We start from the raw sequence: 55,941 nt of genomic DNA, 5'->3' as shown, positions 1-55,941 counted from the left end.
TTTTAAAGAAAATAAGATGAAGATGAAAATTTATGGCATAGAAAATTTAGATAAAAAGTGTAAATTTTTTATCTCATCTCCAGCTTTTAAAGAGCTTTCTTATACTAAAAACGAATTTAGATTGTATGTTTTGGAGTGAAAAACGCTTTAATTTTTAAGAAAAAATGACTAAGAATTTGCCAAAGATTCTGCTCTTTTGAGCCTAAAGCCTTAAAAACGCAATTATCCAAATCTTTTTTTTCTTGAACGCTTAAATTTTTCATTAAAAAACCTTATAAAATATTGCAAGTGTGAATTATAGCATAAGATTTCATTTTTTACTCAATTCTTCAGCGACTTTAGCGGCTAATTTTAATTTTTCACTATCAAAATGCGTATAAATACGTGAAGTATTTAAGTTAGCGTGTCCTAGGGCTTCTTGAACTAAAACGAGATCTTTTTGCTTTTTGTAGAGTAGAGTGGCAAAAGTATGGCGAAGCATGTGAGCGCCATTTTTTTGCTTTCTAATGCCTGCTTTAAAAAGTATTTGCTCGACTATACGACTCACATAAGCTTGGGTGAGAGGAGTGCCTTTTTTATTGACAAAGAGCAGGGAGTCTTGACTAAGATAATTAATTTTAACATTATCAAGTAAAGTGGAAATAAGCTCTTTTTTTATCATCACGAGGCGATATTTATTACCTTTGGCGTGAATTCTTATGTGATATAAGCCATCTTCTTCGCTAATGTCCTTAAGCTTTATATGTAAAGCTTCACTCACTCTTATGCCTGTGAAAATGATGATTTTAATGATAAGCTTATTGCGTATGGTGTTTGCTTTAAAGTCAGCACTATCGATAGCTTCAAGAAATTTTTTAAGCTCATCTTCGCTCATAAATTCAGGCAGCTTCACACCTCTAGCACCAGAGACACCTGCCCAATTTTTGAGATTAATATCGAAAATATGGGCTTTAGAGTCCTCTTCATTTTGTCTATTTAAAAAATCAAAAAAATTCATCACGGCAATGCGGTAATTTTTTTTACTTGCATCCGATAAAGCCCCCGTGATACTTGCTAAAACCTCTACGATAAGCTCTTCATCAATTTGCTTAAGAGAGTGGAGCTTGTAAAAATTTAAATACTCAAAAAGCTTTTTTAGGGGATTAAAATAGGTGCTTACTCCTGTAAGACCGGCATTTCTAGCCTTTTTGACAAGGGCATCAAGAGCATTAATGTGTTTTGGAATTTGTGTTAAGGCGTAATTAACCTCCGCTAAAATGGCTGGATTTTTAAGCTCTTTATTGGAAAGGGAGCTTAGTTTATATTTTACAAATTTAGTAAGCCAAAACAAAAGAGATTTTTCAAAATTCTCTTCACAATCTAGAGGATATTTCATCATTAAGCCTTAAATTTTTTAAAAGCTATTTTAGTATTAAAAAAGTAACGAAAGGCTTTTTAAAGCAAATTTGAATTTATGAATAATTTATAATAATAGTTAAAAAAATTATAAAATAAAACTTAATTTAATCATATAATTTTATGATTAAAGGTAAAATTTGTTAAATTTTATAATTTTGTATTGAAAACTATAATTTTCAAACTTTTATTAAAACACACAAAGCTTCACTCTAAATATCTCCTTTAATCTCTATTTTATAGGATATATATCTTTTTAACTTTTGCGTTAAAATAACTTATCCATAAAATTTGACAAAATATTTTTTGTAAAATCTCTTGCATTTTGAAAACTTATATTTTACTTTTTAAATTTTCTAAGATGAAATTTGAAAATATGATTTTTTAAAAAATTATCAATATTATTATTTTATTGATAAAATTTTTTAATGATAAAATAAGTCAAAATTGCCCTATTCTCACTCTTTCTTTTTTTATTAGTTTAAGTTTTTTATAATTTTAAAAAAAGGAGCTTCATTTTGATTTTAGATGAAAAGAAAATTTATTATTTGCTTTTTTGCCTTTGTATTTTCTGTTTGCTTTTATCGCATACTTTTTTTCAAAATTATCTTTTTATGCGTCCTTGCGAGCAGTGTGTTTATGTGCGTTTGGCTTTTTGTATTTTAATACTTTCTTTCATTTTTCTTTCATTTAAATCTATTCAATTTTTGGGCTTTACCTTAGCCTTTTTTGGAATTTTTTATGGAGTAAAAGCCTCTTTAAAATTAATGCAAATGCACTCTGCCCTACTTTCAAATAACCCTTTTTTAGCCTCTTGTTCGACCTATCCGCGTTTTGCTTTTAACTTGCCTTTAGATAGATTTTTCCCATCTTTTTTTGCACCGACAGGCATTTGTGCTTTGGATGCGCCTATGCCCCCTAACGATGTGAATTTAAGCACTTTGCAAGATTTTTTTGTCGATTTTTATTCGCAAGGATGGTATTTAGTGCCAAAATTTGAGTTTATTAGTATGGCGGAGGCTTCTTTGCTTATTTTTAGTTTTATTTTAATCATATTTTTTTTATTTTTTATTAAAAAACTTAATTTAAGAGCTAAATTTGTAAGCCTTGCTCTTTTTTTAGGTTTGATTTTACTTGCGTAATTAGGAATTTTTGCTACAATTTTTTTTATCTTTAAGGAGTTTTTATGTTAAAAAAATCTATTTTGACACTTTTTTGTGCGTTGTCTTTTGCCTTTTCGCAAGATTATATCACGCTTAAGGATAAAATTGAGACGAAAAATACTCTCATTGAGGTTTTTTCTTATAAGTGTATCCACTGCTATAATCATCAAAGATTTGGCACTCTTGAGGCTTTAAGGGAGAAAATTCCAAATTTATCTTATGAAATTTATCCCATAAGTATAGCTGATGCGAAATTTGGCACGCTTTTAAATGAGCTTTTTGCTTATGCTATTCATACAGATAGGCAAAATAAAAAAGATGCAAGTTACCAAGATAGTCTAGCTCATCATTTAGCAAAGGCGTATTTTGAAAAATACTTTTTGATGAATAAAAAGGGACAAGTTGTCGCTACAAAAGATTTTGAAAACGAAAAAAGCTTTTTGCAAAATGGACTTAGTGTGCTTAAAATCAGCGAAAAAGAACTAAAAGATTTTATCCATACAAAAGAGGCTAAAGAGCTTTTAGAGCGTTTTGAGTGGGCTAATGGAGTCGCTAAAAACTACGGAACACCGGCTTTTGTCGTCAATGGCAGCTATCAAATCAAGCCCGAAGCTATCGATTCTTTTGAAAGCTTACTAAAAATTATAGAAGAATTAAAAAACAAGTGAGGCAGTGCATATAGCATTGCCTCATATTTTAGTAGTTAAATTCGCTATCTATGGCGATTTTAGAGATGTCTTTTTTATGCTCTAACTTTAAAAGTGGAGCTTTTTTATCCATACCCAAAACCTTAACTTTTTTACCATCGATAAGTAAGGCTACACCCTCAGGAAGAGCATAAACGATGGATTTTGGATTAAGAATTAAAAATTCTTCTAGTCTTTCCTCCCTACTCTCGCCATTATGTCCCACAGGCTTTCCTGAAATAAAATGCGGATTAATTTGATGTGGGAAAATGTTGAAAGTGTTAAAAGACTCAGGCTCTGCGATAGGCATATCATTTGTTGTTTGCATAGTGGCACCTGCGACATTTGAGCCAGCCGACCAGCCCACATAAGGCACACCCTCACTCACTCTTTTAGCGATTAATTCTACAAGTTCATTTTTATAAAGCTGATTGACAAGCTCAAAAGTATTTCCACCGCCTACAAAAATGGCGTCCGCACTTTTAACTATATCTGCGGCTTTACCCTTATGCACACTTATAACCAAGACTTTCAAGTGCTTTTTTAACCTGTGCTTCATAAGCATCATAACTCTTTCTAACCCCAGCATAAGGGATAAAAGCGACTTTTTTGCCTTTGAGCTTATTTTTCTCCACAAATTCCTTAAGCCAAGGAAGAGCGTGATTTAAATAGCCCGTATCCTTATAGCCAGAACTTGAAAGTAAAAGGGCTTTTTGCTTATCTTTTGGGAAATTAAACGCCTCTTTCGCACTTAAGCTAGAAACGCTAAGACATAAAGCCGCCAAAGAAGCGACACCGACCTTAAGAATCATTCTTCTTTTCATTTAATCTCCTTTAAAAATATTAATCTTTTCATTGTAATTTTATTTACTTAATTTTTTGTAAATTTTTATCATAATGAAAAATAAAAGCAAAATTATTGGCTAATTTTAATGCTGTTTCAAATTTTTTAAATATCTATAAACACTAGGTTCGGAAATTTTTAAAAATTTCGCCACGATAGGAACAGCCCCTTTAATGTTAAAAATACCCTTTTCATAGAGTTTTCCTATAAGCTCTTCTTTTTGTTCTATGCTTAATTGATACTTGGAATTTAAATAACTCGCATCGACACTTTGAGCTAAAATATCTTCTATGCTAGGACTTAATGTCTCTATGCTTGGACTATTAAATTCGCATTTACCCAAAAATGCACCCATATCGCCTATTTTTTCTAAATCTATAATTTTACACACTATATCTCTCATAATACTAGTGTCGTGATTGATACATAAAATTCCTACTAAATCATCACCGTGCTTAATAAAAAAGGTCGAACCGCGTATGAGTTTTGACTGCCCTACAAGAGCCTTATAATCGCACAAAAAGTCCGTTTCTAAATATCTTTTATTTTGGATTAGCTCACTTGCAAAAGCTGTTAGTGGAGAATTTAGAGTGCGTCCGCTGATGTGATTGTTGGCTATTGCAGCTATTCTTGCTCCGTCTTTTTCGATGATGTGAAAGACGACTTCATATTGCACTCCTAAAACTTCTCCTAAAAAATGTGTTAATCTAATAAATTGCTCTTTTTGCTCTTCGCTCATAAAATCCCCTATTATTACTTAATAAAAGCCTAAATTCTACTCTTTATCTTTAAAAATTTTCTTAAAAATAAAAAATTATTATTATAATAAAAAAGTATTGACAAAATATTATTATTAATGATACAATATAATTTATTTAATTTGTATTTAAAGGAGCGTTTATGTCAAATTATCCTAAGGCTATAGGTCCCTACTCTGCTTATAGAGAGGCAAATGGACTCTTATTTATTTCGGGGCAGCTTCCTATTAACCCTACTTCAGGAGAGATAGAAAGCGAGGACATTAAAGAGCAGACAAGGCAGTCTTTAAAAAATATAGGTGCCATTTTAGAAGAAAATAGCATTAGTTATGATAAGGTGTTAAAAAGCACTTGTTTTTTAGCGGATATTAATGACTTTGCAGCCTTTAATGAAATCTATGCAGAATTTTTTCAAGCACCATACCCAGCAAGAAGTGCGTTTGCAGTTAAAGATTTGCCGAAAAAAGCTAAAATTGAGATAGAGATTATCGCTCAAAAAGGATAAGTTATGCTAGGGATTACTTTTTCTTTATTTAGCGTTTTTTTACTTGTTTTTATGCTTTATAAAAAGATTAATGCACATATGGCATTGCTTTTAAGTGGACTTTTATTACTCTCTTTGGCTACTATTTTTGGACTTTCACCGCATATTGTGGCTAAGGGTTCTTTAAATTTGGGCTTTTTTGATATCTTTCAAGTTTTTAATCAAACGATGTCAAGCACCTTAGCAGGACTTGGCTTAACTTTAATGTGTATAGCGGGTTTTTCTGCTTATATGGACCATGTTGGGGCTTCTTATGCTCTTTTTAAGGTTTTTGAAAAGCCTTTAAAAGCAGTAAAATCACCTTATATTTTACTGATAGTTGCCTATTTTATCGTGCAATTTTTGGTTCTTTTTATCCCATCTCACGCTGGTTTGGCACTTTTGCTTATGGTTACGATGTATCCTATACTCGTTCGCTCGGGCGTTTCGAAGCTTTCAGCTTTAAGTGTCATTGCTATTTGTCAATATATCGACCACGGACCTGGAAGCGGTAATGTTATTATGGCGTCAAAAGTCTCTGAGATTGACCCTGCGATTTATTTCGTTCATTATCAATTACCCACAACCCTACCTATCATCATCGCAGTAGGTATAGCTCTTTATCTTTGTAATAAATTTTTTGATAAAAAAGATTGTTTTGTCTTTGACGCTGAAAAGATAGAGCAAGAACTTAATGAAAACAAAGGTAAGGAAGAGGAGCTTAAAAAGCCTCCTAGAATTTACGCCATTTTGCCTATTATTCCTTTGGTTTTAATTTTAGGCTTTAGTGCTGTTTTGGATAGTATTTTGGTTTTGCTAGGTTTTAGCACAGCTGAAGAGGTCAAAGCTGCGGCTAGCACGGCGATTAAAATGAATGTCCCTGTGGCTATGGTTATTTCGACATTTATTGCCATTTTATTTGAAATGATTCGTTATAGAAGTGTTGTAGATACTTTAAATTCTATTATGATTTTCTTTAAGGGTATGGGACATTTATTTGTAATTACCGTATCTCTTATCGTTTGTGGTCAAGTGTTTGCAAGTGGGCTTTTATCCGTAGGCTTTGTCGATACTCTAATAGAATTTTGTAAAAATGCAGGTTTTGGAGTGCTTGCCATTATCATTGCTGTTTCAATCTTACTTGCTGTTTGTGCCTTTTTAATGGGAAGTGGTAATGCGGCGTTTTTTAGCTTTGCTCCGCTTATCCCAAATATAGCAAAGCATTTTAGCGTTGAAACTATCACTATGATAGCTCCTATTCAAATAATGACAGGTTTTGGAAGGTGCGTTAGCCCTATTGCTCCGGCAATTCTAGCTATTTCGGCGATTGCAAAGGTGAGTCCTTTTGCTGTGATTAAGCGAACGGCTATTCCTATGCTTGTAGCGGCTATTGTAAATATTATTATGACTTATATTTATCTTTAAAGGAGAAAAAATGAATAACAAAACAAAACTTATCCATTGCGGAAGAGGCGATGAAAATGCCGAAGTAAGATCGGTAAATCCAACCCTAATGCGTGCATCAACCATACTTTTTAAAGATCACGCCACTTGGCAAAAATATAGAGAGTTAAGAAAAACCCAGCGTGTTTTAAGCTATGGTGCTAGAGGCACAGCGACAAATTTCGAGCTTGAAAAGCTTATTTGTGAGCTTGAGGGAGGACATAGAGCACAGCTTTTTCCAACGGGCTTGGCAGCTTTAGCTATGGTGCTTTTAAATTATGCAAGCAAGGATGCGCATTTTTTAATTACTGATGCAATTTATGGACCTGTGAGGACGATTTGCGACTTATTTTTGAAAAAAATGGGCGTTGAGATTGATTTCTTAAAAGCTGATGCAAGTGATGTGGAGGAGAAAATCAAGCCTAATACTAAGCTTATTTTATGTGAGTCGCCGGGATCAATTTTATATGAGATTATAGATCTACCAAAGCTTTGTAAAATCGCCCACTCTCACAATATCCCTGTGGCGATTGATAATACCTATTCAAGTGGGTATTTTTTAAATCCTTTAGAACTTGGTGTGGATATTTCCGTTATAGCGGCGACTAAATATTTAAGTGGGCATTCAGATGTTACTATGGGTATAGTTGTCATTAATGAAAAAGAGTGGAAAAATTTCGACAAACTTCCAGAAGCTTTAGGGCTTACGACAAGTCCAGATGATGCCTATTTAGTGCTTCGTGGTATGAGAACTTTAGATGTGAGAATGAAAGCACACGAAAAAAGTGCTGATGAAGTAGTCGAATTTTTACAAACAAGAAAAGAGCTTAAAACCATCTTTTATCCTAAGTTAAAATCTCACCCAAATCACGACATTTTCGAACGCGATCACAAAGGTGCTAATGGTATGGTAACGATAGAATTTGCCGAAGGTTACACTAAAGATGATGCGATTAAATTTGTAGATTTATTGCAATTTTTCTCCATAGGTGCTAGTTGGGGTGGCTATGAAAGTCTAGCCACGGTAACAACTCCTCCTAGAACAGCGACTGATTGGAGTGCTAGAGGTCCTTTTGTGAGATTTCATATAGGACTTGAAGATCCTAAAGATTTGATTGCTGATTTAACTCAGGCTTTTAATGGTATTAAAAAATAAGGAGTGAAGATGACAGGAGTTAGCGTATTTGACCAAAGATTATTAGCGAATTCTTGGAGTAGTGAGAGTATGCGTACGGTTTTTTGCGAAGAAAACCGCATACAAAAATGGCTCGATGTCGAAGCAGCACTTGCTAAAGCACAAGCCAAGCTTAAGATTATCCCTAAAAAAGCCGCCGATGAAATTGCTAAAAAAGCACATTATAAATTTATGGATATGGATTTCATTTTCGCAGAATATAAAAAGACTAAGCACCCCCTAGTGCCAACGGTAAGAGGCTTAGAAAAGGCTTGTGATGATAATTTGGGTGAATATGTGCATTTTGGAGTAACAACTCAAGATGTCATTGATACGGGACTTGTATTGCAGTTTAAAGAAGCGATGACTTTGATAAAAAGTGAATTAAAAGCCATAGCAAAAGCACTAGCTAAACTTGCTAAAACACATAAAAATACCCCTATGATGGGAAGAACTTTAGCTCTTCAAGCCCTGCCTATTACCTTTGGGCATAAGGTTGCCATTTGGCTTAGTGAGCTTGATCGCCATTTTGAAAGAATTTTAGAGCTTGAAAAAAGACTTTATGTCGGTAGTATAGTAGGTGCTGTGGGGACTAAGGCAAGTTTAAGTGATGAGTGTAATGAAGTAGAGAAGCTAACTTTAGAAAATTTAAAGCTTGAAGTGCCTAATATCTCTTGGCAGCCAGCAAGAGACCGCTTTATCGAACTTGGCTTTGTTTTGGGCAATATTAATGCCACTTTTAACAAAATCGCTCATCAAATTTTAATCTTAGCACATAATGAAATTGATGAAGTTGCCGAGCCTTTTGGTAAAGGTCAGGTAGGCTCAAGCACTATGCCGCATAAAAGAAATCCAGCCGTGAGTGAAAATGCCGTTACCGTAAGTAACGCTCTAAAGGCAAATTTAGCCATATTAAGCGATATAGAAAGGCACGAGCACGAAAGAGATGGGCAGGTATGGAAAATGGAATGGAAGCTTTTGCCAGAAATGTTTTTAATGCTTTCTGTCGTTTTGGAAAATATGAAATTTGCGCTTAGTGATTTGGAAGTTAAAAAAGACAAAATGCTTAAAAATCTCAACACTCTTAATGGCTTTGTTTTAGCCGAACGCGTGATGTTTGCTTTGAGCGATCATTATGGTAAGCAGCACGCTCACGAAATCGTTTATGAAAATGCTATGCTAGGTATGGAAAAGAAAAAGAGTTTTAAGGAAGTGTTGTTGGCAGATAAAAGGGTTTCTAAGGTCTTAAAAGAAAGTGAAATTGACGCTTTGCTCGATGCTAGCACTTATGTAGGATATGCACCAAAACTTGTCGATGAATTTTTAGCGAAAATTAAAAATAGTGCTATTTTAAAATAGGAAATTTTATGTTTTATAGCGAAAATTTAGCAGATTTTATCACAAATCTTAAATTTGAAACCCTCCCCTTTTCTGTCGTTCAAAGAGCTAAAGAACTTATGCTTGATAGCTTTGGCACGGGTTTGGCGGCAAGTAAGGAAGAATGCGTTTTAAACGCTTTTAAAGCCTTTGACGCTTTAAGTTTAGTTAAAAACACGCCTATTTGGGTGAGTGATAAAAAATTAGATCCCATTTATGCCACTATGCTAAATGGCATAGCAGCACACGCTTTAGACTTTGACGATACACATACAGAAGCCATTTTGCACGCTAGTGCCATTTTGACCCCTCTTTGTTTAAGCTATGGTTTTCACGCTACTAAAGACGCAAAAAAGATCATAAAAGCCTTTATTGTAGGCTGGGAAGTGGCTGCTAGAGTCGGTATAGCAAGTAAGGGAAGCTTTCATAAAAGAGGCTTTCACACAACGGCTATTGCGGGAATTTTTGGTGGAGTGAGTGCGGTGGCTGTTTTGCTTGATTTAGACAAAAAGCAAATCGTCAATGCCTTAGGACTTGCGGGAAGCTTTGCAAGTGGGGTTAATGAATTTTTGTCAAATGGCTCAAATTCTAAGGTTTTACATATTGCTAATGCTATTAAAAATTCTATCATCATCGCTCATTTTGCTAAAAATGATATGAGTGGTCCATTAAGCATTTTTGAGGGGCGTGATAATGTCTTTAAATGCTTTGGTATAGAAGAGCAGTGCGATAAAGACGCACTTAGTGAGGGTTTAAATGAAATTTGGCAAATTATGCAAGTGTCGATTAAGCCTTATCCAAGCTGTCATTTTGCACATGGACTTATTGACTGTGCAATTTCTTTAAAAAATGACGGCTTTAAGGCTGATGAGATAAAAAGTATCCATTGTTTTGTTGATGAAGTGCCTATCGCTTTTATTTGTGATCCTTTAGAGGCTAAATACACTCCAAAAAGTGCTTATGAAGCTAAATTTTCTATGCCCTTTTTAATGGCTTTGGGTTTTTTCGATGGCAAAATCACTCTTGATTCTTATGCAAATTTAAAGCGTAAGGAAGTGCTTGATTTTGCAAAAAAAATCACTTATGAAAAAAGAAATTCGCAGGGCTTTCCCAAATATTTTCCGGGACATTTAGAAGCTACTTTGCAAAATGGCAAAAAAATTCAAAAAGATATTTTCATCAATAAGGGTAATTTTGACAATCCTCTAAGCCTTGAGGAGCTAAAAGCTAAATTTATGAATAATGCTCTAATTTGCATTGATGAAACTAAGGCTTATGAAATTTGGGAGCAAATCGCAAGGCTTGAAAGTCTAAACGAGCTTTCCTTTTAACCCTCCCCCCTATTTTAAGGGGGTTTTAAAATATATATTTTCTCTTTGCCTAAAATCTTGCATATTTTCAAGCAAAAATGTGTAAAATTCCTTGCCGTGATGAGGGAATTTTAAATGTGCTATCTCGTGCAAGATGACATATTCTATCGCTTTTAGGGGCTTTTCTGTTAATTTTAAATTAAGATTAATGTAAGCTTTTTTATGATTACAAGAACCCCAACGCGTCTGCATTGTTTTAAGGCGAATTTTTGTCGCATAAAGCCCTGTTTTTCTTTGCCATTTTTTAAGATAAAAATTAAAAATAATCCTAGCATTTTTCCTTATAAAAATTTGCAAATGTTCTAAATTTGGCGTTTTTATCTCATTTTTGAAAAGCTGTGCTTTGCTTAAATTTGGCTCTAAAATAAGCTTGTATTTTTTACCAAGAAATTCAACTTCATCTTCTTTTTTTAAATTTTTTTGATAATTTTGCCACGCATTTTCAAGCCATTTTTCATTTTTTATCAAAAATTCTTCAAGTCTTTCTAAGGGATAAAAATAAGGCAAAGTGAGCTTAAATTCCCCTACCCTACTATCAAATTTTAAGATAAGATTTCTCACAGCTTTTTTAAACACGCAAATTTTAAAATTCCGCCAAGTTATACGAGTGCTTTGTTTTGCCATTTTTTACTTTTCCACCTGTAAGCATTCACCAAGCCTCTTAAAAACTCATCAGCGCAAAAGCCAAGCCACACACCCACTATCCCAAGCCCAGCATAAAAACACAAAGCATAGCCCACAGGCAAAGAAACGCCCATCATAAAAACAAGTCCGCTAAAAAATGGAAATTTTGCATCGCCACTCGCCCTTAGAGCATTAACCATCACTATATTAAAAGAGCGGAAAACCTCAAGAAAAATAGAAAGCGTAAAAAGTGGTATCATAAGCTCCTTAAGCACATTTTCAAGCTTGAGAGTATTCATAGTAAAATCTTGCAAAATGAAATTAAGTAAAGCCACCACCAAAGAAGCTACTAGACTAAGATATAAAGCGACCCAAGTGTGCTTATAGGCAACATTAAAATACCTAGCACCAACAAGTTTGCCGATGATGATTTCATTAGCCACGCTTATGGCTTGACCAATAAGCATAATCATCATAGAAATTTGAAAATAAATCGTTTGAACGCTTAAATTTTCTTTACCCAAACTTGCCACAAAGGCAAAGGCTATGGTGTATTGCACGATCCAAAGTAAATTTTCTCCAGCTGAAAAGCCACCTATATTTAAGATTTTTTTAACAACCTCTTTTTCAAGGGCAAACATTTCGCGGATTTTAAGATGAATTTTAAGCTTAAAAGCAAGGATAAAGAAAAGCGCTAAGATAGCTAAAATGCGCCCAAAGATATTACTAAGCCCTACTCCAAAAAGCTCTAAGCTTGTGTGATGCAAGACGATATAATTTCCAAAAATGATAAATCCATCCATTAAAAGAGTTACAAACATCACAAAAAAAGCGTGATTATACACTCTCACAACGGCTGCCATAACGATACCAATAGCGTCAAAAAAGAGACAAATCGCAAGCATGTGTAAATAAATTTGGCTATCTTTTAAAAGCTCATTGGGAATTTTAAGCAAAGTGAGTAGAAAATCTCCCTGCCATAAAATAAAAAGCATACAAAAAAAGCCCAAAAGTGCATTTAAAAACAAGCTTTGATGAATTACTTTCCTAGCAAGAGTGAAATTCCTAGCTCCTAAAGCCTGTGCGATGACTACGCTACAACCCACGCTTAAAAAGCTAAAAATGGTAATGAAAAGATCTAATATTTGATTTCCAGCACCCATAGCACCGACTAGGGAATTGGAGTATTGAGAGACCATAACGGTGTTGATGATTAAAGAGAGATAGCGTAAAAACATCTCGCAAAATATTGGAACACTAAGCTGTTTTAAAGAGAGTTGTTTGTTCATTTGTTAAAATCCTTATTATTTAATTTGCTATTTAAATTTAATTTACAAAGTTTGAAATTTAATAAAAATTATAACAAATTTGATTAACTAACCCCCACAAAAAAGTGGAGGTTATAAGAGTGGGTATAAATTAAAGTTTTAAAACTTCTTCTTCTTCACATCTTCAAGGATATTATTTGCTATATCACTAACATTATTAGAGATGATAGCACTTTCATTAGCAATTTCTACATTATCCTTAGTGGTTTGGTCGATTTGAGCTACACTTTCATTAATCTGTGTGATACCTGCAGTTTGCTCTTTAATGCTTTCTGCCATATCATTGATAGATTGAACGAGAAGGTTAGTATTTGCTTCTATCTCACTTAAAGACTTTTGGGTTCTTTCTGCTAGTTTTCTGACTTCATCAGCCACGACGGCAAAGCCTCTTCCGTGTTCTCCTGCTCTTGCAGCTTCAATAGCAGCATTAAGGGCTAGAAGATTGATTTGGTCAGCTATATCACCTATAATGCTTGTTACATTTTTAATATCTTCACTTTGAGCGATAACATCACTTGTCTTTTGAGAGACATTTTGCATAGAGGAAGTAATCTCTTCTAAAGCAGCAGCTGTTTCTTCTAGTGAAGCTGCTTGAGAATTTGAACTTGTTGTTAAGTTTTGCACAGCGTTTTGAAGTTTGGAGCTTTCATTAGCTAAAGAATTTGCAAAGTCTGAGCTTTGTTTAAGCATTTTGATGATTTCTTCGCCTAAGGCATTAGTGGTTACTTCTACACTACCGCTTGCATTTTCTATTTTGTGTCTAAAATCTAAGTTTTTATACTCTTCAAAAATATCGTGGATTTTATTCATATCTTTACCCACTTTAGTTTGTAAGACATCTAAAAGATTATTAAGAACGCTTTTAAGCTCTATGAGTTGAGGGTTTCTAGGATTCGCTGTAATTCTTGCTGTTAAATCTCCGTTTTCAACTATGCCTACTGTGGTAACACTTTCTTTTACAGCTTGTTTATCTTGGTCTAAGCCTTCTTTGGTGGCTTTGATGTTGTCGTTAATAGCAGCTGCCATTTGACCGATTTCATCATTCGCACGAGGGCGTAAATTGCCAGGTAATTCTGTCGTTTCTAGATTGATATATTTAAAAAACGCAAACAAATGCTTGGATACATTTTCAATTCTTGTAGTAATATAATTTTTAACATAATACAAAATGGCGACACTAAGCACCAGCAAACTAATCAAAGAAGTCAAAGTTATGCTAAACAATAAGTCATAGAAAGGCTCGTAAATACTGCGAGTTGGAGCGACAGTAACCATAGTGAAATAGGCATCAGAATTAGCAATTTTAAAAGGTTGGACCCCAGCCATATACGCACTACCCATATAATCATACTCATAAATTCCTCGTTTATTTTCCATAGAAGCATTTATAATGTTTTGCGCACTTTCATCAGTATTTACCTCACGCAAATTCTTACCTAAGAAGTCTTTGTTAGGATGCAAGAAAATCACGCCATCTTGAGTCATTAAAAATCTTCTATCCTCGCTAAAAATACTGCGTCTTGGGTCTAGCAAATCCTGACTTAAAGCACTCACATTATACAAAATGCCTAAGGTTCCTACCTTTTGTTTTTGAGAATTAAAGATGTTAAAGCTAAAATTGATTGTGAAAATATTTTTATTTTTAATTTGGACATTAAAAGGTTTAGACACAAACATTTTATCATTATTAGTATCAATATTTTGACTAAGCACATTTTTAAGACCATTATCCATCACTTCACCCGCTCCATTTGCTGCTATATAAGACTTAGAATGAGGCAAAATGATATAAGCATATTCTATAAAATCAGATGAACCCGATAAAGCCTCTAAAACATCTAACAATTCCCTATCACTTAACTCTCCTCGCTCTAATGCTGTATTAAGTCTATTAACCGCAAATTGAGTTGTTGCACTTACCCGATTGATAAAGCCTTCCGTCTTATTAACATTTCTTGCACCTGCGTTATCAATTAAGGAACGCGCCTCTTCACTTAAAACCTGATAACTTTGATAAGAAACAATGAGAGTTAAAAAGAAAATAACTAAAAATACACAACAAAGAACAATGGTGATAATTTTAGTCCCCAGTTTAAAATTATTTAGCATTATGATAGCTCCTTTTTATATTTAAAAACTTTGGATTTTACCAAAAAAAAAAAAAACAAATTCTTAAAATAAAATTAAAATGAGATTTTTTTGTCCTAATGGCATAAAATTAAGATAAGCCCATAAAATATAGGGCTTAAAAGAAAGTTTTAAAAATTTGATTTTGATAAAGGGAGGGTTTGCACTAAAAATTACTTTTTCTTAGGACGAAAGATTTTAATATTATCCTCATTATTTTCTATATACGCACCACCTATTAAATCTATGCAGTAAGGTATAGCCGGAAAAACAGGCTCTAAGCACTCTTTTATGGCTTTTGGATTACCCGGAAGATTTAAGATAAAGCTTTTGCCACGAATACCAGCACTCTGCCTTGAAAGTATGGCTGTGGGGACAAATTTTAAGCTCTCTTGCCGCATTAATTCCCCAAAACCGGGCATCATTTTATCGCAAACCGCCTCTGTGGCTTCAGGCGTTACATCTCTAAGTGCAGGTCCTGTGCCACCACTCGTAACGATAAAATCGCATTTTTTCTCGTCGCTTAAAAAAATCAGTTTTTTAACTATCTCATCATAATCATCAGCAATAAGCTCTTTATGAAAAATAATTTGATTTTTAATATAAGAGCTTAAGACTCTCTCTACCTCACAAGTGGCTTTATCCTCGTAAATTCCACTACTTGCCCTATCACTTAGGGTTAAAATTCCTATGTTAATAATATCCATTTTTTCTCCTTTACAACCAACCTTTTTTCTTAAAAACATACACAGGGACGATGATAGAGATTATCATCACACCAAGCACAATAGGATAAGCATAGTGCATTTCAAGTTCAGGCATAAATTTAAAATTCATTCCATAAATCGTTCCTATTAAAGTCGGCGGCATCATCGCCACAGTAGCAACCGTGAAAAGTTTAATGGTCCTATTTTGCTCGATATTAATCTGCCCTGTAAGTATGGTTTGAATATTATCTAAGATATTAAATTGCGAAACGCTAAATTCCACAAGCGAATTTAAGTCTTTTAAAACTATGGTTAAATTTTGCTTAATATCCTTATCGATTTTATCGCTTTTTAAAAGAGAGGTCATAGCACGGCGTTTATCAAAAAGGGAGTCGCGAACACGCATATTTAAATCTTGCAAATTTGAAATATCCTTTAATAGCTCATCATACCCACCCTCATTTTTCTTTTCTAAAATACTACTTCTTAAACGCCTCGCCTCTTTATCAATCCACTCTAGCAAGTCCGCATCCTTTTCCACACGCACTTCAAACATTTTGTCAATAATATCAAAACCATCTTCGAAATTTTTAGGACTGGCTAAAATGCGGGTTTGAATTTCATTAAAGGTGCTAAAATCGCTATAACGCACGGTAAAAAGGATATTTTTAGCCGTAGCAAAGGTGATGATTTCGGTGTGAAGGTTGAGATTTTTCTCATCATCAAGCTTTAAGCCTTTCATTAAAAAATGTGCATTGATTGTAATGCTAGTGCTATCCTCCCAGTATTTAGCACTTAGCTCTATCTCACCTCTTTCTTCCTCGCTTGGAAATTGCAAGTTAAAATGCGAAGAAATAAAACTAATCTCATCAGGCTTTGGGTGTAATAAATCTATCCAAAGGATATTTTGTGGCAAAGCTCCGCTTTTAAAGTCAAATTCTAGCCTTTTTACTAAGGCGTCTGGGGTTTTTGTGTAAATATAGAGCATTAAATTCCTTTAAAAAATAATAGTTTTATTTTTATGGATAAATATTCTATCCTCAAAAACTAAATCTAAGGCGTGAGAAAGAACATTTTTTTCTACATTTCTCCCTGCTTCTTGCATTTGCCTCCAACTAAATTCGTGATTGATATTAATCACATCTTGAGTGATGATAGGACCCTCATCTAAATTATTATTAACAAAATGTGCAGTCGCTCCTATAATCTTAACCCCTCTTTCAAAAGCTTGTTTGTAAGGGTTTGCACCGATAAAAGCAGGTAAAAATGAGTGATGAATATTAATAATTTTACCCTCAAAATGTCGCACAAAATTTGGACTTAAAATTCTCATATATTTAGCTAAAACTAAATAATCAAATTGATAATTTTCAAGGCACTCAAGCACCCTACCCTCTTGCTCCTCGCGGCTTGTATTTTCAGCACTGATGAGATGATAAGGGATATTAAATTTATCAACCAAGTCTTTTAATTCATTATGATTAGAAATCACGGCTTTAATGTTTGCTTCAAGCTCATTACTATAATGACGGATTAGTAAATCCCCCAAACAATGGCTTTCTTTAGTAGCAAAAATGACAATATCTTTTTTTCTTTTTTCGTGAAGTTCTATTAATGCTCCCTCTCCAAGCATAGCTTCAAGTGTTCCCACAAAGGCTTTTGGCTCAAATTCTCCCTCTAAAAGTGCGCGGAAAAAAAATATCTCTTCACCGACAAATTCATCGTTTTTAATAATATTAATATGATATTTAAAAATCACATCAGCAATTCTATAAATAAGCCCCTTAGCATCTTTTGTGCAAATTTTTAAGACATAGTGCATTTTAATCCCTCCAAATAAGCCATCATTTCTTTTTCTTTCTCGCTTTGTAATTTTAAGCCTAGCATTTTACCAGAAAATCCCTGCTTTAGATAAGTTTGAGCTTGAATTTGACTATGAAATTTCTCCTCATAAACACCTAAAAATTTAGCCCTTTCAATACGCTTTTTATCCCAAAGCCCTAGCCAAGATTTAAGCGGCATTAAAGAAGCGATTTTTAAAAGCTCTAAATCACTTATCTTTTTTTTAAAAAAAGGCTGAGAGGCTTGATTTAAAAGCTTTTTTTTAAGCTTAGATTTTTTACAAAATGGCTCTTTAATGTTAAAATAATTAAGATAAAGATATAAAAATAAAGCTTCATCTTTGACAAATTTCCTAGCATTTTCTAATAATTTTAAAAAATTCTCATCATCAAATTCCACACCAAAAAGCTTTTTTTCCAGCCCTAAATCCTGCAAAGTTTTATAAGCTAAAGCTAAATGCTCTCCTTTAAAAAATTTATAAAGCTCAGTATTGATTCTATCTTCACTTAAATCGCTTATATCCATAGTTTTCATTAAATTTAAGCTTTGAGGAGCTAGATGAAAATTAAAGCGAGAGACAAAGCCCACAGCCCTTAAAACTCTAAGACTATCCTCCATAAAACTTTTATCATCAATATGCCTTAAAATTCCGCTTTTTAAATCTTTAAATCCGCCATAAAAATCCAAAAGCTCACCACTAAAAATATTAATCATCAAAGCATTAAGGGTAAAATCACGCCTTTTAACTGCTAAAGCCTCATCGTTACAAAGTTGGACTTCAAAGCCTTTATGACCGAAGGCGTTTTTGTTTTCCGTTCTAGCTAAAGCTAAATCATAATTTTGAAATTTATAGACAAAAAAGCTTTTCCCATAGCCATTTGCACCAAGTTTTTGCATTAAATCATCAAATTTTTTAGGACTTATATCATAAACTTCTACATCAAAGTCCCTAAGTTCAAGCCCCAAAAAATAATCTCTCACACTCCCACCGACCAAATAAGCTCTTTGAGTATGAGGGCGTAAAAAATCGCTTATAAATTGAAGCTTATTTATTAAGTCTATCTTCGATATTTGCAAGTAAAAACTCTAAAAAATTAATCGTTAGCTCAAGTCTAGCGTCCAAATCTTCTTTTTTAGTGTCATTAAGCCCCTCAAAAAGCACCAAAATACGCTCTTTTAGGTTTTTCAAAAAGATGTCTTCATTTAAACTTTGCACCTTAGCTATGATGTTAGGATTTAAAATTTCACTTTCTTCGATAGGCTCTTCTTTTAAAGGCTCTTTCTTCGTTTCGTCTTGTTCGCTAATTTCTAAATTTTCTTGCTCTTCTTGGAATTTTGCCATTTGAATTTGCTCTAAAATGTCTTCTTGGCTTGTTTTTAAATGATCATCTTCAAGCACTTCTATTTTAGCTTCATCTGCTTTTTGATGTTCTTCCTCTTGCTCTTTTAGGCTTTGAAGTTGCCTTTCTTGTTCTTTGATTTGATGATGCACTTCATCAATCGTTTTTTTTGCTAAATCCTCTAAATTCATATTTTTATCAACCACCTTTTAAATTCGTTAATCTCTTCTTCGCTTTGCATAGTGAGAAAAAAATCAAGCATTTGTATGTTTAAATCCTTATTTTTAGAACGCAAACCACTCAACCTTCGAATAGCCACAATGGCATTTTCATTACTAGGATCATTTTTAAGTATCTTTTTATAAATTTCTAAAGCCTCGTTTTTAAGCCCCTGCGCTTCATAAATAGAGGCTTCTGTGATAGTATTTTTCATCATTTTCCTTGAAAAAATTTGAAATATTTTAGCACAAAGCTTTATTTTATTCAAGCAAAAAGCTAAGGGCGATCCCAACGATACACAAGGCACTAAATTTGCCGATTTTATCCAAATGCGCGTTCATAAAATGCTTAAAAACACTTCCGCCCAAAGCATAAAGACTAAGGCAAGAAAATTCTATGCTAAGAATTAAACTCATTAGAAAAAATAAATTTAAATGGATAAAAGAGGGCAAAAGAGAAAAGAAAAAAATCCACACTTTTGGGTTACTTACTGAAGTAATAAAGCCTTGCAACATAAGGGAAAATCGCCGTTTTTTTGTGATTTTATCCTGTTTTATGCTTAGTTTTGTTCGCCATAATTTAACACTCATATAAAGTAAAAAAGCGACGCTAAAATATTTTAAAATTTGAAAAATAAACTCAAATTGTGATAGAAAATTTAAGCTCAAAATGCAAATTCCAACAGCCAAAGCAAGTCCTACCAACTGCCCCACTATAACCCATAAAGTCGCTTTGTAACCTAAGCTAAGTCCTAAAGAAAAGGCTAAAAGCATATTAAAACCGGGCAAAAGAGAGATGGGCATAAGAGTAAGAAATAATAAAAAATATTCCACAAAAATCCTTATAATCTTAAACAAATCATATAAAAAATCGTCCCCAAAATAATGCTTAAAAGTGCATTTTTAAATTTAAGATGAAAAAGAAAGACAAAAACACAAGCTAAAATCATATCAAGTCCGTAAGGAGAACGCATAAAATCTACCCCATAAAAGGTGTAAAAAAATAAAATGATTATGATAAGTAAAGGCATATTTTTCTGTATAAAAAGCAAATTTTGACTTTCTTTTTTATGCTTAAAAAGAGCATAGGGCAAAACTCTAGAAAGATAAGTGCCAAGAAAAGCCGCAAAAATCATCATTAAAATATAATTTTCAAACATATTTTTTCCCTAAAAGAAGTAAAGCAAGTCCCACACTCAAACAAAAAGCAAACATATATGCCTTATCGATGCAAAAAAGTGCGATGAGTGAAAGCAAAGTGGCAAAAAGAAGAATTTTTAATTTGGGATTTTGCTTATAAAGCTCATAAGCTAAGACGATAAAAAGCGCATTAAGAGAAAATTCTATCCCACTATAATCAATCCTAACATTTTGCTGAAACAAAAATCCAAGCAAAGAGCCTAAAATCCAGTAGCTATGATTTAAAAGGCAAATAATAAAAATTAACCGAGAATGTCCTTTTTGCTTTAAATTTTTTATCTGTCTTTTTTTAGAGCTAATGATAGCAAAGCTTTCATCTGTGAGTGAGAAAATGGCATAATGTTTTAAAAAATTCATCTTTTTAAATTCTTCTAGCAAGGATAGGGTGTAAAAAAAGTGCCTGAAATTGACCAAAAATGAGGTTAAGGCGACCTCTAAAAACCCTGCCCCACCGCTTATTAAAGCAACTAAAATAAACTGCCCAGCCCCAGCATAAACGACCACAGAGCTTAAAAGCACTTCATAAAAGCTAAATCCAGCACTAGAAGCTAAAATTCCAAAAGCCATTCCAAGAGGGATATAGCCCATTAAAACAGGCAGAGTAATCGCTAAAAGTTTTTTCATTTGTTTTTAAAAAGGCTTTCTATATGTTTGCGTTTTTCTTGCTCTAGGGTTAAATTATTTTCTTCTTTTTGAATTTTTTCTTGCTTAATATCTTTAAAATAATAATAATCTATGCCAAAAAGTAAAGCGATAATAAAAAGCAAGGGAAGTAAAAAAACCATATGCACAACTTTCTTTAAAATTTAAAGAAAGAATTGTAGCGAAAATTTAGGACATTTTTTGAAAAACACTGCCATTATAAACGACATTTTCAGCTTTTTCGTTTTTTTCTATACTCTCTATTGCGCCGCTATTAAGTGCTTTTTGTATATCTTCATCTAAATCTTGATAAGAAAAAATCATATTGATACTAATTAAATTTGGTAAAGCTTCAAGCTTTTTGTAGGCTTTAAGCTCACTATCTAAATCCTCACTCTCTATTACCACGACCAATTTATCTTTTTCTTTAAGCTCCACAGAGCAAAGCTCTATCTTAGCGATACTTTCGGCTAAAATGTCAATCATCTCTTCTTTAGCGACAATCAAAACGCTAGAAAGATTCATCATAAACTCCTCATCAAAATCACCTTACCAAAACCAGAAATCAGCAAAGTGCTATCATCTAAAAATACGATAAATTCACTCATCATATCCAAATCCTCAAATTTCTTAACGCTTTTTAAAGTAGCTGTTTCAAAAAGCTCCGTAATACCGCTATTATTATCACTAAAAGCAGCTAATTTTCCACTAGGACTTAAGGCGCAAGCATAGATTAAAAAATCTTTTTGCAAAAAATTTTGCTCCTCTTTTCTTATCACACCCACACGCCTATCCGTGCCACAGCTTAAAATTACGCCATTTTTGTAACTCACTTGATAAATATTATCCTTATGTATAGCATTATAATTTTTAAGAATTTGCCATTTTTCTAAGTCAAAAAGCTCCACTTCTCCACTTTCAAACCCAGCTACAAAACTCTTTTTATCCTCACTTAAAACAATGTCATTAAGGCTAGAGTGAGAAAATTTAAAGCTTTTTAATTCCTTAAAATCCAAATTTAAAAGCTTGACTTCAGAGCCTATTAAACCAACAAGCAGGGTATTTTCATCGATAAAAAAGGCACGATTTACCCCCTCAAATTCAAGTTTTTTGGTTTTCAATAAACGCTTATTTTCATAAATGCTTAAATTTTTACTCCCAAAATCGCCCTCACTTAAAACGAGCATTTTATTATTAAGCACATCAATATAATAAATTTTAGCCCCTAAAGTTTCATAATAATTTTGCACTTTTTCAAATTTAACAAAGGGTTCATTTAGAAAAAGATCTTCATCTTGCCCTTTTAAATTTTGTGTCTCTAGAATATAAATTTCCCCCTCATCTGTGCCTATATATAAGCTTTTTTCTTCAAGCTTTAAAGCGGTAACATTAGAATTTAACTCCACCTTAAAGCCCATAAGCTCCAAACTTAACACAAAAAGAAGGAGGAATTTTTTCATTATTTTACGCCCTCGTTCATCACATCAAGTAAGTTGGATTTGCTCTTAAGTGCTTCATTTTTAAATTCCGCTTTAAAGGTATTACCCACCAAAGGCTTGGCATCACTTTGAGCGACATGGCACTGAATGCAATTATATCTTACCTCGCTAATCACATCGCCCGTTGGTTTATTTTTCCGAAAATCATAATAATGACTCGCAGGAGCAGCGATAGCACCGACATCCCTAGCGATAGCTTTATCGTGGCAAGTTAAGCAAGAATTACTCTCCTTTGTGATAGGGAGCATACCATCAAGATTATGCGAGATAAGCGGTGGAGCGTTTTCAAAAGCTCTTTCTAAAAGAGCTGATTCTCCAGCACCTAAGCCACTATAATTAATATCGCTTAAAACTACGCTATTTTCATTATTTAAATTCGCCTTTCTAAGTCCAATTTGCTCAGAACTTACCCCATTATTCACCGCACAAGCTGCTAAAAATAAAGCCGCCGCCGCAGAAACTAAGAAAATTTTATTTTTCATCTTTTTTCCTTAAATCAAAAATATTAAAACTCAAAGCATCATCGTTGCATACATCAATGCACCTACCACACCTTATACACTCGCCAGAATTCACACTCGCACTTTCCTTTCCTATCATCCAAAGCACTTGCTTTTCAGGGCAAACGCTCACACAATGATAGCACTTAGTGCATTTACTTACCCTATGCTTAATTTTAAGCAGGGCAAAACGCGTCATTAAAGCGTAAAAAGCTCCTAAAGGACATAAATGCGAACAAGTCGCTCTAGGACTTAAAAATGCGTCAATGCAAAAGATCACAAAAGCAACAAAAAGCCAAGAAGCTCCTCCAAAAATAATCCCTCTATGCACGATCCCTATATAAGAAATTCCTTCAAACACAGGCAAAGAAAGCGTGAAAGATAAGATTAAAACCAAGATTAAGAGATAATAACGCAAATTTTTGCTTAAAACTAAGCTTTTATTTGATTTAAATCCAAATTTCGCTCTTACAAAGGCAGCAAAATCTGTAATTAAATTCACAGGACATACCCAAGCACAAAAAGCCCTGCCCAAAAATACTCCATATAAAACAAGCACCACACAAGCTCCAAGTAAAGCCATAAAATCCACACTAAAACTAGCAAGATAAATTTGAAGCACAGCAAAAGGATCACTTAAAGGTATGGTAGAAAAAAGCTTAGATGAGCTTAAATCACCCTTTAAAATGAAGTCAAAGGCACTAAAAGCAAAAAGCACTAAAAGCAAAATTTGAACCACGCGTCTTAAAATGAGATATTTCACAACAAATCCTCCGCGTTTAGATAGTCTTTAGCCTTTTCATTATCAAGCTTTCTTTGCGTGCTAGAATTTTTGAGCTTATCTTCATCTTGCTTATCCCAGCCTTTAACATAATGCGCCCCAGCTTTACCCAAAACATAACTTCTTGGTAAAACGCGTATCGCTGCCTCTTCGGTAATGCAAGCTTTCTCACAAAGCCCACAGCCTACACAATATTCATGATCGACCACAGGTAGTAAAAAAGCGTGTTTAGCGGTGCGTTCATTTCGTTTTGTTTCGATTTTTAGGGCTTTATCTATTAAAGGACAGGCTCTATAACACGCATCACATTGTATGCCCCAGTGTGCCACACAAGAAGCACTATCGACTATGGCTATACCCATTTTAAGCTCTTTAACGCCATTTTCTTTTTTAAGATAATTTTTATCTAAAGCATCGGTTGGACAATCTTTAATGCAAGGAATATCCTCGCAAAGATAACAAGGAATTTCACGCGGCTTGAAAAAAGGTGTGCCATTTTGTGGCGCATCAAGCAAGGAGGCAAGTTTTAAAGTATCGTAAGGACAGGCTTTCACGCATAATCCACAACGAATGCATTTACTCAAAAATCTCTCCTCATCTTCAGCTCCGGGAGGACGCAAAAATACGCCCTCATCAGCCTTTAAAGCTAAAGTCGCTAAAAAGCCTCCTCCAGCACAAAGACACAAGCCCTTAAAGCTTTTGACGAAAAATTCCCTTCTATCCTTCATCATTAAGCCTTAGTGATTTTTACCGCACATTTTTTAAAGTCTGTTTGCTTAGAAAGCGGACAAGTCGCATCAAGGGTTACTTTGTTAATATACACATTTTCATCAAACCACGGCACATAAACAAGCCCTTTAGGTGGCTTATTTCTTCCTCTCATATCGACTTTAGCTTTGACTTTACCGCGTCTTGATTCCACCCATACTAAATCGCCTTGCTCAAGCTTGAGCTTTTTGCAATCTTCCTCGTTCATATAGCAAAGTGCTTCAGGCACAGCACGGTAAAGCTCTGGCACACGCATAGTCATAGTCCCGCTATGCCAATGTTCTAAAACCCTACCCGTAGAAAGCCAAAATGGATACTCCTCACTTGGACGCTCAGGTGCTTTCATAAAAGGTCTAAAGAAAATTTTAGCCTTGTTTTTAATGCTAAATTTATCTTCTGTTCTAGGACCTAACAAATCGCCTTTTTGTAAATTTTTATCAAAATCTCCATAAAAAGCAAAATCGCTCTTTGGCGCAGCTTTTTTCGCATAATAATCAAATTTGGTATTAAATCTCCACTGCGTTTCTTTACCATTTACCACAGGCCATCTTAAGCCTCTTACTTGGTGATAAGTATTAAAATCTGCTAAGTCGTGTCCGTGTCCTAAGCCGAATTTGCGGTATTCTTCCCAAAGATATTTTTGCACGAAAAAGCCATAGCCTTTAAATTCCTTTCCATCGCTACCAATGATCCTTCTTTCATCGCCATTAACCTCGCTATTATCATAACCTTTAGCAATTTTATCATCAGCCTTAAATTTCTTAGCTTCGGCATTAGCAAAAAGCACATCATAAAGCGTGTCTTCTTCGCTATATCCCATAGCCTTAGCTTCGTCTAAAACGCTTGGTAAATTTAATTTCTCATCGACTTTTTTCTCACCCCAAACTTCCTTAAGCTTGAAGCGTTTGGCAAATTCCATCACCTGCCAAGTATCACTCATCGCCGCACCCACAGGTAAAACCTGCTGTCTCCAGTGCTGCGTTCTTCTTTCTGCGTTACCATAAGAACCCCATTTTTCATAAATCATCGCACTAGGCAAAATCAAATCCGCCACTTTCGCTGAAATTCCAGGATAACAATCGCTCACAACGATAAAATTATCCATATTACGCGCCGCTTCTATCCAGTGATTTGCATTAGCGGTATTTTGCCAAGGGTTATTCACTTGAACCCAAGCAAATTTAATTTTGCCGTCTTCTAAATCACGCATAATTTTAAGATAAGGCGAACCCGGCTTTGGATTAATTGTCCCATTAGGAACTTTCCAAATTTTTTCAGAAATAGCTCTATGCTTAGGATTAGCTACGACCATATCTGCTGGTAAGCGGTGTGAAAAAGTGCCGACCTCTCTAGCCGTGCCGCAAGCTGAAGGTTGTCCTGTAAGTGAGAAAGCACCATTGCCCGGCTTTGCTTGTTTGCCTAGTAAAAAGTGTATCATATAAGCTTGTTCATTAACCCAAGTGCCTCTTGTGTGCTGATTAAAGCCCATAGTCCAAAAGCTCACTACTTTGCGATTTTTTTCTATATACAAATTTGCAAGCTCTTGCAATTTTTTCTTATAATCTTCCAAGCTCTCATCATCATCGCCCTTAGAAACCTTAGCTACATAGTCTAAAGTATAAGGCTCAAGTGCCTTTTTAAAATCTTCAAAAGAAATTTCCCAGTTTTTATCTGGCACACCTTGATGTGTCATTTTAAGCGTATCGCCAGCCTTAACACCCAAATAAGAAAGAGCAGTCGCCTCTTCTTCATCTAAGATTATGCTATTTTCTTTCGCAACCGTGTCTTTTTCGCTCTTTTTAAATTTAGGGTGGTTAGCATTTGCTCTCATACCATAGCCTATATCGGCATAACCTGTAGCAAAAACGCAGTGATTTTTAATAAAATCTTTATCCATAGCTTCAGGGTGATTATAAACAATTTCCCTTGCTATGTAGTTCCAAATCGCCAAATCCGTATTTGGCTTAAAGATGATTTCAGTATCTGCGATATGACTTGTGCGGTTTGAAAAAGTGCTAAGATTAACAACCTTAACCTTATCTAAATTACTTAGCTTTCTATCACTCACCCTAGACCATAAAATAGGATGCATTTCAGCCATATTAGCTCCCCAAGTGATGATAGTGTCGGTTAGCTCTATATCATCATAACAGCCCGATGGCTCATCAACGCCAAAAGTTTGCATAAAGCCCACAACAGCAGAAGCCATACAATGCCTTGCATTTGGATCAATATTATTTGTCCTAAAACCAGCTTTTGCAAGTTTGACGCTTGCATAGCCTTCTTGGATGGTATATTGCCCGCTACCAAAAATTCCAACGCCAGTAACTCCAAGCTCATTGTAAGCTTTTTTAAATTGCTTTTCCATTTCATCAAAAGCTCTTTGCCACGAAACTTGCTGAAATTTGCCTTTTTTATCAAATTCTCCCTTACTATTGACACGAAGTAAAGGCATTACAAGGCGGTCTTCACCATACATAATCTTAGCATTAAAATAACCCTTAATGCAGTTAAGCCCACGGTTTACAGGTGCGGCAGGGTCTCCTTTAATGGCGACTATTTTGCCATCTTTTCTAGCCACCATAATCCCACAGCCCGTTCCACAAAATCGGCATACGGATTTATCCCATTGCCATTCTTCCTTAGGTGCAGCCATTAAAGAGCTTGGCACACTCATACCAGCGACACTTGCAGCACTTGCAATTGCCGTATTTTTGATAAAATCCCTTCTATTCATTTTTTTCCTTTCAAGGTAAAATCAATATATTTTACCATTTAAAATCTTAATAAGATACAAAAATATTAAAAAAAATGAATAATTTTAAAGTATGAATTTATAGGACTTTTTTACTCTTTTTAATGATTTTAAAACATAAAATTATTAATTTTTAAAATAACCCATTTGAAACATTTTTTGATAAATTTGTGCAGTTAAAACCCCAGTCGTTGTGCTTTTTCCGCCGTGTTCAAGTAGTATGGTAACGACATAGCGAGGCTTATTATAAGGCGCGTAGCTTGTAATCCAAGTATGAGAACGCGTGTAATATTTAAGCTCGGCTTCATTGACCCTATTTTTATCCGCTTGAGAAAAACCTATAACTTGTGCTGTGCCTGTTTTAGCTGCCACTTTAATAGGCAAATGATTAAGATAGCGATAAGCCGTTCCACCTTGCTCATTTGCCACAGCATACATTGAATTCCTAATGTAAGGAAGTTGGCTTTTTTCAAAAAGTGTAAAAACTTCCTTAGGGGAGCTGAGATTTTTATCTTTTAAAAAATGAGGACTAACTTCCTCTCCTGTGGCAATTTGTGCGGTGTATTTGGCAATTTGCATAGGAGTTACTAAAAAATTGCCCTGCCCTATGCTAGTATTAAGCGTTTCGCCTTGATACCACGGCTTTTTATAGCGTTGCATTTTCCACTCTTTACTTGGCACGACTCCGACAAATTCATTAGGCAAATCTACGCCCGTTTTTGCCCCAAAGCCTATGCGTGAAAGCGTGGAGGCTATAAGATCTATCCCTACTTTTAAGCTCCCTTCATAAAAATACACATCACAACTATGCTTGATGGCGTGTTTTAGGTCCATAGAGCCGTGTCCGCTTCGATTCCAACAGCGAAAATTTCGCCCTGCTAACTCAACAGAACCAGAGCAATAAAACTCAGTGGCGGTATTGATGGAATTTGAATTTAAAAAAGCAAGTCCAACGCCCATTTTCACAACGGAGCCGGGTGGGTAATTTGCATTAACTAAGCGATTTGTAAAGGGGTGGTCTAAATTTTCTATTAAGGCTTTCCAGTCTTTTGTGGAAATTCCACGCACAAAAGGATTAAGGTCGTATTCAGGAAAGCTTGAAGCGGCTAAAATTTCTCCACTATAAGCGTCCATTATCACGGCTGCTCCGCTATTATCGGCAAAAATTTCGCTCAAATAACTCTGCAAAGCTATATCTATGCTTAAACTAATATCTTGTGAGCTAGAGTCCTTGTAAGAAAGCTCCTCTAAAACTTGATTGAAAGCATTAACCTTATAAACTCTCTCGCCTTTTTGTCCTTGCAAAATTTCATTATAATAACGCTCAATGCCACTTTTTCCCGTGTAATTTGTAAGCTTTGCTATCTCATTTTCACTTATATCTTGCAAATTTGCCTTTTGGGTGTAGCCTATGATATGCGAGGCTAATTTGCCATACGGATACTTACGCTTTGTCGTTGGGATAATGCGGATATTTTCATTTTGAGAAAGCTGTGAAAAATGCGGACTAATCTCATCATAGCTTAGAAAATCAATCACCTCGATAAAGTCTTGGTTATAGTAAGAATCAGCTCTCTTATAGTTTCTTACCAATATCGTTGCGTTAAGATCTGGAAAATGCTCTTGCAATTTGGCAATTTCAAGCTCTAGCTTACCCCTATGCTCCTTTTTAATGCTTAAATAAGGCTTAAGAGCTATGCTAAATCCTAAATCGTTCATCGCCAAAATTGAGCCATTTCTGTCTAAAATTTCACCTCTTGTTGGGACCAAATATTCTGTTTTAATGGAATTTTGTCTTGCAAGCTCCTCATAATAAACATTAGATTTTATACTAAGATAATACACCCTACTTAACAAAAGCACAAAGAAAAGAAAAATAAAAGCCACAACAAGACGCATTCTCATTAAATCTTACCTTTAAAAAACACAAAAGCAAACAAAGCTTCAAAACATATAGAAATAAAATAAGAAAAACTAAACAAAATTGTTTTTTCATTATTTGCATAAGAAAAAACAAGCTCTAAAATCACCACAAAAAGATAGGCACAAAAAACGAAAACAATAGGTGTCGCACTTGACATCTTTAAATTTGTTTTAATCCACCCCGCCAAAGCATAGTAAAAAATAAAAAAGGCTATCCAAGAAGAAAAAGGGAAAAAATCGTGAGTGATATCCGCAAAAAGCAAGAAAAATAAAGAAAAATACCAACGAAAATCAAGCTTTAAAAGCGTCTTTTCTCTCTCCTCTAAAAGCATAAACATATAGCAAAAAAAGAAGCCGTAAAATAAAGGAAGATAAGAAAAAACCGAACTTAAAATTTCATAAAAAATAAAAAAAATTCCTAAAAACACATAAGAAAAATTTAAGCTCTTATTATAAACACTTACCCTTTTCATCATAATCCTAGCGTCTTTTCTAAGATGATATTTTCTAACAAAGTTAAACCACTTTTATTTAAATTTGAAATCAGTAAAGAATTTTCAAAATCATTTTTAAGTTTTGTTTTTTGACTTTGATTAAGCTTATCTGCCTTAGTAAAAACTTTTAAAATTTGCTGATCGCCCCTCAAAAAACTTTTTAAATACGCATCGACACCTAAATCAATCTCTAAATTTGTATGTCTAGCATCGATAAGGTGTAAAAAAAGCTTTATGGAGGTGCGGAGTTTAAGAAATTCGTCTAAATTTTTATTCCAAATTTCTTTAAGATTTTTAGAAACCTTAGCATAGCCAAAACCGGGCAAATCAATAAAGTGAATTTTAAATTCTTCTTCATTTTTCTTGCATTTGATTTCAAAAAAATTAATAAGCTGCGTTTTCCCCGGTGTGCTTGAGCTTTTGGCGAGTTTTTTTTGCTTACAAAGGGCGTTAATGAGCGAACTTTTTCCCACATTTGAACGCCCCAAAAACGCCACTTCAGCACAATTTGCTTCAAAATTTGGGTCAAATTTAGCTAAAGAAGTGAGAAAAGTGGCGTTACTTATCATTTTTAAGCTCAAAAACAAAACGCGCAGGTTTATTTTGCCTGCTTTGCACTTGATAGATATTTGCTTTTCTATCGACTATGATTTTATCTCCATAAAGTTTTTTATCTGTGTTAATTTCGTGGATAAAGGCATTGCCATTGATCTCATAGGTATCTTTAGCAACATTGTAGATAAATTTATCTCCACTTCCTTTATAGGTTTTATCGTTAAGCATAATGCTAAATTTAGGATTTTTACTCGCTTCATAACGCAAAGGTTTTCTATTTTTATCCATAAAAATGACAAGCTCTTCGGCATTTAGCACATCTTTGCCTCTACTTACGACAACATTACCACTTAAGACACTCTTGCCTGTGTTTTCATCAGCATAAAAATTAAGTGCTTTAACCTCAATCTTATCGGCAAGTAAAACATTAAAGCTTAAAAAAAATCCAATGATTAATTTACAAGCCACGCATTAACTCCTTGCACTTTTAAAATTTTGTTTTTAGTATCGTAATTTAGCGTATTTCCCTTAACTACATTATCATTAAAAAGGGCTTTAAAATTTGTATCAGTGCTAATTTGCTTACTTGCAGTATTATAATTGATCTTTTCACTCATAATTTTAACTTCATCACTAATATAAACAACATCTCCTTCAAAAACGATATTTTCTTGCTTTTTACCCAAAACCTCTAAGGAATTTGCACTCAAATTAAAATCTCCACCTAAATTAATGAAATTTTTAAATACATCTTTATCATTATAACGCGTCCAAGTTTTTGCTTCATAGTAGGACTTTACGCTACTTGCATTTAATTCATAAGCGTATAAATGGTGCGCTTCGACATTTTTAAAATCAAGCGCATAGTTTTTTAAATCCATAGTGTAAGGATTTTGCATACCAAGCAAAGCAAAAATAATGCTAAAAAGAGTAATCAAAATTCCAAAAATTTTTATCGCCAAAGTGCGTCCCACTCTTTTTGCATAGCATTTCTTTCGATGATAAGCTCTATCATTTGTGCTACGGCACCACGCCCCCCTTTTTTCTTAAGCTTTACATCGACTTTTAAATCCTTATGTGCGTCTTTAGGCTTAAAACTAAGTTTGACAGCTTCAAGCAAGGCTTTATCGTTATGATAATCGCCTATGGCAGCACATTGTGAAAAGTCTAAATTTAATTTTACTAAAAGCTCTTTGGCACAGCTTAATTTATCTTTAATGCCCTGAAAGACAAATTCGATTTTTAAATCTTTAGCTCTTTGCTCTACGCAAGGGCTATTACGCCCTGTGATGATAGCTATTTTTTTACCAAGCTTAAGCCACGCTTCAATGGCAGCTCCGTCCTTTACATCAAATTCTTTAATCTCACCACCATTTTGCGTGTAAATAATCTTACCATCAGTTAAACAGCCATCAATATCTAAAAAAATAAGCTCTATCATCTTACTCTCTCACGACAAAAGCCCCAGCAAAAGCTCCGCTACTAGCAAAGTCTCTTGCCTCATCTTCACTTCTAAAGCCTGTTAAAAAGACGCGGTTTAGCCCATCAACAGAGCTTGTGCGTATAGTCGAGCTATAATTGCGGTAGGTTTTGTATTTTGACGCGGTGATTTCAGCTCCAGAGCGGTTTTTAAATGCACCAATTTGCACCATAAAATTCCCTCCCTCATAGACATTTCCACCGCCAGAAATTGCACCGCCACTTCCATAATTTACATTAGAATGCACGACTTCATTGCCCGAATTTTTATTACCAAAGCCTATAACTTCAAGTCTTACAGGTGCTGTTCCAGCGTGAATCATATCAATTTTTCCTGCCGCACCTTTAGATAAGTCGATAATGCGGTTATGTGCAAAAGGTCCGCGGTCATTTACACGCACGGTAACTTGACGATTATTATTTAAATTTGTAACCTTTAAAATCGTATTCATCGGTAAAGTTTTATGTGCTGCTGTTAGTCCGTTTTGATCATAAGTTTCGCCATTACTTGTTTTTTTGCCGTGAAAGCCCGGTCCATACCAGCTTGCTATCCCATCTGCTGTTTCGCCCACTTCAACAACGGTTGGATAATAAGTCTTACCATTAATTGTATAAGGCTTCATCGTGCCTTTATTGCCTGATTTAGACGGATCGCTTTTAAAATCATTAGTAGGGTAATAAACTTGTGCATTTCCATTAAAATTATCTCTAATATAGCTTGTAACTCCACAGCCACTTAAAAATAAAAGCGTAGAGCTAGCGAGAGCTAACTTGAGCATATGAGTTTTTTGCATTTTTCTTCTCCTTAATCGGTATTATAAGTTTTTGATTAATGCTTAAATGATTTTTACGAATTTTATTTAATTCTCTAATATCTTCTGCGTTAATACCGTACATTTTGGCGATTTTATAAAGCGAGTCTCCCGATTTAACAATATAAGTTTTTGTCATCGGTATCGTTGTATCGACTTTTTCAAGCTTGACATTTTTGAAATTTTTTTCAAAAAAGGCGACCTTATTAAGCGGGATATACATATAATAGCCCTTTCCCGGAGGAGTGAAGCTATGTCTAAATTGCGGATTATATTTTTTAAGTGTAGCTAAATTAAGCCCTGCACCCTTTGCAATGTCCCTAAGTGCCACAGATGAGGGGATATCAACCTTAACAAAATCATTACTCAAAGCATAATTCATCAAAGACGGGTCTTTTTGTAATAAAAATTCCCTATCACTTGCCAAAAAAGCAAGAGTTAAAATTTTGCGTATGAAATCTCTTGTTTCTAAAGAAAGATATTTTTTATCCGCATCAAGTAAGACGCGTAAATCATCACTCCCAGCCTGCTTAATCGCCTTTCTTAGCTTACCATTACCACAATTATAAGCCAAAAGTGCTAAATACCACTTGCCAAATTCATCTTTAAGCTCCTTGATGTAAGTCGTAGCAGCGTGGGTGGATTTCACTAAATCAAGCCTTTCATCAACATATGCATCGACCCTAAGTCCTAATTTTACTGCCGTTGGACGCATAAATTGCCAAACGCCAGCAGCCTTAGCGTTTGAAACGCTTCCCACCTTTAAGCCCGATTCAACCATAGCAAGATACAAAAGCTCCTGAGGAACATCTTCTTGAGATAAAATTTTTCTAATCATAGGAGTGATTTTAGAAAAATTTTGCACTGAATTTACCAAAACTCCCGCGTGTTTTGACTCTAAATCCTTTCTCACTTCCACGAAAATCAAATCGCTCATAAAGCTAGGATCAATGTCTAAATGCCTTAAAATTTGCACTTGCTTTTCATAATGCTCTGGTGCGTAAGTTTGAGAAAAAACGGAGGTTAATAATAATAAAATTAAAATTATTTTTTTCATTATTTTCCTTTAAAAAACAAAGCTTTAGAATTTTTTAAACAAAGTCTTAAAAGCTCATCTTTAGATAAATTTAAAAGCTCACTCATTTTATCCGCGACAAAATGCGTCAAAAGTGGCTCGTTTCTTCTTCCCCTAAAAGGCTCTGGGGTAAGATAGGGTGCGTCCGTTTCGATGAGCAATTTTTCCCTAGGAATTTGAGGTAAGATTTCTACCAAATTTTTAGCATTTTTAAAAGTCAAAACCCCTCCTATACCAAAATAAAAGCCATCATCTGCCAAACCAAGCAAAAGCTTACTTGCATTAAAACAATGCAAAACCCCACCACAAAGCTCTTTTGTGTGTTCTTTTAAAATGTGATAAGTGTCCTCATTTGCCTCACGCGTATGGATAATAATGGGCTTTTTAAATTCTTTAGCAAGTTGAATTTGAGCCAAAAAACATTTTTTTTGCATTTTTTTTTCGCCCTCATCTTTCAAGCGGTAATAATCCAGCCCACATTCTCCCACAGCTACGCATTTTTCATCTTTTAAATAAGCTCTTAATATTTCTTCATCATAGCTTTTTAACTCGTAAGGATGCACACCCACAGCAAAAAAAACATTTTCATAGCTATGTGCGATTTCACAGGCTCTTGGAAGGTCCTTAATGTCTGCACCGGGGATAATGATTTTTTCTATGCCATTATTAAAAGAGTGCTTTAAAAGCTCGTCTAAATCATCAAAATAACGCTCATCATCTAAATGACAATGCGTGTCGATGATCGTCCCCTCATCTTTAAATTCAAGATTTAAGAACATACTTCTATTCTATCCTTGCCATTATTTTTAGCGGCACTTAAAGCTTTTGATGCTTTTTCAACCAAATCATCAAGCTTGGCACCAGAATTTGCAAAAACAACACCTAAAGAAGCGGTAAAGAAAAGCTCATCTAAATTAATCAAAATGCCAGCATTTTTGATATTAACGCGTATGCGAGAAAGAATTTTAAGTGCTCTTTCTTGGCTAATATTTTTAAGTAAAATTCCAAATTTTTCAGCACTATAACGCCCTAAAATATCACGCCCCTTAGTTTCAGCGATCATTTCATCGGCACAAATTTTAATAATGCTATCGCCTATTTCAAAGCCGTATTCATCATTAATGCTTTTTAATTCGTCAATATCTAAAAACGCAAAAGCGAATTCTTGCTCTCCACTCGCAATATCATTGAGATAATCCTCAACCTCAGATCTAAAAGTATAGTGATCCTTAAGACCTGAAGTATGGTCTAAATTATTATAGGTTTTGATAAATTTTTTATCTTGCATATAGTTTAAAACTCTATCCAAACGGCAGTTAAAAAGCTCCTTTAGTAAGGGTTTGATGAGATAATCATTTGCACCATTTTTAAGAACTCTAGCTTCTGCTACATCATCTTTTTCGCCTAGCAAAATAACTCCCAAATCATCATCGTTATACTTTGCTCTAATCTCAGTCAAAAGCTCCTCACCACTTACCACAGGCATTTTCGCATCAGCGATAATGAGCTTTGTATCATCATTATCCTTTAAATAAAGCAAAGCCTCCTCACCGTGTGCGGCAGCTAGGACTTTAAAAAGTCTTTGGGAAAGAAATTTTTTAATTTCATTACGCTCCGGAAGTTTCGCCATAGCTAAAATGACCTTTGTCTTAGCGTAATAGCTAAGTGTAGAAATCGCATCTAAAATTTGATCGACGCAAGTATCGCTTTCTTTAAAAATATAATCAAGGATATTTTTATGCATAAATTCTTCGCGTTTGTTTGTATCATTACTTGCTGTTAAAACGATTGCGGGGATTTTATCAGCGACCACATCGACAATTTCCCCGTTCATCGCATCAGGCAAACATAAATCCACAAAACTTAAAAAATAGTCATTATTTAGCATAGCAATAGCCTCAGCCATAGTATGAGCGATATCAACTTCGTAATTTAAGGTATTTTGTATCTTTTTAGCTAAAAGCTTACTTAGCATTTTATTATCATCAATTAGTAAAATTTTTTTCATCACTTTCCCTTACAAATAAAAGTCAAAATTGTAGCAAATTTAAACCACATTTTAGTTAATCCTCAAACAAAGTCCTTGCAAATTGCAACGCTTCATCGCTGATTTGCTCTCCACTTACCATTCTAGCTAACTCCTTAATTCTCTCTTCTTTTTCAAGCTTTTTGACATAACTTTGTTTGCCATTTTTTTCTACTAGAAAATGATTATGTGCTTTTGAAGAAAGCTGAGGCAAATGAGAAATGGCAAAAATTTGATAAAAGCGACTCAATTCATCTAAAACTTTAGCTATACTCATCGCCTCTTTTCCGCTTAAATTTGCATCGATTTCATCTAAAAATATAATGCCACGCCCCGAATTTAAAATTTTACACTCGGTCGCGATAAAAGCAAGTCTTAGGCGGTTTAATTCTCCTGAGCTAAGATTTTTAAGCTTGGTTTCACTCACGCTTAATTTAATTTCATCTTTTCCAAAAAGATTAATTTCATCATTTTGCACACAATCAAGTTTTAAATTTTTCATATAAAGTTTAGCTAAATAATCATTTAAAAAATCTTCCAAAACTCCCAAATTTCTTACCCTAGCTTCACTTAAAATATGTGCTTTTTTTTCTAACTTTTCCTTTAAATCGCGATTTAAAAGCTCTAATTCTTTTTTCTCAAAACTCAAATTTTCATAATGCTCTAATTCTTTTTTCTTAAGTTCAAGAGTTTCTAAAGCTCCTTCAATGCTTTCATAACGCTTGATGAGATAAGACAAGTCGCTAATGCGGTCTAATAATGCCTCAATGTCAAAGTCAAGCTCTTCCATTTTTTGATTTTCAGCAATAATGCGTAATTCATTAAAACATTCACTAAAAAAATTCGCATCCACCTCGCTTAAATTTAAAGCATCTAAAACGGCTTTTTCATATTCAAAAATTCCACCGACTTTATTCCACGCTTCTTCTATTTTATCACGCTTTGAAAGTCTTTTTTTAAGTTTTAATAATTCTTCATATTCGCCTGATTTTGGATTGATTTTAGAAATTTTTTCAATGTGCGTTTGGGCAAGTTCTTTTAGCTCCTCAATTCTCCTTTCTTCCTCTAAAACCCTATTAAGCTTTAAGGAATTTTCATTGTATTCTTTAAAAATTTGCTCGAATTTTTCTTTAGTTTCATTAAATTTTGGATTTTTCGCACTCTCTAAAGCGTCTAAGAGTGTGAGAAATTTTTCATTGCTAAATTCATTATTATCCTTAACGCTAAGATATTTTATGAAGCTTTTGCTAAGGCTTTGGAGGCTTTTTTTAGCTATGCTTTGATTATTGATAAAATATTTTGTGCTTTTTTCCTTAAGCATTTTAAAGACATTTTCGCTCTCGCTTTCTATGCCAAAGCTTTCTAAATCAAGCTCGTCATCAAGCTCAAGCTCAACAAATTTAGCCTCACTCTCACCAAAGCCAAAAGCCGCAAGTATCCCCTTAAATAGCACAGATTTCCCCGCTCCACTTAATCCACTAAAAACAGTAAGCCCTCCACTAAGCTTTAAATTTGCCTCTTTAAAGCTCAAATTTTCTTTCATTAAAATACGACTAATCATCAATTGCCCCAGTTTAATTTTTCTTTTAAAATTTGAAAATAGTCCCTATTTTTAGGGTGGATTAAGCCCACGCCTTTATCGCTTAATCCTACCTTAATGCTTTTAAATTCATCAACTTCATAATGCTCTTGCCCATCCACGCACAAAATGCAGTCCTTAGCACCTACCTCAAGCTCAAAGCCACGCGGTAAAACAATGGGTCTTTGCGTAAGAGAATGCGAACAAACGGGCGTTAGGATAAAAACTTCCGCTAAAGTATAGACTATGGGACCATTTGCACTTAAATTATAAGCTGTTGAGCCTGCTGGAGAAGCTATGATAAGACCATCTCCAAAGTATTGATTAAAAATTTTACCCCTTCTAAAAACCTCAATACTCACCATAGAATTCATTTGTTTTCTAAAAAAAACAATATCATTAAAGGCATTTTTGCGTAAAATTTGACCTGCTTTTGTTTCAAGTGTAAGTTCGAGCATAAAGGGTATTTCAAGTCTAAATTGACCTTGAAAAAAGTCCTCAAAAAAATTAGGAGCATCTTGCAAAGATAAGGTAGTCAAAAAGCCAAGCTTCCCTGCATAAATTCCCAAAATAGCCTTTTCATACTCATAAGCCTTTCTACAAAGCGAGATTAAAGTACCATCACCACCTAAAGAAATCACAAAATCACTCATTTCAAAAAGTCTATTAAGCTCAAAACTTGCCAAATTGAGCCTTTGTGAGCTTTCTTTAAAGAGCAAAAGCTCAACGCCCTTTTTTTTCAAAATGCTTTCAAGATTTGCGATTTCGGTATCTAAATTTGAATTTGGTCTTGAAACAAGCCCAACTTTCTTAACATTTTTGTAATTAAATTTCTTTTGCATAAAAAAATTATAACAAAACTTAGCAAAGCAAAAGAATAAAGATATTATAATTTCACAAATTTATCTTTGTAAGGAAAAAAATGCGTAGTCATTATAATACAGACTTAAATAAAGCTAATATTGGCGAGGAAGTGAGACTTTGCGGCTGGGTTAATAGCTACCGCGACCACGGCGGAGTGATTTTTATCGACCTAAGAGATAGAAGTGGGCTTATCCAACTAGTATGCGATCCAAACGATAGTCAAAAAGCTCACGAAATAGCCTCTAGCGTAAGAAATGAATTTGTTTTAATCGCTCACGGAAAGGTGCGTCCAAGAGGCGAGGGACTTATTAATGCCAAGCTTAAAACAGGTGAAATTGAAGTTGTGGTAAGTGAGCTTATTGTAGAAAATGAAAGTATGGTGCCACCTTTTGCCATAGGCGATGAAAGCGTTAATGAAGAGCTTCGTTTAAAATACCGCTTTTTAGATCTTAGAAATCCACGCCTTTACGAAAATTTCGCTTTACGCTCAAAGGCTTGTATAGCGGCTAGAAATTCCTTAGCAAATATGGGCTTTTTGGAGGTGGAAACGCCGATTTTAACCAAGGCTACGCCAGAGGGGGCGAGGGATTATTTAGTGCCTTCTCGTGTGCATCAGGGTGAATTTTACGCCTTGCCTCAAAGTCCGCAACTTTTTAAGCAACTTTTAATGTGTGCGAATTTTGACCGCTATTTTCAAATCGCAAAATGCTTTAGAGATGAAGATTTAAGAGCGGACAGACAGCCTGAATTTACGCAAATTGATGTAGAGATGAGCTTTTGCGAACAAAAAGATGTTATGGCAGTGGCGGAGACCTTTTTGAAAGATATTTTTGCTGCTTGTGGTAAGCAAATTAGGACGCCTTTTAGACAAATGAGCTATAAAGAAGCTATGGAAAATTATGGGAGCGATAAGCCTGATTTGAGATTTGATTTAAAACTGATCGATGTGATTGACATTTTCGCCAAATCAAACAACGAAATTTTTACAAATATCGCAAAAGATCCTTATAAAAACCGCATTAAAGCCTTAAAAGTGCCAAAGGGAGATACGATTTTTTCAAAAAGGCAAATGCAGAGATTTGAGGAATTTGTGCGTAAATTTGGCGCTCAAGGCTTGGCTTTCATACAAGCTAAAGAAGACGGACTTAAGGGTCCGCTTTGCAAATTTTTTGGCGAAGAAGATCTAAAAGAGCTTGAAAAACGCTGCGAACTTGAGGTCGGTGATGTCGTATTTTTTGGTGCTGGAGTAAAAAAGGTCGTGTTAGATTATATGGGGCGTTTTAGACTTTTCTTAGCGGAGGAGTTAAAGCTTTTAGACCCTAGCATTTTAGAATTTTTATGGGTTGTGGATTTCCCTATGTTTGAGAAAAATGATGACGGCTCTTATTCTGCTATGCATCATCCTTTCACTATGCCTAAAAACATTGATGAAGAAAATTTGGAAGAAATATCTTCCATAGCTTACGATGTGGTTTTAAACGGCGTTGAGCTTGGTGGTGGAAGTATAAGAATTCACAAAAATGAAATTCAACAAAAAGTCTTTAAGCTTCTTAATATCAACGAAGAGGAGCAAAGAGAGAAATTTGGCTTCTTGCTTGATGCCTTAAGTTTTGGAGCACCCCCACACGGAGGTATAGCTATAGGACTTGATAGGCTTATAATGCTAGTAAGCAAAGCAAGTAGCATAAGAGAGGTCATAGCCTTTCCTAAAACGCAAAGAGCGCAGTGTCTGATGACAGAAGCACCGAGCGAAGCAAGTAAAGAGGCTATGAGAGAACTTGGACTAAAATTAAGGGAGAGTGTAAAATGAAAGAATTGTTTTTAATCATAGGAGCGCCGGGTAGCGGCAAAACAACAGATGCAAGTTTAATCGCCAAAGATGATGTTAATATCACGCATTATTCTACGGGCGATTTATTAAGAGAAGAAGTTGCAAGTGGCAGTGAACTTGGTAAAACCATAGATAGTTTTATCTCTAAAGGAAATTTAGTGCCTTTAGATGTGGTGATTAACACTATTGTTACAGCACTGAAAAACGCACCGACAAAAACTATCATCATCGATGGCTACCCTAGAAGCGTAGAGCAAATGATAGAATTTGATAAGGTTTTAAACGGACAAAATGAAGTCATTTTAAAAGGCGTGATTGAGGTTCGCGTAAGTGAAGAAATCGCTAAAGATAGAATTTTAGGCAGGAACCGCGGAGCTGATGATAATGAAGAAGTGTTTTATAATAGAATGAAAGTTTATATTGAGCCTTTGGAGGAAATTTTAAGCTTTTATCAAAAGAAAAAATTACATTTCATTATAGACGGCGAAAGGGCTATTGAGTCTATTGTAGCGGATATGAGAGAATTAATCAAAAAAATTCAAAATATTTAATGAAAAAGTGGCATTTGCTGATATTAAAGCATTTGCCAAACTTTCATTTCGTAAATCTTATATAAAATCAAGCAAGGGATAAAAGCTTTCACTCTATCCCAATTTTAATCATTTTACAAATTAAAATTTGCGTCCATTTTTACCAGCGATGATAAAACGAAGAGCATTAAGTTTGATAAAGCCTTCGGCATCTTTTTGATTATATACTTCATCTTCTTCAAAGGTGCAAAAAGCGGCATTAAAGAGGCTATCATTCGCACTTTCACGCCCTACGACCATCACGCTACCCTTGTAAAGCTCCAACCTTACCTTACCATTAACAAATTTTTGACTCTCATCGATTAAGGCTTGAAGCATTAATCTTTCCGGAGAAAACCAAAAGCCATTATAGATAAGATGAGCATATTTAGGCATTAGCTCATCTTTTAAATGTGCCGCTTCTCTATCAAGCGTAATGCTTTCAATGGCTCTATGTGCCTTTAGCAGTATCGTCCCGCCCGGTGTCTCGTAGCAACCCCTACTTTTCATACCTACAAAGCGATTTTCCACGATGTCAAGGCGTCCTATGCCGTGTTTTGAGCCTAGCTCGTTAAGTTTTGCTAAAAGTCCGGCTGGGCTTAAAAACTCATCATTAATCGCCACTAAATCGCCCTGTTTAAATTCAAGCTCTATAATTTGACTTTCATTTGGTGCCTCTTTAGGACTTTTAGTCATTCTCCACATATCATCTTCCGCTCTTGCTGCAGGGTCTTCTAAAACAAGTCCTTCGTAAGAAATGTGAAGCAAATTTGCATCCATTGAATAAGGAGATTTACCCTTTTTCTTGGAAATATCTATGCCGTGTTTTGCTGCGTAGGCTAAAAGCTTTTCGCGACTATTTAAATCCCACTCTCTCCAAGGAGCGATGATTTTTAAATCAGGATTAAAGGCTAAATAACCAAGCTCAAAACGCACCTGATCATTACCCTTGCCAGTAGCACCGTGGCTAACTGCATCAGCTCCTGTTTGTAGGGCGATTTGTGCTTGAGTTTTGGCGATTAAAGGGCGCGCTATGCTTGTGCCAAGTAGATATTCTCCCTCATAAATAGCATTTGCTCTAAACATAGGGAAAACATAATCTTTAACAAATTCATCTTTTAAATCTTTAATGAAAATATTTTCTTCTTTAATGCCAAGTGATAAAGCCTTAAGCCTAGCGGGTTCAAGCTCTTCACCCTGCCCTATGTCTGCTGTGAAGGTAACGACCTCACACCCATACTCATCTTGAAGCCATTTTAAAATAATGCTCGTATCAAGCCCACCAGAATAAGCCAAAACCGCTTTTTTAACTTTATCTTTCACCTTAAACTCCTTTATAAAATTTCCGTAAAATTCTAGCAAAAAAGCCTTAAGTGAAAGTTTTTTAAAGCAAAATTTGTTCCAAAATAATTTTTAATTTGCATTTTTTTGCTAAAATTCCCCTTATGAGAGTTGATAAATTTTTAAATGTAGTTAATATTACTAAACGCCGTAGCATAGCTGAGGATATGTGTAAGAGTAAGGTTGTGGATATTAATGGCGTGATTGTAAAGCCTAGTAAAGATGTGAAAATAGGCGATATTATCACGCTTCATTTAAATGAGCGTAAAGAAAGCTATAAGGTCCTTGCCCTACCTACAAGTAAAAATATACCAAAAAACGCACAAAGCGAGTATGTGAGTAAGCTGTGAGGGAATGGATTTTAAAACAAGATGAACTTAATGAGCTTTTAAAACACTTGCCAAATAGTGGCGTTGTGCTACTTCGTGGAGATTTAGCAAGCGGGAAAACAAGTTTAGTCCAAGCCTTGCTAAAAAAAATAGGTTTTGACGAAAACGCAAATTCGCCGACTTTTTCTTTAATGCAAAGCTATGAAAAAGATGCAAAAAAAATTTATCATTATGACATTTATCAAGTGGGTTTAAATGGCATTTTGCAAAATGGCTTATTTGAAAATTTTTTTGAAGAAGGTTTGCATTTGGTTGAATGGGGCGATGAAAATTTAGAAAAAGCTTTAAAAAAAATGGGAATTAAGCCCTATATCATAGAAATTTTTCCTTTAAATCAAAGAAGAAAGTATGTGATTTATGAGTAAATTAGAAGTTTTACATTTAGAAAAAGTGATTAAAAAAACGAAAATTATCCACGACATCTCACTTGAAATTCAAAGTGGAGAGGTCGTAGGACTTTTAGGTCCTAATGGTGCTGGCAAAACGACAACTTTTTATATGATATGCGGTCTCATTACACCTAGTGGAGGTCAGGTCAAACTCAATGGCACAGACATCACTAAAGAACCGCTTAATAAAAGAGCAAGGCAGGGCATAGGCTATTTGCCACAAGAAAGTAGCGTTTTTAAGGATTTAAGCGTAGAAGATAATTTGCTTTTGGCTGCTGAAATTTTCTATAAAGATAAAAAAATTTTAAATGAAAAAGTGGAAAAAATGCTAGAACTCTTAAGCATAGAGCCTATACGCCTTAGAAAAGGCTTAAGTTTAAGTGGGGGGGAAAGAAGGCGTTGCGAAATCGCAAGAAGCTTGATGTGTGAGCCTAAATTCTTACTTTTAGATGAGCCTTTTGCGGGGGTTGATCCCATCGCTGTGGCTGAAATTCAAAATCTTATCAAAGAGCTTAAAAGACTTGATATTGGAATTTTAATCACAGACCACAATGTCCGCGAAACCTTAGCTATTTGCGATAGGGCTTATGTTATCAAGCAAGGCACACTTTTAGCTAGTGGAAATGCTAAAGAAATCGCACATAATCAAGATGTGAAAAAATACTACTTAGGAGCGGAGTTTAAACTCCTTGATTGATGTTAAGACAAAAATTAAGCCAAAGTCCTAAAACAAAGCTTTCTAACACCTTACGCTCTTGGCTTCCTCTTTTGCAAGCAAACATTGAGGATTTAAAAGAAAGCTTAGATAAATTTGCTGAGGATAATCCTTTTCTAAGCATAGAAGAAAAAGCACAAACTCAAAAAAATGGACAAAACTATTATGATAATTTCTTTAAACGCAATGCCAAAAGCGACATTTTAGAGCAAAAAGCTTTAAGGGAGCGAAGCGTTTGGGAGCTTTTAGACGAGCAAATTATCCCCCCTCTTTTTCCCACTGCAAAGTCTCAAACCATAGCTAATCAAATCATACAATGCCTCAATCACGAAGGCTATTTTGAATATGATGAAACAATTTTGAGAGAATTTACCAAAGAAGAGGTAGAAAAAATTCGCACACGCTTTAAATATTTAGAGCCTGTGGGTGTGGGAGCGATAGACTTTAAGGAAGCTTTTTTATTTGCCTTAGAAAATATAGAAATTAAAAATGATGAGCTTTATGAATTTAGCAAAATGCTCATTTTAGATTTTGAAAATATTCAGCAATATACAAAAGAAAAGCTTTATAAAGAAGCTATTGAGATGATTAAAAAATTTTCTATCCCGCCCTTTTTGGAGTATTTTGAAGAAAGCAGAGCAATAGTGCCTGATATTTTTATTTTTAGAGAAAATGGGGAAATTAAAGTTAAAATTAACGATGATTATTACCCAGAAATTCACATAGAAACAGACGGCTTAGAACACGAATTTTTAAGCAGCTATTTAAAAGAAGCTAGAAATTTAGTCGATGCACTTGCTATGCGTAAGGCGACCTTATATAAAATAGGCTTAATGATAGTCGAGCATCAATATGAATTTTTTTTAGGAAAAGAAATTAAGCCTATGACCTTGAAAGATTTAGCACAAGATCTAGAGCGTAATGCCTCGACCATTTCAAGAGCCATTGCTAATAAATATTTAAGTTGTGATAGAGGGCTTATCCCTCTAAAAGATTTTTTTGCCTTTGCTCTTGATGAAGATGGAGAGACTTCAAATGCTAGCGTTAAGGACTTTGTCGCAAATTTAGTCAAAAACGAAAACAAACAAAAGCCCCTAAGTGATAGTAAAATTTTAGAACTTATCCTAGCGGAATTTAAAATCGACATAGGAAGAAGAACGATTACCAAATACCGCAAACAACTAGGCATCACAAGCTCTACAGATAGAAAAAAACTTTACGAGCTAGAAGGCTCGTAAAATTAAAACGGCCACACCGCCTCGATAAATTTACTACCCCAAGGCTTTCTCGTGCTTCTATCTACTTCACCTTCGGTTTTGTAAAGAATTTTCGCATCGGCTATGTATTTACTATCTATAGTATTATCCTGTCCTATATCATAAGGGCGAATCACACCGCTAAGTTGGATAATTTGCTTCTCGCCGTTAATCAAAAGCTCCCTAGAACCTTCAATGAAATAATTTCCATTTGAAAGAATTTTAATCACCCTTGTAGAAATAGTCGTATTAAAACTTTCATTTCTACTTTGTGTGCCTGTGCCTGTGTAGTTATTTGTGCTATTTGTTTGAAAGCCTATGTTGGAATAGGAATTGACCCCATTTAAGACCTGATTAACAGCGCCTGTGCTACCCACTAAAGCACCGCCACCCAAATTGGCATTATTTGTTCTGCTGGTTGTTTTGTTTGCTTGTGTGCTTTGCGTTGTGCTTTCTTGTATGATGACGGTAACTAAGTCATTGACATTCATCGCCTTTTTATCGGAAAATAAAGGATTATCCCCCTTGCCAAATAAGGATCCTGGTGCTGATTCTACATTATGACTTTGCTTAGGTGCAAGCTCTTCGACATAAGTTGGCGGTTTCATCGAAATTTCAGGATCTACCACAGCACTACATCCAAAAAATGCAAATGGTAATATATATACGAAAACTTTTTTCATTTCTGTCCTTTGATATGAATTTTTTATATTTTTTCGTTACAATAACTTCAAAACCTTAGAAAGCAAAGAGCGTTCCAAGTTTAAATTCAAAGGAAAAATAATGGCAAATCTTTATCTTATGCGGTCAAAAAGCGATGATTTAAATACCCTCATCACCAAAAAACTTTTAGCAAACTACACAAAACATTATAAAAATGTAGCCATTTACTGCCCTGTGATTTATGTGCATAGAATAGCCACCGTGCAGGAGTGGCTTGAAGAATTTAACATCAAACAAAGCTCAAAAGAAAGTTACGGCTTTACCTTACGCGATGCGATGAATACCTTTAGCCACGATCCTCACTATTTTTTCAACAAAATTTTAGAAGAATATGAAAATTTAAAAGCTAAATATAACTTTGTTTTAGTAACAAGTTTTTCGGAATTTGGCATTTTAGATGGCTTTGAATTAAGCGTTAAACTTGCTAAAAATCTTAACACCCCCATAGCCGCCATTATCGACCAAAAAGACCAAAATATAGCAAGAAAGATCTTTGATGAAAGCCTTAAGGGAGAAAATTACGCCTTAATTGACGCAAATTTTGATTTTAATGAGCTTATGAATTTAAAAGAATATGAATTTATCACACCCAATCGTTTTAAATTTGAGCTCATTAAAAAAAGTGTGAAAAATAAAAAAATCGTTGTTTTGCCAGAAAGCGATGATGAGAGAATTTTAAGAGCAAGTGAAATCCTACTTAGAAGTAATGTCGTTCATCTCATCTTACTTGGAAATGAGACTAAAATCAAAGAAGATGCCCTAAAGCTTGGACTAGATCTTAATGGCATTGAGGTGTTAGATCCTGCAAATTCGCCCCTATGTGAAGAATTTAGTGCTATGCTTTATGAGGCAAGAAAGGCTAAGGGGATGAGTTTAGAAGAAGCCGCTAAACTCGTTAAAGATAGAACTTATTTTGGCACAATGCTCGTGCATAGTAAAAAAGCTGACGCTATGGTAAGTGGTGCTTCAACCACCACAGCCGAAACAATACGCCCAGCCCTTCAAATCATCAAAACAAAAGAGGGCATTAATTCCGTCTCTGGCATTTTCTTTATGGGACTTGAAGATAAGGTTTTAGCTTTTGCAGATTGTGCGGTGAATCCTAACCCAACAGCCGAGCAACTCGCTCAAAGTGCTTATGTAAGTGCTTTGAGTGCTAAGGCTTTTGGACTTGAGCCTCGCATTGCAATGCTTTCTTATTCTAGTGGAGATAGCGGTAAAGGTGAAAGTGTAGATTTAGTCAATGAAGCTTTAAAAATCGCTAAGAAAAATTACCCAGAATTACAAATCGATGGTCCTATGCAATTTGACTGCGCTTATGATGCAAAAACAGCCGCAAAAAAAATGCCAAATTCCACCATAGCAGGCAAGGCAAATGTTTATATTTTTCCTAATCTTGACGCGGCAAATATTTGCTACAAAGCCGTGCAAAGAACGGCAAATGCCCTTGCCATAGGACCAATTTTACAAGGACTTAAAAAGCCTGTTAATGATTTAAGTAGAGGCTGTTTAGTAGAAGATATAGTCGATACCGTAATTTTAAGTGCGATTCAAGCACAATAAGGATTAAAAATGAAAATTTTAGTTTTAAATTCTGGCTCTTCTTCCATTAAATTCAAACTTTTTGATAATAAAATAGTCTTAGCAAGTGGTTTGGTCGAAAAAATAGGCAATAATCAATCTAAAATCGAGCTAAAAAACGCCAAAACAGGCACAAAAATGCGCCGCGATACACATATGGGTAATCACGAAAAAGGCTTACAACTAGTCGAAGAGCTTTTTAATGAAAGTGGGATTTTAAAAGATTTAAACGAGCTTGATGGCTGCGGACATAGAATAGTGCATGGAGGGAAGAATTTAACGGAGCATTGTTTAGTTAATGACTTCGTGCTAGAGGAAATTGATCGCGTTAGCACCATAGCCCCACTTCACAATCCAGCCCATTTAGCGGGGATTAAAACTATGCTTAAAGCCGCTCCTAAAGTTCCAAATGCGACCATTTTTGATACGGCTTTTCATAAGAGTATGCCCGATTATGCCTATATGTATGCGCTTCCTTATGATTATTATACAGAATATAATATTAGAAAATATGGCTTTCACGGCACTTCGCATTCTTATGTAAGCTCAAGAGCGGCAGCCTTAATGAATAAAGAAAAAATTAACGCCATAAGCGCACATCTTGGCAATGGTGCTAGTGTGTGCGCCATAAAAAATGGAAAAAGCATAGATACCTCTATGGGCTTTACACCTCTTGAGGGTTTGATGATGGGAACAAGATGTGGAGATATCGACCCTGCCACCCTACCCTTCATCGCTAAGGCTAAGAATTTAAACGCCGATGAGCTTGATACTATGATGAATAAGCAAAGCGGACTTTATGGCGTTTGTGGCTATAACGACTTTCGCGATGTAGTAAGTGAAATTCAAAATGGTAATAATCTCGCTCACCTCGCCCTTGATATGTATTGTTATCGTTTGGCTAAATATATAGGCTCTTATTTTGCCATCTTACCGCATACAGACGCCTTGATTTTCACTGCTGGAGTAGGAGAAAATGCCTCTTTAGTGCGTCAAAAAACTTGTGAAAGACTTAAACATTTGGGCTTTGAGCTTGATGATAGCCTAAATGAAAGTGATAAGGATGGGGAAAGAGAGATTAGCAAAGCAAATTCTAAAGTGAAAATTTTTGTTATCCCCACAGATGAAGAGCTTGAAATCGCTAAAATCACAGAAGAGCTTATTAAAAAAGCTCAAAATTAAGGCTTAGTGGTTTAAAACCTTATTTAAAAATTCTCTAAGCCTTTCATTTTTAGGATTTTCAAATACGCTTATTGGGCTTTCATCAACGGCGATTTGCCCCTTGTCCATAAAGAAAATGCGATTTGCCACATTTTTCGCAAAGCCCATTTCGTGCGTTACTACAAGCATAGTTAAACCCTCTTTTGCCAAATCTTTCATAATGTTTAAAACCTCACCTATCATTTCAGGATCCAGTGCAGAAGTAGGCTCATCAAATAAAATCACATCAGGATTCATCATCAAACTTCTAGCTATGGCTATGCGTTGCTTTTGACCGCCTGAAAGTTTGTGTGGCATATAGGTTTTTTTATCTTCTAAACCCACTTTAGAAAGTAAAATTTCCGCCTTTAAAGTCGCTTCATCTTGACTTAAAATTCCCGTTTTAATGGGCGTTAAGATTAAATTCTCAAGGACATTTTTATTTGCAAAAAGGTTAAAATGCTGAAAAACCATACTCACTTTTTGGCGAATTTTATTAATATCAACCTTTTTGTCTAAAATATTTTCTCCTTTGATAAAAATTTTACCACTATCAGCAAGTTCTAGCTTATTAAGACAGCGTAAAAAGGTGCTTTTACCGCCTCCGCTAGGTCCTATTAAAGCCACGACATCACCTTTTTTGATTTGCGTGCTAATGCTTCTTAAAACTTCTAAATCTCCATATTTTTTACACAAATTTTCGGTTTTAATCATTTTTATTTAACCTTTTTTCTAACAATCTCACACCTAAGCTAAAAATTTTAACACTCACATAATATACAAGTCCTGTGAAAATAATGGGCTTAGGATTATAAAGCACAGCTTGCAAACTCTTGCTTTGCATTGTAATATCCACCACGCTTATAAAGCCTACAACGGAAGTTTCTTTAAAAAGAGAAATAAATTCATTAGCAAGGGCGGGCAAAATATTTTTAAGTGCTTGAGGTAAAATAATCTCTCTCATCGTGCTTTGATAATCAAGCCCCATAGCCCTAGCCGCTTCCATTTGTCCCTTATCAACGCTATTAATCCCACTTCTTACAATCTCAGCAATATAAGCCGAGCTATTAAGTCCAAGTGCTAAAATCGCCGCATAAAGATTATCTAAAAAGGTAAAAATCACAAAAGCAAAAATCATAAGCTGTAAAATCACAGGCGTTCCGCGTATAATGTCGATAAATTCATCAACGATAAAATTAAGCACCCCAAAAGGAGAAAAGCGAATCAAAGCCAAAATAAAGCCAAAAACAAGTCCTATACAAACTGCACAAAAAGTAAGCAAAATTGTAACGCCATAACTTAGCATATAAGCCTTAGCATTAGGGGTAAAAGCATACCACACCTCATTACCCTCACTTACTTGCAAAATTTCGTAAGGGAAAGAAAAATAGCCCCATAAAATGATGATGGTAAAAAATACAAATGCTTGCATACTCTTTTGGGTCAAAATAAAGCCTTAATACTAAAAATTAAAGCCCAAATTTTAGAAAAATAATCTTTTATTTTTCTTTAAAGATTTAAAAAAATGTGTTAGAATTTTTAAAATTTCAAAGGGTAAAAATGGCAATTTTAGAATTTATTTTAATCTTTCTTTTTGTTTTGTTAATGGCATTTTTGATTATAGGATTTAATCGTCAAATGCTAGAAAAAGCCAAAGAAAGAGAAAAAAGATTAGAAAAATACAACAAAAGACGCGATTTTAAGGAAAAATGATGAGAAAAAGCATTATCGACTTTCAAAAACAAAAAGCAAATGGGGACAAAATCACTATGGTAGCAGCTTACGATTATCCTAGTGCTAAGGCTTTAGATGAGGCTGGGGTGGATGTGATTTTAGTCGGTGATTCTGTGGCTATGGTGCTTTTAGGACACGAGGATACGCTAAGTGTAAGTATGGAGGAAATGCTCGTTTTTACAAAAGCTGTCTCAAAAGCCGCTAAAAATGCCTTTGTTTTAGCTGATATGCCCTTTATGTCTTATCAAAGCTCGGTTTATGACGCCTTGCAAAATGCCGCTAAATTGATGAAGGAAGGTCGTGCAAATGGCGTGAAATTAGAGGGAGGGAGGGAGTTTAGTGAGTGCATTAAGGCTTTAAGCCGTGCTTCTATCCCAGTTATCGCTCACATAGGACTTACCCCGCAAAGTGTCAATGCTATGGGAGGATATAAGGTGCAAGGCAAAAGTAAAGAAGCCGCTAAAAAGCTCATCGATGATGCCAAAGCCGTTCAAGATGCGGGTGCTAGTATGGTTTTAATGGAATGTGTGCCAAGCAAATTAGCGAAAAAAATCACTCAAATCCTAGAAGTGCCTACCATAGGCATAGGAGCGGGGAAACACTGCGATGGGCAGGTTTTGGTATATCACGATTTTTTGGGACTTCATCAAGGATTTAAACCCAAATTTGTCAAACAATTTGCCAACCTAAATCCAAATGAGGGCATAAAAGCCTACATTAATGCCGTTAAAAGCGGAGAATTCCCAAGTGAAGAATATAGCTTTTCTTTAGAAAATGACGAGTGGATTGAAGAATTATATTAAAGGAAAAAAATGCAAATTATTAATGATATTAAAGATTTAAAAAACATTATCAAAAAATGGAAAAATCAGGGTCTAAGTATAGGCTATGTGCCGACTATGGGCTATTTGCACGAGGGACATTTAAGCCTTATTAAAAAAGCAAGTAAAAACGATAAAATTATCGTAAGCATTTTTGTCAATCCTATGCAATTTGGCGTTAATGAGGACCTAGCGACCTATCCAAGAGACTTAGAAAGGGACGCTAAACTTTGCGAAAATGAGGGCGTGGCAGTGCTTTTTACGCCCAGTGTAGAGCAAATGTATCCTAAGGGCTTTAGCTCTTATGTGGATATGAACTCACTCACCGATAAATTATGCGGAGCAAAAAGAGAGGGGCATTTTCGTGGAGTTTGCACCATTTTGATGAAATTTTTTCATCTTATCACGCCTGATGTGGCATATTTTGGACAAAAAGACGCCCAGCAATGTGCTGTGGTTAAACATATGGTGGAGGATTTAAATTTAGACCTTGAGATAGAAATTTGCCCCATTATAAGAGAAAAGGACGGCTTGGCAAAAAGCTCACGCAATGTTTATTTAAATGAGGCAGAGAGAAAGGCGGCTTTAGTGCTTTCAAGGGCGATTTTTTTAGGAGAGAATTTAATCCAAAAGGGCGAAAGAGAGAGCAAAATCATACTTCAAGCTATGCGTGAAGAATTACAAAAAGAAAGCCTTGCTAGGATCGATTATATCGAGCTTGTTAATCCTAAAACTATGCAAAATTTAGAACGCATTGAGGATAGTGCTTTGGGTGCTTTAGCTGTTTATATCGGCAAAACGAGGCTTATTGATAATTTTTTGCTCTTAAATCTTAAATAAGTATTTTTAGATAAAATGCTATCTTTTTTAAGGCTTTTTTATGAGTATGGGTGAAATTATCGTTATTTTAATTGTCGCTATTTTGGTTTTGGGACCGGATAAGCTTCCAGACGCCATAGTGCAAATTGCTAAGATTATTAAGGCTATCAAGCGTAATATTAATGACGCTAAAGCTGGCATTGAAAAAGAAATTCGCATTAAAGAGCTTAAAGACGAAGCGCAAAAATACCAAGATGAATTTTCACTAAGTAATGAAAACATACGCAAAAAGCTTAGTTTTGAAGAATTTGACGACTTAAAAAGAGATATTTTAGATAAAACAAAAGTGGATTTAACTTTTGATAGTAGAGAAAAAGAAACTCCACCACAAAATCCTACGGAAAAAGCAAATGTTTGAAGAGCTAAAACCCCATTTAATAGAACTTAGAAAAAGGCTACTCATAAGCGTTTTATGTGTTATAGTGATGTTTTTTATCTGTTTTACTTTCAATAAATATATCCTAGATGTCCTTACTATGCCCCTTGAAGCTGTTTTGCCTGAAATTTCAAAGCAAATTAACTTCATCGAAATGGCAGAGCCTTTATTTACCGCGATGAAAGTGGCATTTTTCGCGGCGTTTTTACTATCTTTACCTATGATCTTTTGGCAGTTTTGGAGCTTTGTCGCGCCCGGACTTTATGATAATGAAAAACGCCTTGTCGTGCCTTTTGTCATTTTTGCTAGTGTGATGTTTATTTTAGGCTGTGTGTTTTGCTATTTTGTCGTTGTGCCTTTTACTTTTAAATTTCTCATCGATTTTGGTGCAAGTGTGCAAAATTTTAAGCCTATCATTAGCATAGGGGCTTATGTGGGCTTTTTTACAAAGCTTATGATAGCCTTTGGTTTGGCGTTTGAAATGCCTGTTTTGACCTATTTTTTCGCTAAACTTGGCTTGATTGACGATGCTTTTTTAAAAAGACAATTTAGAATCGCCGTTTTAATCATCTTCATCTTTTCTGCGATGATGACCCCGCCTGATGTTTTTTCGCAATTTTTACTCGCCATACCACTTTGCGGACTTTATGGAATTTCTATTCTCATCGCCAAAAAAGTCAATCCCACCCCTACCGACAATAATGAAAGGAATAAACAATGAAATATGACGGCTATATTCAATCTAGTGATTACGAAGATTTGTATTTTGATATAATTCAACCTAATATTATTAATCTTAATCTCCTCTTTGCAGGCTTTAAACCGGTCAAGAACAAGCATTATTTAGAACTAGGCTTTGGTATGGGTCGGTCGCTACTGACCCACGCTGTAAGCAATGAAGGGTATTTTGTCGGCACAGATTTTAATGAAAATCAAGTCGCATTTGCTAAAAATATCTGCGAACAAGCCAAGATTTCAAATCTTACCCTTTATGCAGACAGCTTTGAGCAGCTTTTAGAACGCTTTAGGAAAATGAGAGCTAAGGGCGAGGAAGTAGGCTTTGACTTTATAGTCTTGCACGGAATTTATTGTTGGGTTAATGAAGAAAATCGCCAAATTATCCTTAGCATTATCAAGGAATTTTTGCGTGAAGGTGGCGTTGTGTATATTAGCTATAATTGTTTGCTAGGTAGAGCAACAAATATGGACGCAAGGCATATTTTCAAACTTTACTCACAAAATGAAAACACAGAAAATTTTGACAAAATTTTCTCTTTTACAGAAAAATTTGCACAATTAGAACCGGAAAATACCATCAATAAAAACATTTTAGACACCATCAATACACACCGTCATTCTCATCCTATCTACCGCATTCACGAATTTCTATGCGATTCTTGGTATTTGCCTTATTTTAGTGATATGGCTGAAACTATGAAAAAACTGGGAGACTTGAATTATATTTGTGAGTGCGTATTAGCCTATCATTTTAAAAAATTTACTCCTAAACAAGAGAATTTCTTAGCTCAAATTAACGATGTGATTTTTAAAGAACAAATGAAAGATTTTATCCTTAATAAACGATTTCGCTATGATTTATATGGCAAAGAACTCCTTAAACTTAGTGATAAACAAATCGATGATTATCTTTTTAATACGCAATTTGTGCTTTTAGATTATCCCACAAGCCACACCTTTAAGGACTGCGAGGAGAATTTAAAATGGGCTTATATTGAGCTTATTTCAAGGCTTGAAAATGAGGACTTCACTCCTAAAAGTGCCAAGACACTTATGATGGGTATTGACATAAACCAAAGGGTTTTTTTCTCACTCTTAATTAATCTTATGACTCTCAATCTTGTAGGCATTTGTGTGCCAAATACGACACGCAAAATTGACGAGGTTAAATTTTATAATCACAGCCTTTTGAAAAATCAAAAGCTAAGTGAGGAATATATTTTTGCCTGTGCGCTTACTGGAGGAGGAATTTCGCTAGATAGCTTAGAAAGAGCTTTTCTCAATCATTATTTTAACGAAAATCAAATGAATTTAGAAGAGCTATTTGAGCGGATTTATCAAAATGAAAATTTCCACTTCAATGACGCAAATAACCAAGCTTGTAAAGATAGAGAAAGCGTTTTCACTCAACTCAGCTTACATTACAAAAAATTTTTAAGGCGTCTGCCTATACTAATGAAACTTGAAATGTTTTAATGGATAAAGATTTAAGCCTTTCAAATTACAATTATACCTTACCAAAAGAGCTTATCGCCACACACCCAGCCCAGCCTAAAGAAGCGGCGAGACTTTTAATTTATGAGCGTGAGAAAGATAAGATTACACACACTATTTTTGCGAATTTGGAGCAGTTTTTGCCTGATTGTGCCATATTTTTTAATGATACTAAGGTCATTAAGGCTAGAATTTATGGGACGAAAGAAAGCGGAGGGAAAATTGAGCTTTTTTTACATTCTAGCGTGAGCGAGTGCGAATTTAACGCACAAATTAGAGGCAAGGTTAAAAAAGGCGAGATTTTACATTTTAAAGAGGGCTTGAGTGCTGAAATTTTAGAGCTTTATGCGGACGGCTTACGCAAAGTTTGCTTTAAACAAGATGAAAATTTGCTTAACACCCCTAAGCTTTACGCCCTTTTAGAAAAGATAGGGCATATCCCCCTACCGCCCTATATCAAAAGAGCCGACACGCTTAAAGACACGCAGGATTATCAAAGCATTTTTGCCAAAAATTTAGGTGCTGTGGCAGCCCCTACGGCGAGTTTGCATTTTAGTGAGGCTATGTTAGAGAGTCTTAAAAAACGCCACGAAATTCACACCATAACCCTACACATAGGCGCAGGGACCTTTAAAAGCGTAGAATGCGAAGACATAAGAGAGCATCAAATGCACAGCGAATTTTTTCACATCAACGAAGCCGCAAAAGCGTGTATCGACAGCAAAAAGGCAATTTTAGGCGTAGGAACGACTGCGACTAGAAGCATTGAGTATTATGTTAGGACGGGGCTTTGTAGTGGGGCGTGTGATTTATTTTTACACCCTTTTAATAAGCCTTTAAGGCAAAATTTTCTCTTAACGAATTTCCACTTACCAAAATCCACGCTTATAATGCTTGTATCCTCTTTTATAGGGCGTGAAAAGACCCTAGCACTCTACAAAGAGGCGGTTACACTAAAATACCGCTTTTATTCTTACGGCGATGCGATGCTAATTCTTTAAGCCGTTTTAAGCGTAATCACTGCGATAATGATGATAAAAATCCCCACCCAGCCGATAGGCTTTAATTTCTGCTTAAAAAAATACCACCCCCCCAAAGTCGTGCCTAAAATCCCTATACTTCCCCAAAGTGTGTAAGCGATAGCTAGTTTCATACCCTCCAAACTTAAAGCAAGAAGATAAAAGGCAAGCCATACAAGTAAAATGGATAATAAGCCCCATTTAAAATTCCTAAAGCCATTAGATTTATTTAAAGCGAGATTAGCCACGATGTCTAAAAGTGCGGCTAAAACGACATAAAATAAATAGATATTAAACATCTTTAGCCTCGTGTTTCTCTCCCAAATTCACAAGCACAATGCCTACAATAGCAAGTGCCAAGCCTATATATTCTTGCGTTTTTAAAGAAGTGCCAAAGATAAAAACGGCGATAAGGGTTATCAAGCTAAGCCCCACAATTTCCCAAATAGCATACGCCACACCTACGCTAATCGTGCGTATAGAAAGAGACATAAAATAATACGCCACGCCTATCATAGCAAACATAAAGCCATAAACGAAAATTTGATTACCCTCCTGTGAGTAATTCATCACAGAAACGCCAAAAACCTCACATACGATAGCAAGCATTAGAAAAATCCACGCTTTTAGCATTAGTCTCTCCTTAAATTTGCAAAAGCAAGATTTTAACACAAAGAAGCTTTTAATTTCATTATGATATATAAGAAGAAACGAAGCGTGAGCCAGTAGTTAAACTCACCACCACCAAGCATATCTAAACATAAGGGCGTGAGATCTTATAATATTAGCTGAAGAGAAAATTCCACTATATCCTAAAGAAATATCAGAATCCTTAGTCAAGTCATAAGAAATTCCCCCTTGCACTACTCCATAAAGTCTAGCAATGTCAAGTTCAGCATTTAAGACATTGCTATCAAGATGTAAGGTTCCTTTTGCATCTTTATAGACATTAATAATCGTTCCTAGTGCCACAGCTGTTTTAAAACGATTAATCCAAGGAGTTTCATATTTTACC

General features: G+C 35.0%; 64 protein-coding genes and 1 pseudogene (1 of these 65 only partly in view). 23 read left to right on the top strand and 42 right to left on the bottom strand.

The features are described 5' to 3' along the window. Nucleotides 1-139, top strand: partial view of a hypothetical protein gene (locus tag NYG92_RS02535; RefSeq protein ID WP_270976512.1) — the end only. 440 nt of this gene lie to the left of the window's left edge; the window shows 139 of its 579 coding nt (coding positions 441-579); its start codon lies beyond the left edge, outside the window; the stop codon is at nucleotides 137-139. Here NYG92_RS02535 and NYG92_RS02530 read toward each other — a convergent pair. Both NYG92_RS02530 and NYG92_RS02525 read right to left on the bottom strand, forming a co-directional pair. Continuing rightward, nucleotides 117-263: a hypothetical protein gene (locus NYG92_RS02530; RefSeq protein WP_004277266.1), complete on the bottom strand. Its 147-nt coding sequence runs from the start codon at nucleotides 261-263 to the stop codon at nucleotides 117-119. The genes NYG92_RS02535 and NYG92_RS02530 overlap by 23 nt on opposite strands. 47 nt (nucleotides 264-310) lie before the next feature. Next, the gene (locus NYG92_RS02525; protein ID WP_289233507.1) at nucleotides 311-1,375 is read right to left on the bottom strand and encodes a tyrosine-type recombinase/integrase; all 1,065 of its coding nucleotides are present in this window, start codon (nucleotides 1,373-1,375) and stop codon (nucleotides 311-313) included. A gap of 538 nt (nucleotides 1,376-1,913) precedes the next feature. Between NYG92_RS02525 and NYG92_RS02520 the strand changes: the two genes are divergently transcribed. Both NYG92_RS02520 and NYG92_RS02515 read left to right on the top strand, forming a co-directional pair. Then, on the top strand, nucleotides 1,914-2,537 hold the full coding sequence (locus tag NYG92_RS02520; RefSeq protein WP_289233444.1) for a disulfide bond formation protein B: 624 nt from the start codon (nucleotides 1,914-1,916) through the stop codon (nucleotides 2,535-2,537). A gap of 44 nt (nucleotides 2,538-2,581) precedes the next feature. Next, entirely contained in the window at nucleotides 2,582-3,226 is a 645-nt protein-coding gene (locus NYG92_RS02515) for a thioredoxin domain-containing protein (protein ID WP_289233443.1), read from the top strand. Between the two features lie 28 nt (nucleotides 3,227-3,254). Here the strand turns inward: NYG92_RS02515 and pepE are convergent. Beyond that, nucleotides 3,255-4,068: pseudogene (gene pepE, locus NYG92_RS02510) on the bottom strand (dipeptidase PepE). Nucleotides 4,069-4,173: 105 nt separating this feature from the next. After that, a complete protein-coding gene (locus NYG92_RS02505) occupies nucleotides 4,174-4,827 on the bottom strand; it encodes a helix-turn-helix transcriptional regulator (protein ID WP_270976425.1) in 654 nt (217 codons plus the stop codon). A gap of 161 nt (nucleotides 4,828-4,988) precedes the next feature. Between NYG92_RS02505 and NYG92_RS02500 the strand changes: the two genes are divergently transcribed. From NYG92_RS02500 to NYG92_RS02480, 5 genes are read left to right on the top strand one after another with little or no spacing between them, the layout of a single operon-like run. Continuing rightward, nucleotides 4,989-5,351, top strand: coding sequence for a Rid family detoxifying hydrolase (locus NYG92_RS02500; protein WP_139018163.1), 363 nt, complete (start codon nucleotides 4,989-4,991; stop codon nucleotides 5,349-5,351). A 3-nt stretch (nucleotides 5,352-5,354) separates the two neighbouring features. Then, nucleotides 5,355-6,794: a C4-dicarboxylate transporter DcuC gene (gene dcuC, locus NYG92_RS02495; protein WP_289233442.1), complete on the top strand. Its 1,440-nt coding sequence runs from the start codon at nucleotides 5,355-5,357 to the stop codon at nucleotides 6,792-6,794. A gap of 10 nt (nucleotides 6,795-6,804) precedes the next feature. Beyond that, a complete protein-coding gene (metC, locus tag NYG92_RS02490; protein ID WP_027304049.1) occupies nucleotides 6,805-7,968 on the top strand; it encodes a cystathionine beta-lyase in 1,164 nt (387 codons plus the stop codon). A gap of 9 nt (nucleotides 7,969-7,977) precedes the next feature. Then, nucleotides 7,978-9,345: an adenylosuccinate lyase gene (purB, locus tag NYG92_RS02485; protein ID WP_270978185.1), complete on the top strand. Its 1,368-nt coding sequence runs from the start codon at nucleotides 7,978-7,980 to the stop codon at nucleotides 9,343-9,345. Nucleotides 9,346-9,353: 8 nt separating this feature from the next. After that, entirely contained in the window at nucleotides 9,354-10,694 is a 1,341-nt protein-coding gene (locus tag NYG92_RS02480) for an MmgE/PrpD family protein (protein ID WP_289233441.1), read from the top strand. A 9-nt stretch (nucleotides 10,695-10,703) separates the two neighbouring features. On the opposite strand, the gene NYG92_RS02475 is transcribed toward NYG92_RS02480, so the two are convergent. The 31 genes from NYG92_RS02475 to NYG92_RS02325 all read right to left on the bottom strand — a co-directional run bounded on the left by NYG92_RS02475 (nucleotide 10,704) and on the right by NYG92_RS02325 (nucleotide 37,849). Next, a complete protein-coding gene (locus NYG92_RS02475) occupies nucleotides 10,704-11,357 on the bottom strand; it encodes a M48 family metallopeptidase (protein WP_139032436.1) in 654 nt (217 codons plus the stop codon). Continuing rightward, nucleotides 11,333-12,646, bottom strand: a complete 1,314-nt coding sequence (locus NYG92_RS02470) for an MATE family efflux transporter (RefSeq protein WP_289233440.1) — start codon at nucleotides 12,644-12,646, stop codon at nucleotides 11,333-11,335. The genes NYG92_RS02475 and NYG92_RS02470 overlap by 25 nt, the downstream gene beginning before the upstream one ends. A gap of 138 nt (nucleotides 12,647-12,784) precedes the next feature. Continuing rightward, the gene (locus tag NYG92_RS02465; protein WP_289233439.1) at nucleotides 12,785-14,794 is read right to left on the bottom strand and encodes a methyl-accepting chemotaxis protein; all 2,010 of its coding nucleotides are present in this window, start codon (nucleotides 14,792-14,794) and stop codon (nucleotides 12,785-12,787) included. 191 nt (nucleotides 14,795-14,985) lie between these two features. After that, nucleotides 14,986-15,519, bottom strand: coding sequence for a molybdopterin adenylyltransferase (gene mog, locus NYG92_RS02460; RefSeq protein ID WP_270966554.1), 534 nt, complete (start codon nucleotides 15,517-15,519; stop codon nucleotides 14,986-14,988). A gap of 10 nt (nucleotides 15,520-15,529) precedes the next feature. Continuing rightward, complete coding sequence (corA, locus tag NYG92_RS02455; protein ID WP_004277283.1) at nucleotides 15,530-16,507, bottom strand: magnesium/cobalt transporter CorA; 978 nt, start codon at nucleotides 16,505-16,507, stop codon at nucleotides 15,530-15,532. Between the two features lie 9 nt (nucleotides 16,508-16,516). After that, entirely contained in the window at nucleotides 16,517-17,341 is an 825-nt protein-coding gene (gene purU, locus NYG92_RS02450) for a formyltetrahydrofolate deformylase (protein WP_289233438.1), read from the bottom strand. Next, a complete protein-coding gene (locus NYG92_RS02445; protein ID WP_289233437.1) occupies nucleotides 17,326-18,438 on the bottom strand; it encodes a tRNA nucleotidyltransferase/poly(A) polymerase family protein in 1,113 nt (370 codons plus the stop codon). The genes purU and NYG92_RS02445 overlap by 16 nt, the downstream gene beginning before the upstream one ends. Continuing rightward, nucleotides 18,407-18,892, bottom strand: coding sequence for an effector protein CiaD (ciaD, locus tag NYG92_RS02440; protein WP_270976413.1), 486 nt, complete (start codon nucleotides 18,890-18,892; stop codon nucleotides 18,407-18,409). Before ciaD ends, NYG92_RS02445 begins: the two co-directional genes overlap by 32 nt. Beyond that, nucleotides 18,889-19,137 (bottom strand): hypothetical protein, encoded by a 249-nt coding sequence (locus NYG92_RS02435; protein ID WP_099462039.1) that lies wholly within the window; start codon nucleotides 19,135-19,137, stop codon nucleotides 18,889-18,891. The genes ciaD and NYG92_RS02435 overlap by 4 nt, the downstream gene beginning before the upstream one ends. 43 nt (nucleotides 19,138-19,180) lie before the next feature. Continuing rightward, on the bottom strand, nucleotides 19,181-19,753 hold the full coding sequence (locus NYG92_RS02430; RefSeq protein ID WP_289233436.1) for a LysE family translocator: 573 nt from the start codon (nucleotides 19,751-19,753) through the stop codon (nucleotides 19,181-19,183). An 8-nt stretch (nucleotides 19,754-19,761) separates the two neighbouring features. Beyond that, nucleotides 19,762-20,079: a branched-chain amino acid transporter permease gene (locus NYG92_RS02425; protein ID WP_270966549.1), complete on the bottom strand. Its 318-nt coding sequence runs from the start codon at nucleotides 20,077-20,079 to the stop codon at nucleotides 19,762-19,764. Then, nucleotides 20,072-20,743, bottom strand: coding sequence for an AzlC family ABC transporter permease (locus NYG92_RS02420; RefSeq protein WP_270976411.1), 672 nt, complete (start codon nucleotides 20,741-20,743; stop codon nucleotides 20,072-20,074). Before NYG92_RS02420 ends, NYG92_RS02425 begins: the two co-directional genes overlap by 8 nt. Next, a complete protein-coding gene (locus tag NYG92_RS02415; protein WP_257433314.1) occupies nucleotides 20,740-20,904 on the bottom strand; it encodes a hypothetical protein in 165 nt (54 codons plus the stop codon). The genes NYG92_RS02420 and NYG92_RS02415 overlap by 4 nt, the downstream gene beginning before the upstream one ends. A gap of 46 nt (nucleotides 20,905-20,950) precedes the next feature. Then, nucleotides 20,951-21,289 (bottom strand): chaperone NapD, encoded by a 339-nt coding sequence (locus tag NYG92_RS02410; protein ID WP_270976409.1) that lies wholly within the window; start codon nucleotides 21,287-21,289, stop codon nucleotides 20,951-20,953. Next, nucleotides 21,286-22,221: a WD40 repeat domain-containing protein gene (locus NYG92_RS02405; protein WP_289233435.1), complete on the bottom strand. Its 936-nt coding sequence runs from the start codon at nucleotides 22,219-22,221 to the stop codon at nucleotides 21,286-21,288. The genes NYG92_RS02410 and NYG92_RS02405 overlap by 4 nt, the downstream gene beginning before the upstream one ends. Continuing rightward, nucleotides 22,221-22,742: a nitrate reductase cytochrome c-type subunit gene (locus NYG92_RS02400; RefSeq protein ID WP_270976407.1), complete on the bottom strand. Its 522-nt coding sequence runs from the start codon at nucleotides 22,740-22,742 to the stop codon at nucleotides 22,221-22,223. The genes NYG92_RS02405 and NYG92_RS02400 overlap by 1 nt, the downstream gene beginning before the upstream one ends. Beyond that, on the bottom strand, nucleotides 22,732-23,523 hold the full coding sequence (napH, locus tag NYG92_RS02395) for a quinol dehydrogenase ferredoxin subunit NapH (protein ID WP_270976406.1): 792 nt from the start codon (nucleotides 23,521-23,523) through the stop codon (nucleotides 22,732-22,734). Before napH ends, NYG92_RS02400 begins: the two co-directional genes overlap by 11 nt. Further along, nucleotides 23,520-24,269, bottom strand: coding sequence for a ferredoxin-type protein NapG (napG, locus tag NYG92_RS02390; protein WP_289233506.1), 750 nt, complete (start codon nucleotides 24,267-24,269; stop codon nucleotides 23,520-23,522). Before napG ends, napH begins: the two co-directional genes overlap by 4 nt. A 2-nt stretch (nucleotides 24,270-24,271) precedes the next feature. After that, entirely contained in the window at nucleotides 24,272-27,046 is a 2,775-nt protein-coding gene (gene napA / locus NYG92_RS02385; RefSeq protein ID WP_289233434.1) for a periplasmic nitrate reductase subunit alpha, read from the bottom strand. Nucleotides 27,047-27,190: 144 nt separating this feature from the next. After that, a complete protein-coding gene (mrdA, locus tag NYG92_RS02380) occupies nucleotides 27,191-28,969 on the bottom strand; it encodes a penicillin-binding protein 2 (RefSeq protein ID WP_270985162.1) in 1,779 nt (592 codons plus the stop codon). Beyond that, nucleotides 28,969-29,463, bottom strand: a complete 495-nt coding sequence (locus NYG92_RS02375) for a hypothetical protein (protein ID WP_289233433.1) — start codon at nucleotides 29,461-29,463, stop codon at nucleotides 28,969-28,971. Before NYG92_RS02375 ends, mrdA begins: the two co-directional genes overlap by 1 nt. Then, nucleotides 29,460-30,050, bottom strand: coding sequence for a ribosome biogenesis GTP-binding protein YihA/YsxC (gene yihA, locus NYG92_RS02370; protein ID WP_270976402.1), 591 nt, complete (start codon nucleotides 30,048-30,050; stop codon nucleotides 29,460-29,462). Before yihA ends, NYG92_RS02375 begins: the two co-directional genes overlap by 4 nt. After that, nucleotides 30,040-30,504 (bottom strand): LptA/OstA family protein, encoded by a 465-nt coding sequence (locus tag NYG92_RS02365; RefSeq protein ID WP_289233432.1) that lies wholly within the window; start codon nucleotides 30,502-30,504, stop codon nucleotides 30,040-30,042. Before NYG92_RS02365 ends, yihA begins: the two co-directional genes overlap by 11 nt. Beyond that, nucleotides 30,489-30,998, bottom strand: coding sequence for a hypothetical protein (locus NYG92_RS02360; protein WP_289233505.1), 510 nt, complete (start codon nucleotides 30,996-30,998; stop codon nucleotides 30,489-30,491). Before NYG92_RS02360 ends, NYG92_RS02365 begins: the two co-directional genes overlap by 16 nt. After that, entirely contained in the window at nucleotides 30,989-31,477 is a 489-nt protein-coding gene (locus NYG92_RS02355) for an HAD hydrolase family protein (RefSeq protein WP_027304649.1), read from the bottom strand. Before NYG92_RS02355 ends, NYG92_RS02360 begins: the two co-directional genes overlap by 10 nt. Before the next feature lies 1 nt (nucleotide 31,478). Then, nucleotides 31,479-32,309, bottom strand: a complete 831-nt coding sequence (locus NYG92_RS02350; RefSeq protein ID WP_289233431.1) for a septal ring lytic transglycosylase RlpA family protein — start codon at nucleotides 32,307-32,309, stop codon at nucleotides 31,479-31,481. Then, nucleotides 32,272-33,384, bottom strand: coding sequence for a lytic transglycosylase domain-containing protein (locus NYG92_RS02345; protein WP_289233430.1), 1,113 nt, complete (start codon nucleotides 33,382-33,384; stop codon nucleotides 32,272-32,274). The genes NYG92_RS02350 and NYG92_RS02345 overlap by 38 nt, the downstream gene beginning before the upstream one ends. Further along, nucleotides 33,384-34,181, bottom strand: coding sequence for a TatD family hydrolase (locus tag NYG92_RS02340; protein WP_289233429.1), 798 nt, complete (start codon nucleotides 34,179-34,181; stop codon nucleotides 33,384-33,386). Before NYG92_RS02340 ends, NYG92_RS02345 begins: the two co-directional genes overlap by 1 nt. Then, the gene (cbrR, locus tag NYG92_RS02335; RefSeq protein ID WP_289233428.1) at nucleotides 34,172-35,413 is read right to left on the bottom strand and encodes a bile resistance response regulator CbrR; all 1,242 of its coding nucleotides are present in this window, start codon (nucleotides 35,411-35,413) and stop codon (nucleotides 34,172-34,174) included. The genes NYG92_RS02340 and cbrR overlap by 10 nt, the downstream gene beginning before the upstream one ends. 52 nt (nucleotides 35,414-35,465) lie before the next feature. Next, entirely contained in the window at nucleotides 35,466-36,989 is a 1,524-nt protein-coding gene (locus tag NYG92_RS02330) for an AAA family ATPase (RefSeq protein ID WP_289233427.1), read from the bottom strand. Next, nucleotides 36,989-37,849, bottom strand: a complete 861-nt coding sequence (locus NYG92_RS02325) for an NAD(+) kinase (RefSeq protein WP_289233426.1) — start codon at nucleotides 37,847-37,849, stop codon at nucleotides 36,989-36,991. Before NYG92_RS02325 ends, NYG92_RS02330 begins: the two co-directional genes overlap by 1 nt. A gap of 80 nt (nucleotides 37,850-37,929) precedes the next feature. Between NYG92_RS02325 and aspS the strand changes: the two genes are divergently transcribed. Next, on the top strand, nucleotides 37,930-39,681 hold the full coding sequence (aspS, locus tag NYG92_RS02320) for an aspartate--tRNA ligase (protein WP_289233425.1): 1,752 nt from the start codon (nucleotides 37,930-37,932) through the stop codon (nucleotides 39,679-39,681). Then, entirely contained in the window at nucleotides 39,678-40,253 is a 576-nt protein-coding gene (locus NYG92_RS02315) for an adenylate kinase (RefSeq protein ID WP_289233424.1), read from the top strand. The genes aspS and NYG92_RS02315 overlap by 4 nt, the downstream gene beginning before the upstream one ends. 120 nt (nucleotides 40,254-40,373) lie before the next feature. On the opposite strand, the gene NYG92_RS02310 is transcribed toward NYG92_RS02315, so the two are convergent. After that, the gene (locus NYG92_RS02310; RefSeq protein ID WP_270972310.1) at nucleotides 40,374-41,594 is read right to left on the bottom strand and encodes an argininosuccinate synthase; all 1,221 of its coding nucleotides are present in this window, start codon (nucleotides 41,592-41,594) and stop codon (nucleotides 40,374-40,376) included. Nucleotides 41,595-41,716: 122 nt separating this feature from the next. Here NYG92_RS02310 and NYG92_RS02305 point away from each other — a divergent pair, with 122 nt between their 5' ends. The 4 genes from NYG92_RS02305 to NYG92_RS02290 are packed head-to-tail and all read left to right on the top strand — an operon-like array spanning nucleotide 41,717 to nucleotide 44,343. Continuing rightward, nucleotides 41,717-41,962, top strand: a complete 246-nt coding sequence (locus tag NYG92_RS02305) for an RNA-binding S4 domain-containing protein (RefSeq protein WP_257433306.1) — start codon at nucleotides 41,717-41,719, stop codon at nucleotides 41,960-41,962. Continuing rightward, nucleotides 41,959-42,366 carry a tRNA (adenosine(37)-N6)-threonylcarbamoyltransferase complex ATPase subunit type 1 TsaE gene (gene tsaE / locus NYG92_RS02300; RefSeq protein ID WP_289233423.1) on the top strand — a complete coding sequence of 136 codons (408 nt, stop codon included), beginning with the start codon at nucleotides 41,959-41,961 and terminating at the stop codon, nucleotides 42,364-42,366. Before NYG92_RS02305 ends, tsaE begins: the two co-directional genes overlap by 4 nt. Further along, nucleotides 42,359-43,087 carry an LPS export ABC transporter ATP-binding protein gene (gene lptB, locus NYG92_RS02295; protein ID WP_004277315.1) on the top strand — a complete coding sequence of 243 codons (729 nt, stop codon included), beginning with the start codon at nucleotides 42,359-42,361 and terminating at the stop codon, nucleotides 43,085-43,087. The genes tsaE and lptB overlap by 8 nt, the downstream gene beginning before the upstream one ends. Then, a complete protein-coding gene (locus NYG92_RS02290) occupies nucleotides 43,087-44,343 on the top strand; it encodes an RNA polymerase factor sigma-54 (protein WP_289233422.1) in 1,257 nt (418 codons plus the stop codon). The genes lptB and NYG92_RS02290 overlap by 1 nt, the downstream gene beginning before the upstream one ends. A gap of 2 nt (nucleotides 44,344-44,345) precedes the next feature. Here the strand turns inward: NYG92_RS02290 and flgH are convergent, their stop codons facing one another. Beyond that, the gene (gene flgH / locus NYG92_RS02285; RefSeq protein WP_289233421.1) at nucleotides 44,346-45,044 is read right to left on the bottom strand and encodes a flagellar basal body L-ring protein FlgH; all 699 of its coding nucleotides are present in this window, start codon (nucleotides 45,042-45,044) and stop codon (nucleotides 44,346-44,348) included. Between the two features lie 97 nt (nucleotides 45,045-45,141). On the opposite strand from flgH, the gene pta reads away from it, so the two are divergent. Continuing rightward, nucleotides 45,142-46,647: a phosphate acetyltransferase gene (gene pta / locus NYG92_RS02280; RefSeq protein WP_289233504.1), complete on the top strand. Its 1,506-nt coding sequence runs from the start codon at nucleotides 45,142-45,144 to the stop codon at nucleotides 46,645-46,647. Between the two features lie 9 nt (nucleotides 46,648-46,656). Next, a complete protein-coding gene (locus NYG92_RS02275) occupies nucleotides 46,657-47,847 on the top strand; it encodes an acetate kinase (protein ID WP_289233420.1) in 1,191 nt (396 codons plus the stop codon). 3 nt (nucleotides 47,848-47,850) lie between these two features. On the opposite strand, the gene NYG92_RS02270 is transcribed toward NYG92_RS02275, so the two are convergent. After that, nucleotides 47,851-48,579 carry an amino acid ABC transporter ATP-binding protein gene (locus tag NYG92_RS02270; protein ID WP_270976392.1) on the bottom strand — a complete coding sequence of 243 codons (729 nt, stop codon included), beginning with the start codon at nucleotides 48,577-48,579 and terminating at the stop codon, nucleotides 47,851-47,853. Further along, nucleotides 48,572-49,297 carry an amino acid ABC transporter permease gene (locus NYG92_RS02265; protein ID WP_412766953.1) on the bottom strand — a complete coding sequence of 242 codons (726 nt, stop codon included), beginning with the start codon at nucleotides 49,295-49,297 and terminating at the stop codon, nucleotides 48,572-48,574. Before NYG92_RS02265 ends, NYG92_RS02270 begins: the two co-directional genes overlap by 8 nt. Before the next feature lie 128 nt (nucleotides 49,298-49,425). Between NYG92_RS02265 and NYG92_RS02260 the strand changes: the two genes are divergently transcribed. The 7 genes from NYG92_RS02260 to queA are packed head-to-tail and all read left to right on the top strand — an operon-like array spanning nucleotide 49,426 to nucleotide 54,908. After that, nucleotides 49,426-49,578, top strand: coding sequence for a hypothetical protein (locus tag NYG92_RS02260; protein ID WP_224188718.1), 153 nt, complete (start codon nucleotides 49,426-49,428; stop codon nucleotides 49,576-49,578). Beyond that, complete coding sequence (gene panB, locus NYG92_RS02255; RefSeq protein WP_270966536.1) at nucleotides 49,578-50,402, top strand: 3-methyl-2-oxobutanoate hydroxymethyltransferase; 825 nt, start codon at nucleotides 49,578-49,580, stop codon at nucleotides 50,400-50,402. The genes NYG92_RS02260 and panB overlap by 1 nt, the downstream gene beginning before the upstream one ends. Nucleotides 50,403-50,411: 9 nt before the next feature. Beyond that, nucleotides 50,412-51,260: a pantoate--beta-alanine ligase gene (panC, locus tag NYG92_RS02250; protein ID WP_270969140.1), complete on the top strand. Its 849-nt coding sequence runs from the start codon at nucleotides 50,412-50,414 to the stop codon at nucleotides 51,258-51,260. Nucleotides 51,261-51,300: 40 nt separating this feature from the next. After that, nucleotides 51,301-51,657, top strand: a complete 357-nt coding sequence (gene tatB, locus NYG92_RS02245) for a Sec-independent protein translocase protein TatB (RefSeq protein WP_004277326.1) — start codon at nucleotides 51,301-51,303, stop codon at nucleotides 51,655-51,657. Beyond that, complete coding sequence (gene tatC, locus NYG92_RS02240; RefSeq protein ID WP_289233419.1) at nucleotides 51,650-52,396, top strand: twin-arginine translocase subunit TatC; 747 nt, start codon at nucleotides 51,650-51,652, stop codon at nucleotides 52,394-52,396. Before tatB ends, tatC begins: the two co-directional genes overlap by 8 nt. Continuing rightward, nucleotides 52,393-53,889: a methyltransferase regulatory domain-containing protein gene (locus NYG92_RS02235; RefSeq protein WP_289233418.1), complete on the top strand. Its 1,497-nt coding sequence runs from the start codon at nucleotides 52,393-52,395 to the stop codon at nucleotides 53,887-53,889. The genes tatC and NYG92_RS02235 overlap by 4 nt, the downstream gene beginning before the upstream one ends. Further along, on the top strand, nucleotides 53,889-54,908 hold the full coding sequence (queA, locus tag NYG92_RS02230; protein WP_289233417.1) for a tRNA preQ1(34) S-adenosylmethionine ribosyltransferase-isomerase QueA: 1,020 nt from the start codon (nucleotides 53,889-53,891) through the stop codon (nucleotides 54,906-54,908). Before NYG92_RS02235 ends, queA begins: the two co-directional genes overlap by 1 nt. On the opposite strand, the gene NYG92_RS02225 is transcribed toward queA, so the two are convergent. The 3 genes from NYG92_RS02225 to NYG92_RS02215 all read right to left on the bottom strand — a co-directional run. Continuing rightward, nucleotides 54,905-55,216: an SMR family transporter gene (locus NYG92_RS02225; protein ID WP_289233503.1), complete on the bottom strand. Its 312-nt coding sequence runs from the start codon at nucleotides 55,214-55,216 to the stop codon at nucleotides 54,905-54,907. The genes queA and NYG92_RS02225 overlap by 4 nt on opposite strands. Nucleotide 55,217: 1 nt before the next feature. Continuing rightward, entirely contained in the window at nucleotides 55,218-55,559 is a 342-nt protein-coding gene (locus NYG92_RS02220) for a DMT family transporter (protein ID WP_270960356.1), read from the bottom strand. 102 nt (nucleotides 55,560-55,661) lie between these two features. Further along, nucleotides 55,662-55,941: hypothetical protein (locus NYG92_RS02215; protein ID WP_289233416.1), on the bottom strand; the 280-nt coding region annotated here is incomplete at its 5' end.

The organism is Campylobacter felis (genome assembly GCF_030250085.1).
In the GTDB taxonomy this organism is placed as follows: Bacteria; Campylobacterota; Campylobacteria; order Campylobacterales; family Campylobacteraceae; genus Campylobacter_D; species Campylobacter_D upsaliensis.
This window is presented reverse-complemented; position numbering and strand designations above follow the sequence as displayed.

What these genes read in the sequence shown, in the direction of transcription:
- NYG92_RS02530 (WP_004277266.1), bottom strand. Translation starts at nt 263, where the DNA reads ATGAAAAATTTAAGCGTTCAAGAAAAAAAAGATTTGGATAATTGCGTT.
- NYG92_RS02525 (WP_289233507.1), bottom strand. Translation starts at nt 1,375, where the DNA reads ATGAAATATCCTCTAGATTGTGAAGAGAATTTTGAAAAATCTCTTTTG.
- NYG92_RS02515 (WP_289233443.1), top strand. Translation starts at nt 2,582, where the DNA reads ATGTTAAAAAAATCTATTTTGACACTTTTTTGTGCGTTGTCTTTTGCC.
- NYG92_RS02505 (WP_270976425.1), bottom strand. Translation starts at nt 4,827, where the DNA reads ATGAGCGAAGAGCAAAAAGAGCAATTTATTAGATTAACACATTTTTTA.
- NYG92_RS02500 (WP_139018163.1), top strand. Translation starts at nt 4,989, where the DNA reads ATGTCAAATTATCCTAAGGCTATAGGTCCCTACTCTGCTTATAGAGAG.
- dcuC (WP_289233442.1), top strand. Translation starts at nt 5,355, where the DNA reads ATGCTAGGGATTACTTTTTCTTTATTTAGCGTTTTTTTACTTGTTTTT.
- metC (WP_027304049.1), top strand. Translation starts at nt 6,805, where the DNA reads ATGAATAACAAAACAAAACTTATCCATTGCGGAAGAGGCGATGAAAAT.
- purB (WP_270978185.1), top strand. Translation starts at nt 7,978, where the DNA reads ATGACAGGAGTTAGCGTATTTGACCAAAGATTATTAGCGAATTCTTGG.
- NYG92_RS02480 (WP_289233441.1), top strand. Translation starts at nt 9,354, where the DNA reads ATGTTTTATAGCGAAAATTTAGCAGATTTTATCACAAATCTTAAATTT.
- NYG92_RS02475 (WP_139032436.1), bottom strand. Translation starts at nt 11,357, where the DNA reads ATGGCAAAACAAAGCACTCGTATAACTTGGCGGAATTTTAAAATTTGC.
- NYG92_RS02470 (WP_289233440.1), bottom strand. Translation starts at nt 12,646, where the DNA reads ATGAACAAACAACTCTCTTTAAAACAGCTTAGTGTTCCAATATTTTGC.
- NYG92_RS02465 (WP_289233439.1), bottom strand. Translation starts at nt 14,794, where the DNA reads ATGCTAAATAATTTTAAACTGGGGACTAAAATTATCACCATTGTTCTT.
- mog (WP_270966554.1), bottom strand. Translation starts at nt 15,519, where the DNA reads ATGGATATTATTAACATAGGAATTTTAACCCTAAGTGATAGGGCAAGT.
- corA (WP_004277283.1), bottom strand. Translation starts at nt 16,507, where the DNA reads ATGCTCTATATTTACACAAAAACCCCAGACGCCTTAGTAAAAAGGCTA.
- purU (WP_289233438.1), bottom strand. Translation starts at nt 17,341, where the DNA reads ATGCACTATGTCTTAAAAATTTGCACAAAAGATGCTAAGGGGCTTATT.
- ciaD (WP_270976413.1), bottom strand. Translation starts at nt 18,892, where the DNA reads ATGAATTTAGAGGATTTAGCAAAAAAAACGATTGATGAAGTGCATCAT.
- NYG92_RS02435 (WP_099462039.1), bottom strand. Translation starts at nt 19,137, where the DNA reads ATGATGAAAAATACTATCACAGAAGCCTCTATTTATGAAGCGCAGGGG.
- NYG92_RS02425 (WP_270966549.1), bottom strand. Translation starts at nt 20,079, where the DNA reads ATGTTTGAAAATTATATTTTAATGATGATTTTTGCGGCTTTTCTTGGC.
- NYG92_RS02420 (WP_270976411.1), bottom strand. Translation starts at nt 20,743, where the DNA reads ATGAAAAAACTTTTAGCGATTACTCTGCCTGTTTTAATGGGCTATATC.
- NYG92_RS02415 (WP_257433314.1), bottom strand. Translation starts at nt 20,904, where the DNA reads ATGGTTTTTTTACTTCCCTTGCTTTTTATTATCGCTTTACTTTTTGGC.
- NYG92_RS02410 (WP_270976409.1), bottom strand. Translation starts at nt 21,289, where the DNA reads ATGATGAATCTTTCTAGCGTTTTGATTGTCGCTAAAGAAGAGATGATT.
- NYG92_RS02405 (WP_289233435.1), bottom strand. Translation starts at nt 22,221, where the DNA reads ATGAAAAAATTCCTCCTTCTTTTTGTGTTAAGTTTGGAGCTTATGGGC.
- NYG92_RS02400 (WP_270976407.1), bottom strand. Translation starts at nt 22,742, where the DNA reads ATGAAAAATAAAATTTTCTTAGTTTCTGCGGCGGCGGCTTTATTTTTA.
- napG (WP_289233506.1), bottom strand. Translation starts at nt 24,269, where the DNA reads ATGAAGGATAGAAGGGAATTTTTCGTCAAAAGCTTTAAGGGCTTGTGT.
- napA (WP_289233434.1), bottom strand. Translation starts at nt 27,046, where the DNA reads ATGAATAGAAGGGATTTTATCAAAAATACGGCAATTGCAAGTGCTGCA.
- mrdA (WP_270985162.1), bottom strand. Translation starts at nt 28,969, where the DNA reads ATGAGAATGCGTCTTGTTGTGGCTTTTATTTTTCTTTTCTTTGTGCTT.
- NYG92_RS02375 (WP_289233433.1), bottom strand. Translation starts at nt 29,463, where the DNA reads ATGATGAAAAGGGTAAGTGTTTATAATAAGAGCTTAAATTTTTCTTAT.
- yihA (WP_270976402.1), bottom strand. Translation starts at nt 30,050, where the DNA reads ATGATAAGTAACGCCACTTTTCTCACTTCTTTAGCTAAATTTGACCCA.
- NYG92_RS02355 (WP_027304649.1), bottom strand. Translation starts at nt 31,477, where the DNA reads ATGATAGAGCTTATTTTTTTAGATATTGATGGCTGTTTAACTGATGGT.
- NYG92_RS02350 (WP_289233431.1), bottom strand. Translation starts at nt 32,309, where the DNA reads ATGCAAAAAACTCATATGCTCAAGTTAGCTCTCGCTAGCTCTACGCTT.
- NYG92_RS02345 (WP_289233430.1), bottom strand. Translation starts at nt 33,384, where the DNA reads ATGAAAAAAATAATTTTAATTTTATTATTATTAACCTCCGTTTTTTCT.
- NYG92_RS02340 (WP_289233429.1), bottom strand. Translation starts at nt 34,181, where the DNA reads ATGTTCTTAAATCTTGAATTTAAAGATGAGGGGACGATCATCGACACG.
- NYG92_RS02330 (WP_289233427.1), bottom strand. Translation starts at nt 36,989, where the DNA reads ATGATTAGTCGTATTTTAATGAAAGAAAATTTGAGCTTTAAAGAGGCA.
- NYG92_RS02325 (WP_289233426.1), bottom strand. Translation starts at nt 37,849, where the DNA reads ATGCAAAAGAAATTTAATTACAAAAATGTTAAGAAAGTTGGGCTTGTT.
- aspS (WP_289233425.1), top strand. Translation starts at nt 37,930, where the DNA reads ATGCGTAGTCATTATAATACAGACTTAAATAAAGCTAATATTGGCGAG.
- NYG92_RS02315 (WP_289233424.1), top strand. Translation starts at nt 39,678, where the DNA reads ATGAAAGAATTGTTTTTAATCATAGGAGCGCCGGGTAGCGGCAAAACA.
- NYG92_RS02305 (WP_257433306.1), top strand. Translation starts at nt 41,717, where the DNA reads ATGAGAGTTGATAAATTTTTAAATGTAGTTAATATTACTAAACGCCGT.
- lptB (WP_004277315.1), top strand. Translation starts at nt 42,359, where the DNA reads ATGAGTAAATTAGAAGTTTTACATTTAGAAAAAGTGATTAAAAAAACG.
- NYG92_RS02290 (WP_289233422.1), top strand. Translation starts at nt 43,087, where the DNA reads ATGTTAAGACAAAAATTAAGCCAAAGTCCTAAAACAAAGCTTTCTAAC.
- flgH (WP_289233421.1), bottom strand. Translation starts at nt 45,044, where the DNA reads ATGAAAAAAGTTTTCGTATATATATTACCATTTGCATTTTTTGGATGT.
- NYG92_RS02275 (WP_289233420.1), top strand. Translation starts at nt 46,657, where the DNA reads ATGAAAATTTTAGTTTTAAATTCTGGCTCTTCTTCCATTAAATTCAAA.
- NYG92_RS02270 (WP_270976392.1), bottom strand. Translation starts at nt 48,579, where the DNA reads ATGATTAAAACCGAAAATTTGTGTAAAAAATATGGAGATTTAGAAGTT.
- NYG92_RS02265 (WP_412766953.1), bottom strand. Translation starts at nt 49,297, where the DNA reads ATGCAAGCATTTGTATTTTTTACCATCATCATTTTATGGGGCTATTTT.
- NYG92_RS02260 (WP_224188718.1), top strand. Translation starts at nt 49,426, where the DNA reads ATGGCAATTTTAGAATTTATTTTAATCTTTCTTTTTGTTTTGTTAATG.
- panB (WP_270966536.1), top strand. Translation starts at nt 49,578, where the DNA reads ATGAGAAAAAGCATTATCGACTTTCAAAAACAAAAAGCAAATGGGGAC.
- panC (WP_270969140.1), top strand. Translation starts at nt 50,412, where the DNA reads ATGCAAATTATTAATGATATTAAAGATTTAAAAAACATTATCAAAAAA.
- tatB (WP_004277326.1), top strand. Translation starts at nt 51,301, where the DNA reads ATGAGTATGGGTGAAATTATCGTTATTTTAATTGTCGCTATTTTGGTT.
- tatC (WP_289233419.1), top strand. Translation starts at nt 51,650, where the DNA reads ATGTTTGAAGAGCTAAAACCCCATTTAATAGAACTTAGAAAAAGGCTA.
- NYG92_RS02235 (WP_289233418.1), top strand. Translation starts at nt 52,393, where the DNA reads ATGAAATATGACGGCTATATTCAATCTAGTGATTACGAAGATTTGTAT.
- queA (WP_289233417.1), top strand. Translation starts at nt 53,889, where the DNA reads ATGGATAAAGATTTAAGCCTTTCAAATTACAATTATACCTTACCAAAA.
- NYG92_RS02220 (WP_270960356.1), bottom strand. Translation starts at nt 55,559, where the DNA reads ATGCTAAAAGCGTGGATTTTTCTAATGCTTGCTATCGTATGTGAGGTT.